The 56371-nt window shown below is 67.3% G+C and carries 56 protein-coding genes and 2 pseudogenes (2 of these 58 only partly in view); 25 read left to right on the top strand and 33 right to left on the bottom strand.

Going from position 1 to position 56371, the window contains the following annotated elements; genetic code table 11:
• Both NWF34_RS10635 and NWF34_RS10630 read right to left on the bottom strand, forming a co-directional pair.
• Positions 1–1015 carry the 5' portion of a WS/DGAT domain-containing protein gene (locus NWF34_RS10635; protein WP_258325001.1) on the bottom strand. It extends 293 nt beyond the left edge of the window, so only the first 1015 of its 1308 coding nucleotides appear in the window; its start codon is at positions 1013–1015; its stop codon lies off the left edge, out of view.
• Between the two features lie 17 nt (positions 1016–1032).
• A complete protein-coding gene (locus NWF34_RS10630) occupies positions 1033–2247 on the bottom strand; it encodes an acyl-CoA dehydrogenase family protein (protein ID WP_258325000.1) in 1215 nt (404 codons plus the stop codon).
• Positions 2248–2442: 195 nt separating this feature from the next.
• Between NWF34_RS10630 and NWF34_RS10625 the strand changes: the two genes are divergently transcribed.
• The 4 genes from NWF34_RS10625 (at position 2443) to NWF34_RS10610 (ending at position 8707) form a co-directional block, all read left to right on the top strand.
• Positions 2443–4842 (top strand): acetyl-CoA acetyltransferase, encoded by a 2400-nt coding sequence (locus NWF34_RS10625; protein ID WP_258324999.1) that lies wholly within the window; start codon positions 2443–2445, stop codon positions 4840–4842.
• A gap of 215 nt (positions 4843–5057) precedes the next feature.
• A complete protein-coding gene (locus NWF34_RS10620) occupies positions 5058–6212 on the top strand; it encodes an AI-2E family transporter (RefSeq protein ID WP_258324998.1) in 1155 nt (384 codons plus the stop codon).
• Between the two features lie 90 nt (positions 6213–6302).
• Positions 6303–7535, top strand: a complete 1233-nt coding sequence (locus tag NWF34_RS10615; RefSeq protein WP_006435958.1) for an acyl-CoA dehydrogenase family protein — start codon at positions 6303–6305, stop codon at positions 7533–7535.
• A gap of 20 nt (positions 7536–7555) precedes the next feature.
• Positions 7556–8707, top strand: coding sequence for an acyl-CoA dehydrogenase family protein (locus NWF34_RS10610; protein ID WP_258324997.1), 1152 nt, complete (start codon positions 7556–7558; stop codon positions 8705–8707).
• 81 nt (positions 8708–8788) lie between these two features.
• Here NWF34_RS10610 and NWF34_RS10605 read toward each other — a convergent pair whose 3' ends face one another.
• Positions 8789–9568, bottom strand: a complete 780-nt coding sequence (locus NWF34_RS10605; protein ID WP_258324996.1) for an enoyl-CoA hydratase — start codon at positions 9566–9568, stop codon at positions 8789–8791.
• 126 nt (positions 9569–9694) lie between these two features.
• Between NWF34_RS10605 and NWF34_RS10600 the strand changes: the two genes are divergently transcribed.
• The gene (locus NWF34_RS10600; RefSeq protein ID WP_258324995.1) at positions 9695–10780 is read left to right on the top strand and encodes an NADH:flavin oxidoreductase/NADH oxidase; all 1086 of its coding nucleotides are present in this window, start codon (positions 9695–9697) and stop codon (positions 10778–10780) included.
• Here the strand turns inward: NWF34_RS10600 and NWF34_RS10595 are convergent.
• The gene (locus NWF34_RS10595; protein WP_258324994.1) at positions 10777–11376 is read right to left on the bottom strand and encodes a TetR/AcrR family transcriptional regulator; all 600 of its coding nucleotides are present in this window, start codon (positions 11374–11376) and stop codon (positions 10777–10779) included. The two genes, NWF34_RS10600 and NWF34_RS10595, sit on opposite strands and share 4 nt — an antisense overlap.
• A 95-nt stretch (positions 11377–11471) precedes the next feature.
• Here NWF34_RS10595 and NWF34_RS10590 point away from each other — a divergent pair, with 95 nt between their 5' ends.
• Both NWF34_RS10590 and NWF34_RS10585 read left to right on the top strand, forming a co-directional pair.
• Entirely contained in the window at positions 11472–12782 is a 1311-nt protein-coding gene (locus NWF34_RS10590) for a cytochrome P450 (protein ID WP_258324993.1), read from the top strand.
• 273 nt (positions 12783–13055) lie between these two features.
• A complete protein-coding gene (locus NWF34_RS10585) occupies positions 13056–13391 on the top strand; it encodes a transglycosylase family protein (protein WP_024498290.1) in 336 nt (111 codons plus the stop codon).
• A gap of 124 nt (positions 13392–13515) precedes the next feature.
• On the opposite strand, the gene NWF34_RS10580 is transcribed toward NWF34_RS10585, so the two are convergent.
• Positions 13516–13938 (bottom strand): hypothetical protein, encoded by a 423-nt coding sequence (locus tag NWF34_RS10580; protein ID WP_258324992.1) that lies wholly within the window; start codon positions 13936–13938, stop codon positions 13516–13518.
• A 67-nt stretch (positions 13939–14005) separates the two neighbouring features.
• Positions 14006–14185, bottom strand: a complete 180-nt coding sequence (locus NWF34_RS10575; RefSeq protein WP_006435950.1) for a hypothetical protein — start codon at positions 14183–14185, stop codon at positions 14006–14008.
• 80 nt (positions 14186–14265) lie between these two features.
• Between NWF34_RS10575 and NWF34_RS10570 the strand changes: the two genes are divergently transcribed.
• Positions 14266–15009: a guanylate cyclase gene (locus NWF34_RS10570; protein WP_258324991.1), complete on the top strand. Its 744-nt coding sequence runs from the start codon at positions 14266–14268 to the stop codon at positions 15007–15009.
• Between the two features lie 10 nt (positions 15010–15019).
• On the top strand, positions 15020–16237 hold the full coding sequence (locus tag NWF34_RS10565) for an RtcB family protein (protein WP_258324990.1): 1218 nt from the start codon (positions 15020–15022) through the stop codon (positions 16235–16237).
• A gap of 24 nt (positions 16238–16261) precedes the next feature.
• Here the strand turns inward: NWF34_RS10565 and urtE are convergent, their stop codons facing one another.
• The 6 genes from urtE to NWF34_RS10535 form a co-directional block, all read right to left on the bottom strand.
• The gene (urtE, locus tag NWF34_RS10560; RefSeq protein ID WP_159405337.1) at positions 16262–16954 is read right to left on the bottom strand and encodes an urea ABC transporter ATP-binding subunit UrtE; all 693 of its coding nucleotides are present in this window, start codon (positions 16952–16954) and stop codon (positions 16262–16264) included.
• Positions 16955–16962: 8 nt separating this feature from the next.
• Positions 16963–17826 carry an urea ABC transporter ATP-binding protein UrtD gene (urtD, locus tag NWF34_RS10555; RefSeq protein WP_258324989.1) on the bottom strand — a complete coding sequence of 288 codons (864 nt, stop codon included), beginning with the start codon at positions 17824–17826 and terminating at the stop codon, positions 16963–16965.
• Positions 17823–18935, bottom strand: coding sequence for an urea ABC transporter permease subunit UrtC (gene urtC, locus NWF34_RS10550; protein ID WP_258324988.1), 1113 nt, complete (start codon positions 18933–18935; stop codon positions 17823–17825). Before urtC ends, urtD begins: the two co-directional genes overlap by 4 nt.
• The gene (urtB, locus tag NWF34_RS10545; protein ID WP_006435943.1) at positions 18932–19819 is read right to left on the bottom strand and encodes an urea ABC transporter permease subunit UrtB; all 888 of its coding nucleotides are present in this window, start codon (positions 19817–19819) and stop codon (positions 18932–18934) included. Before urtB ends, urtC begins: the two co-directional genes overlap by 4 nt.
• 84 nt (positions 19820–19903) lie before the next feature.
• Positions 19904–21187 (bottom strand): urea ABC transporter substrate-binding protein, encoded by a 1284-nt coding sequence (urtA, locus tag NWF34_RS10540; RefSeq protein WP_006435942.1) that lies wholly within the window; start codon positions 21185–21187, stop codon positions 19904–19906.
• 315 nt (positions 21188–21502) lie between these two features.
• Positions 21503–22549 (bottom strand): oxygenase MpaB family protein, encoded by a 1047-nt coding sequence (locus tag NWF34_RS10535; RefSeq protein WP_159405336.1) that lies wholly within the window; start codon positions 22547–22549, stop codon positions 21503–21505.
• Between the two features lie 177 nt (positions 22550–22726).
• Here NWF34_RS10535 and NWF34_RS10530 point away from each other — a divergent pair, with 177 nt between their 5' ends.
• Positions 22727–23329: a TetR/AcrR family transcriptional regulator gene (locus NWF34_RS10530; RefSeq protein WP_006435939.1), complete on the top strand. Its 603-nt coding sequence runs from the start codon at positions 22727–22729 to the stop codon at positions 23327–23329.
• A gap of 119 nt (positions 23330–23448) precedes the next feature.
• Here NWF34_RS10530 and NWF34_RS10525 read toward each other — a convergent pair whose 3' ends face one another.
• Both NWF34_RS10525 and NWF34_RS10520 read right to left on the bottom strand, forming a co-directional pair.
• Positions 23449–24729: an MFS transporter gene (locus NWF34_RS10525; protein ID WP_258324987.1), complete on the bottom strand. Its 1281-nt coding sequence runs from the start codon at positions 24727–24729 to the stop codon at positions 23449–23451.
• A gap of 86 nt (positions 24730–24815) precedes the next feature.
• Positions 24816–25148, bottom strand: a complete 333-nt coding sequence (locus tag NWF34_RS10520; RefSeq protein WP_258324986.1) for a hypothetical protein — start codon at positions 25146–25148, stop codon at positions 24816–24818.
• A gap of 98 nt (positions 25149–25246) precedes the next feature.
• Here NWF34_RS10520 and NWF34_RS10515 point away from each other — a divergent pair, with 98 nt between their 5' ends.
• Positions 25247–27343, top strand: a complete 2097-nt coding sequence (locus tag NWF34_RS10515) for a DUF2339 domain-containing protein (protein WP_258324985.1) — start codon at positions 25247–25249, stop codon at positions 27341–27343.
• Here NWF34_RS10515 and NWF34_RS10510 read toward each other — a convergent pair.
• The gene (locus tag NWF34_RS10510; RefSeq protein WP_024498279.1) at positions 27330–28208 is read right to left on the bottom strand and encodes a formate/nitrite transporter family protein; all 879 of its coding nucleotides are present in this window, start codon (positions 28206–28208) and stop codon (positions 27330–27332) included. The two genes, NWF34_RS10515 and NWF34_RS10510, sit on opposite strands and share 14 nt — an antisense overlap.
• Positions 28209–28528: 320 nt before the next feature.
• Here NWF34_RS10510 and cynS point away from each other — a divergent pair.
• The 3 genes and pseudogenes from cynS to NWF34_RS10495 all read left to right on the top strand — a co-directional run bounded on the left by cynS (position 28529) and on the right by NWF34_RS10495 (position 31479).
• Positions 28529–28982, top strand: a pseudogene (cynS, locus tag NWF34_RS10505) (cyanase).
• 131 nt (positions 28983–29113) lie between these two features.
• Positions 29114–29602: a MarR family winged helix-turn-helix transcriptional regulator gene (locus tag NWF34_RS10500; RefSeq protein ID WP_024498277.1), complete on the top strand. Its 489-nt coding sequence runs from the start codon at positions 29114–29116 to the stop codon at positions 29600–29602.
• Positions 29603–29652: 50 nt separating this feature from the next.
• Positions 29653–31479 (top strand): MFS transporter, encoded by a 1827-nt coding sequence (locus NWF34_RS10495; RefSeq protein ID WP_258324984.1) that lies wholly within the window; start codon positions 29653–29655, stop codon positions 31477–31479.
• A 3-nt stretch (positions 31480–31482) separates the two neighbouring features.
• On the opposite strand, the gene NWF34_RS10490 is transcribed toward NWF34_RS10495, so the two are convergent.
• Entirely contained in the window at positions 31483–32346 is an 864-nt protein-coding gene (locus NWF34_RS10490; RefSeq protein WP_258324983.1) for a GyrI-like domain-containing protein, read from the bottom strand.
• 445 nt (positions 32347–32791) lie between these two features.
• On the opposite strand from NWF34_RS10490, the gene NWF34_RS10485 reads away from it, so the two are divergent.
• From NWF34_RS10485 to NWF34_RS10465, 5 genes are all read left to right on the top strand, one after another.
• A complete protein-coding gene (locus NWF34_RS10485; RefSeq protein ID WP_258324982.1) occupies positions 32792–33514 on the top strand; it encodes a hemerythrin domain-containing protein in 723 nt (240 codons plus the stop codon).
• Between the two features lie 108 nt (positions 33515–33622).
• Positions 33623–34942, top strand: coding sequence for a S1C family serine protease (locus NWF34_RS10480; RefSeq protein ID WP_258324981.1), 1320 nt, complete (start codon positions 33623–33625; stop codon positions 34940–34942).
• Positions 34943–35017: 75 nt separating this feature from the next.
• Positions 35018–35665, top strand: a complete 648-nt coding sequence (locus tag NWF34_RS10475; protein ID WP_258324980.1) for a TetR/AcrR family transcriptional regulator — start codon at positions 35018–35020, stop codon at positions 35663–35665.
• A gap of 30 nt (positions 35666–35695) precedes the next feature.
• Positions 35696–36403, top strand: coding sequence for a hemerythrin domain-containing protein (locus NWF34_RS10470; protein WP_258324979.1), 708 nt, complete (start codon positions 35696–35698; stop codon positions 36401–36403).
• Positions 36400–36882 (top strand): SRPBCC family protein, encoded by a 483-nt coding sequence (locus NWF34_RS10465; protein ID WP_258324978.1) that lies wholly within the window; start codon positions 36400–36402, stop codon positions 36880–36882. Before NWF34_RS10470 ends, NWF34_RS10465 begins: the two co-directional genes overlap by 4 nt.
• 16 nt (positions 36883–36898) lie before the next feature.
• Here the strand turns inward: NWF34_RS10465 and NWF34_RS10460 are convergent, their stop codons facing one another.
• The gene (locus tag NWF34_RS10460; protein WP_258324977.1) at positions 36899–37393 is read right to left on the bottom strand and encodes a nucleoside deaminase; all 495 of its coding nucleotides are present in this window, start codon (positions 37391–37393) and stop codon (positions 36899–36901) included.
• Between the two features lie 156 nt (positions 37394–37549).
• Positions 37550–37909, bottom strand: coding sequence for an Rv2640c family ArsR-like transcriptional regulator (locus NWF34_RS10455; protein ID WP_191834470.1), 360 nt, complete (start codon positions 37907–37909; stop codon positions 37550–37552).
• Positions 37910–38006: 97 nt separating this feature from the next.
• Between NWF34_RS10455 and NWF34_RS10450 the strand changes: the two genes are divergently transcribed.
• Positions 38007–38504, top strand: coding sequence for an ArsI/CadI family heavy metal resistance metalloenzyme (locus NWF34_RS10450; protein WP_258325011.1), 498 nt, complete (start codon positions 38007–38009; stop codon positions 38502–38504).
• A 52-nt stretch (positions 38505–38556) separates the two neighbouring features.
• Here NWF34_RS10450 and NWF34_RS10445 read toward each other — a convergent pair whose 3' ends face one another.
• The 4 genes from NWF34_RS10445 to NWF34_RS10430 form a co-directional block, all read right to left on the bottom strand.
• Positions 38557–38979, bottom strand: coding sequence for a low molecular weight phosphatase family protein (locus tag NWF34_RS10445; protein ID WP_258324976.1), 423 nt, complete (start codon positions 38977–38979; stop codon positions 38557–38559).
• Complete coding sequence (locus NWF34_RS10440) at positions 38976–39404, bottom strand: arsenate reductase ArsC (RefSeq protein ID WP_258324975.1); 429 nt, start codon at positions 39402–39404, stop codon at positions 38976–38978. The genes NWF34_RS10445 and NWF34_RS10440 overlap by 4 nt, the downstream gene beginning before the upstream one ends.
• Positions 39405–39472: 68 nt before the next feature.
• Positions 39473–40552, bottom strand: a complete 1080-nt coding sequence (arsB, locus tag NWF34_RS10435) for an ACR3 family arsenite efflux transporter (protein WP_258324974.1) — start codon at positions 40550–40552, stop codon at positions 39473–39475.
• Complete coding sequence (locus NWF34_RS10430; RefSeq protein ID WP_258324973.1) at positions 40549–40929, bottom strand: helix-turn-helix transcriptional regulator; 381 nt, start codon at positions 40927–40929, stop codon at positions 40549–40551. Before NWF34_RS10430 ends, arsB begins: the two co-directional genes overlap by 4 nt.
• A gap of 222 nt (positions 40930–41151) precedes the next feature.
• Here NWF34_RS10430 and NWF34_RS10425 point away from each other — a divergent pair.
• Positions 41152–43200: pseudogene (locus NWF34_RS10425) on the top strand (APC family permease); the annotation flags it as partial.
• Positions 43201–43276: 76 nt separating this feature from the next.
• Here the strand turns inward: NWF34_RS10425 and NWF34_RS10420 are convergent.
• The 6 genes from NWF34_RS10420 to NWF34_RS10395 all read right to left on the bottom strand — a co-directional run bounded on the left by NWF34_RS10420 (position 43277) and on the right by NWF34_RS10395 (position 47546).
• Complete coding sequence (locus NWF34_RS10420; RefSeq protein WP_258324971.1) at positions 43277–43714, bottom strand: VOC family protein; 438 nt, start codon at positions 43712–43714, stop codon at positions 43277–43279.
• A gap of 81 nt (positions 43715–43795) precedes the next feature.
• The gene (locus NWF34_RS10415; protein ID WP_024498260.1) at positions 43796–44158 is read right to left on the bottom strand and encodes a zinc ribbon domain-containing protein YjdM; all 363 of its coding nucleotides are present in this window, start codon (positions 44156–44158) and stop codon (positions 43796–43798) included.
• Between the two features lie 143 nt (positions 44159–44301).
• A complete protein-coding gene (locus NWF34_RS10410; RefSeq protein WP_258324970.1) occupies positions 44302–44634 on the bottom strand; it encodes a hypothetical protein in 333 nt (110 codons plus the stop codon).
• Positions 44635–44671: 37 nt separating this feature from the next.
• The gene (ychF, locus tag NWF34_RS10405) at positions 44672–45751 is read right to left on the bottom strand and encodes a redox-regulated ATPase YchF (protein WP_006435919.1); all 1080 of its coding nucleotides are present in this window, start codon (positions 45749–45751) and stop codon (positions 44672–44674) included.
• A gap of 69 nt (positions 45752–45820) precedes the next feature.
• Positions 45821–47122 carry an AI-2E family transporter gene (locus NWF34_RS10400; RefSeq protein ID WP_258324969.1) on the bottom strand — a complete coding sequence of 434 codons (1302 nt, stop codon included), beginning with the start codon at positions 47120–47122 and terminating at the stop codon, positions 45821–45823.
• Positions 47123–47216: 94 nt separating this feature from the next.
• On the bottom strand, positions 47217–47546 hold the full coding sequence (locus tag NWF34_RS10395; protein WP_258324968.1) for a hypothetical protein: 330 nt from the start codon (positions 47544–47546) through the stop codon (positions 47217–47219).
• 105 nt (positions 47547–47651) lie between these two features.
• Between NWF34_RS10395 and NWF34_RS10390 the strand changes: the two genes are divergently transcribed.
• The 4 genes from NWF34_RS10390 (at position 47652) to NWF34_RS10375 (ending at position 52044) form a co-directional block, all read left to right on the top strand.
• The gene (locus NWF34_RS10390) at positions 47652–49184 is read left to right on the top strand and encodes a DNA-3-methyladenine glycosylase 2 family protein (RefSeq protein ID WP_258324967.1); all 1533 of its coding nucleotides are present in this window, start codon (positions 47652–47654) and stop codon (positions 49182–49184) included.
• An 83-nt stretch (positions 49185–49267) separates the two neighbouring features.
• Positions 49268–49861, top strand: a complete 594-nt coding sequence (locus tag NWF34_RS10385; protein WP_258324966.1) for a methylated-DNA--[protein]-cysteine S-methyltransferase — start codon at positions 49268–49270, stop codon at positions 49859–49861.
• Between the two features lie 52 nt (positions 49862–49913).
• Positions 49914–51143 (top strand): DNA recombination protein RmuC, encoded by a 1230-nt coding sequence (locus NWF34_RS10380; RefSeq protein ID WP_006435915.1) that lies wholly within the window; start codon positions 49914–49916, stop codon positions 51141–51143.
• A 4-nt stretch (positions 51144–51147) separates the two neighbouring features.
• Positions 51148–52044: a DUF6542 domain-containing protein gene (locus NWF34_RS10375; RefSeq protein ID WP_258324965.1), complete on the top strand. Its 897-nt coding sequence runs from the start codon at positions 51148–51150 to the stop codon at positions 52042–52044.
• 81 nt (positions 52045–52125) lie between these two features.
• Here NWF34_RS10375 and NWF34_RS10370 read toward each other — a convergent pair whose 3' ends face one another.
• From NWF34_RS10370 to NWF34_RS10350, 5 genes are all read right to left on the bottom strand, one after another.
• Positions 52126–52689: a nucleosidase gene (locus NWF34_RS10370; RefSeq protein ID WP_258325010.1), complete on the bottom strand. Its 564-nt coding sequence runs from the start codon at positions 52687–52689 to the stop codon at positions 52126–52128.
• A 46-nt stretch (positions 52690–52735) separates the two neighbouring features.
• Complete coding sequence (locus tag NWF34_RS10365; RefSeq protein ID WP_258324964.1) at positions 52736–53518, bottom strand: fructosamine kinase family protein; 783 nt, start codon at positions 53516–53518, stop codon at positions 52736–52738.
• Positions 53515–54438, bottom strand: a complete 924-nt coding sequence (locus NWF34_RS10360) for an SDR family oxidoreductase (RefSeq protein ID WP_258324963.1) — start codon at positions 54436–54438, stop codon at positions 53515–53517. The genes NWF34_RS10365 and NWF34_RS10360 overlap by 4 nt, the downstream gene beginning before the upstream one ends.
• A gap of 33 nt (positions 54439–54471) precedes the next feature.
• Positions 54472–55497 carry an N-acetylmuramoyl-L-alanine amidase gene (locus tag NWF34_RS10355; RefSeq protein ID WP_258325009.1) on the bottom strand — a complete coding sequence of 342 codons (1026 nt, stop codon included), beginning with the start codon at positions 55495–55497 and terminating at the stop codon, positions 54472–54474.
• Between the two features lie 220 nt (positions 55498–55717).
• Positions 55718–56371 carry the 3' portion of a GTP-binding protein gene (locus NWF34_RS10350; RefSeq protein WP_258324962.1) on the bottom strand. Its footprint extends 411 nt past the window's final position, so the window shows 654 of its 1065 coding nt (coding positions 412–1065); its start codon lies beyond the right edge, outside the window; its stop codon occupies positions 55718–55720.

Raw genomic sequence — 56371 nt, 5'->3', positions numbered from 1 at the left:
CGAGGATCGCCGGCGTTGCTTCCGAGACCCGCCGCTGCGCGACTCGCGCCGGATCGGCATCGGCCGCACGGGCGGCGTCGATCTCATCGCGGATGAGTCGCGCACGTTCATGCGGTTCGTCGGCTTCGAGGTGCAGATCGATTCCCACATTACGAAAATTGTTGCGCGTCTTCGATTTGTCGGATCGTCCGACGGTGAGCTCCACACCGAGACGTTCACAACCGTCGCCGAGATATCTCGGTAGCGCCTGCGAGATCGCGACCAGCACCGCCACCGTGACCGGATGCCCGGACGCCGTGAGGCGATCTCGGTCGAGCACGACGACCCGCAGGAGCCGCCGCGACCCGGGATTGCGGTTCAGCGTCGTCAGCGGATAACCCGGCTTCCCCGGATTCGCCTGTCCCCCAACCTGCGCGAACTGCATTCCGCGTCGGATCGTCGAGACGAACTCAACCGGAAACCGCAACGCGCCCAGCGCGAGCGTTCCGACGTCACGGATGAGCCCGGGGACGCCACCACGGCCGGCGACGCTCTCGAGGTACGGGGCGTCGAAGAGGTCCCGCGCGATCTGCGACGCCCGACGTCCGTCCCCGAGCGCGTGGGAGATCTGGAGTACCACGACGACTCCCGTGACCGGATGGCCATCGCCGGCCGGCAGACCGGCCACCGGACCGAACAGGTGCAGTCGCCAGGCCGCGCGGGACGGCACCAGCTGGTCGGCAACGAGCGCGCCGACGGTGTCCAGACACGACGACCAGGTCCGCGTCGTGGTGTCGACGCGGACCTGGTCGGGTGTGGGTTCGGCCGAGACCCAGTACGGCCGGTCGGCGGTGGCGGGAACGTCGTGGATCCGTAGGCACAGATCGTCGACGTGCCGCGCCCGCGCCAGCAGTCGCCGGGCGCACTCGTCGAGCGAGATCGACGGTGTGGCAAAGCCATACAGCAGGAACTGGTCGTTGGCGATGCGCTCGGACATCCAGTACGACTCGGCGTCCGCCGCCGCCATCCGCTGCATGGGGCCAGCGTAGCCGCCTACTTCTGGCCGGCACTCCACGCGTAGGGCAGCTCGGTGCCGTTGAGGACGTGGTCACCGATGGCCTGCAGTTTGAAGATCAGCGGGTTGTGGACCGAGATCACCCGCGCGTTGCGCCAGTGGCGGTCGAGGCGCAGCCGCTCGGAGGTGATCGAGGCGCCGCCGACCTCGAACAGCTGGGTGGTCGCGTCGAGCACCAGCGGGATGACGGTCGCCTGGGCACGGGCGACGTCGAACTCGACCTTGTCGAGCAGCTTCTCGTCCTGCCAGGCGGTCTCGGCGAGACGGTCGAGCTGATCGGCGATGTCCAGGACGATGGTGCGCGCCGAGTAGGCGGCTGCCGTCAGCCGGCCGATGACCTGCTGCACCAGCGGGTCGTGGCGGGGCAGGTCGGCGGTCGAGTGGGTGAATGTGCGCGTGCGCTCTCGAACCCACTCGCTCACGTCGTCGGTGGCACGCTGCGCAATGCCGGCCAGCACCGACAGTTGCACCAGCTGGAGATACGAGGTGGCGTACGTACGGCCCTCGACGCCGTAGCCCGGGCCGAGGATGCGATCGCCCGACACCTGCACGCCGCTGAACTCGGTGGTGCCGCTGGCGGTCAGCCGCTGGCCGAACCCGTCCCAGTCGTCGTGCTGGGTGACGCCCTCGGCGTCGGCGTCGACGAGCACCGACACGCGCTCGCCGTCCTGGTCCGCGGCGACGAGGATGTGGTCGGAGTACAAGCTGCCGGTGCTGTAGTACTTGGTGCCGTCGAGGCGCCACGAGTCCCCGTCGGCTGTGAGCCGGGTCTGGTAGCGGTCGATGGCACCGACACCGGGCTCGGTGATCGCGTTGCCGACGAGCGTGCCCTCGGCGACCTTGCGCAGCCAGCGCTCGGCCTCGGGATCGGGCAGTGCGGCGAGCTGATCCTCGACGAACGACCAGTGCACGCGCAACGCCTGCGGGAGATTCGACTCTGCCGTGGCCAGGTCGATGAGCAGCCGGAACAGCTGGCGCACCGAGGCGCCGTACCCGCCGAGCTCGACCGGCACGCGCAGCGCGCCGAACTTGGCCTCACGCAGCCACGACACCTCGTCGTGTGCGAGTCGCCGATCGTCTTCACGAGCCACCGCGCCTTCCGCGATACGCGCGAAGATCGGGGCGAACACCTCGTCGAGCCGCTCGTCGGTGGTGCCGGCGGCCGACGTGCTTGCGGGCACGGTTGCGGTCATCAAACGTCCTTTCGATACAGACTTGTCGGCCGATAGTGTCGTCGGCTCCCGCCCCTTCGGCCACGATTGAAACCGCGGTGAACGCAACGTTCCCAAGCACTCGATGCCGCGGCAGACTGGGTACCGAACCCGCAGGTATGGCCTATGCCGGACCACGTTGAGACGCCCGTCACGCGTTTGTGCCATTGTGTGCGTATGCCAATCTCGATCGCTGATCTCGATCCGAACACCCCCGTCGTCGTCGGTGTCGGCCAGGCTTCCGAGCGTTTGACCGATCCCGGGTACGAGGCGCTGGGTGAAGCGGACCTCGCGGCGCGCGCCGTCGCCGCCGCCTTCGACGACGCCGGCGCGTCCGACCTGGCCTCGTCCATCGACACGATCGCCGCGATCCGCTCGTTCGAGATCTCCAGTCCCCTGTCCTCCTCGCCGCTGGGCCGGCCGGACAACGTGCCGCGCGCCGTCGCCAAACGCGTCGGCGCCGACCCGCGTCGCGCCGTGCAGGCCGTCACCGGCGGGCAGACCCCGCAGACGATGCTCACCGAGCTCGCCGGCGTCATCGCGGCGGGCGACTCCGAGGCAGCCGTCATCTTCGGCGCCGAGGTCATGTCGACCGTGCGGCATCTGCAGTCGAAGCCGGACGCCGAGCGTCCGAGCTTCGCCGAGGAGGTCGGCGGGCAGCTCGAGGACCGCGGATTCGGCCTCAAGGGCATCATCACCGTCCCCGAGATGCGCCATGGTCTCGCGTCGGTGATCCCGCAGTACGCCCTGCTGGAGAACGCTCGCCGCCACAACACCGGTCTGGGCCGCGAGGAATACGCCGCCACGATGGGCGAACTGTTCGCTCCGTTCACGAAGGTCGCCGCGGCCAATCCGCATTCGGCTGCCCCGACCGTTCGCGACGCCGCGGAGTTGGTGACCGTGACCCCCGAGAACCGGGTGGTCGCCGATCCGTTCACGCGCTACATCGTCGCCCGCGACCAGGTGAACCAGTCCGCCGCCGTCGTCGTCATGTCGATCCGGGCCGCGCAGGCCGCCGGCATCGACCCGTCGAAGTGGGTGTTCCTGCACGGTCACGCGGAGACCGTCGAGCGCACCTCGCTGGACCGCCCCGACCTCGGTGCCGCACCGGCCGCCCCCGCTGCGGTCCGGCACGCACTCGAGGTCGCCGAGGTGGGTCTCGACGACATCCGGGTCATCGACATCTACAGTTGCTTCCCGATCGCGGTCTTCAACATCCTCGACGGCCTCGGCCTCGCCGCCGACGACCCGCGTGGCCTCACCGTCACCGGCGGCCTGCCGTTCTTCGGCGGCCCGGGCAACAACTACTCGCTGCACGGGATCGCCGAGATCGTCACGCGGGTACGGCAGTCCCCCGGCGACTTCGGTCTCGTCATCGCCAACGGCGGCGTGCTCAGCAAGCACGCGGCCGGCGTCTACTCGACGACGCCGGCGCCCTGGCGTGCCGACAACAGCGCCCGGGTCCAGGCCGAACTCGACGCGGTGCCGACCGTTCCCACCGTCGGCGACGCCGACGGGCCGGCGATCCTCGAGACCTACACGGTCATCCCGAGCAAGAGCGGCAAGCGGACCGGCGTCGTGGTCGGCCGCCTGATCGACGACGCCGCGCCGGACCGACTCGGCGCGCGGTTCGTCGCCAACCTCGACTCCGACGACGACGAGTTCTTCGACCTCCTGCTCAACTCGGACGACCCGGTGGGCACCGAGATCGTGGTGCGTTCCTTCGACAAGGGCAACCGGGTCAAGCTGACCGAGGCGGCGATGAACGCCAAGTACCCCGCGGTCGCGCCGACCTTCCGGGACAGCTACGAACACATCGAGATCCGTCGTGACGGACACCTGCTCGAGGTGACCATCAATCGTCCCGACGCCCGCAACGCGCTGAACCCTGCGGCGAACGCCGAACTGGACTCGGTCTTCGACGCCTACTTCGCCGACGACGACCTGTGGGTCGCGATCCTGACGGGCAAGGGCGACAAGGCGTTCTCGGCGGGCAACGACCTCGCCGCGACAACGAGCCCGGCCGCACTGTCGGTGCCCAAGAACGGATTCGCCGGTCTCACCGCGCGCGCGAGCCTGCCCAAGCCGGTCATCGCTGCGGTCAACGGATTCGCGCTGGGCGGCGGTTGCGAGATCGCGATGGCCTGCCACATCATCGTCGCCGACGAGGAGGCCTCCTTCGGACTGCCCGAGGTGAAGGTCGGATTGGCCGCCGCCGCAGGCGGTCTGGTGCGTCTTCCGCGGATGATCCCGCCCGCGCTCGCCCGCGACATGATCCTGACCGGTCGCCGGATCTCCGCCACCGAGGCCGCCGCTGCCGGTCTGGTGAGCCGGATCGCCCCGGCCGGCAAGGTTCTCGAGACCGCCCGCGGGGTGGCCGAGGAGATCCTCGCCGCCTCCCCCACCTCCGTCCGCGCGTCGATCGCGACGATGGAGCAGTCCGACGCGATCACCGACACCGTCGAGGCGGTCCGCGCGAGCACCAACGTGCTCGACTCGCTGATCGTCAGCGGCGACACCCTCGAGGGGATCATGGCGTTCGTCATGAAGCGGACCCCGGAGTGGAAGGGTCGCTGACAGAGCACAATCGCCCCTGAGGTGTTCCGGGCGCCGCGCACTGGGTTCAAGGGTGAAGCCGCGGCTGACACCCCGCCGACGCGCCCGTGCGCAGTCCGAGCAGGCGCGGAGTCGTCGCCGGAAAGCGCTCCGCCGCAGATCGTCGTACTGAACACTGGATGACGGTCGCGCACTCCGGGCACGACCCACGTCGTGGGCGAGAGTGAGGCGAGAGCATGGCACGTCGGGGCACGAACCGCTCCAGGACCACCACGCGCGCGCTCGAGGCACCGTCCTACCGCACCGACCCGCCGGCCTGGACGCTCCCCCGCGGGACGATAGTGCTGATCACCATCGCCGGCCTGGTGGTCGCGGTCGGGGGCATCAAGGCGGTCTCGTCGTTCGCCGCGCCGACGTTCCTGGCGCTGATGCTGACCGTCGCCGTTCAACCGGTGCCGAGATGGTTGCGCACCAAGGGCTTTCCCGGCTGGGCAGCGTTCCTGACGACCGTCGTGCTCGTCTACGGCATCCTGATCGGGCTGTTCGCGACGCTGGTGTTCTCAGTGGCCCGGCTCGCGACGATACTGCCGGACTACGACGAGGAGTTCGACGAGATCATCACGAGCTTCCAGGACTTCCTGACGAGCCACGGCGTGAGCCAGGACAAGGTCCAGGACATGATCTCGCACGTAGACACCGGCAAGGTCGTCAACGTGGTCACCGACGTGCTGGCCGGCACTCTCAGCGTCGCGTCGGCCCTCGTCCTCGTACTCGCCCTGTTGCTGTTCATGGCGGCCGACTCGGTGGGATTCGACGACCGGATGACACACCTGCGCGACGTGCGGCCCGACATCGCCTCCGCATTCGGCGCCTTCGCGCAGGGCACCCGGAGTTACCTGTGGGTGTCGACGGTCTTCGGACTGATCGTCGCCGTGTTCGACAGCATCGCGCTGGCATTGCTGTCGGTCCCGCTGCCGATCCTGTGGGGTCTGCTCTCGTTCATCACCAACTACATCCCGAACGTCGGTTTCGTCATCGGACTCGTCCCGCCGGCGCTCCTCGCCCTGCTCGACGGCGGGGTCGTGAAGATGCTCATCGTGATCGCGGTCTACAGCGTCATCAACGTGATCATCCAGTCGGTCATCCAACCGAAGTTCGTCGGAGATGCCGTCGGACTGTCGACGACCCTGACGTTCCTGTCGCTGATCTTCTGGGCCTGGGCGATCGGGCCACTGGGCGCGATCCTCGCGGTCCCGCTCACCCTGTTGGCGAAGGCACTGCTCATCGACATCGATCCGGCGACCCGTTGGGCCGATGTCCTGCTGTCGTCGTCGAAGCCGGAACCGCTCCCGGACGACCCCCCGGACGTCACACTGGAAAGCGAATCGTGAGCCGGGCTACGCTCCGGAGCGAACATTCGGTAGATTGCCATTCGACCCCAATCTGACCACAACCGTTTACAGATAGGTTGCGCACCGCTCATGGACATGAACTGGTCTCCGGCCGACGCCGCGTTCCGCGACGAGGTACGGGCGTTCCTCGACGAGAAGCTGACCCCTGACCTGCGGGCGGCGGGCACGCTGCGCACGTCGGTCTACTCCGACCACGAGGCCTCGATGACGTGGCAGGCCATCCTGCACGAGCGCGGTTGGGCCGCGCCGGCGTGGCCGGTGGAGTACGGCGGCTGCGACTGGTCGCAGTCGCAGCACTACATCTTCAGCCGCGAGTCGATCCTGGCCGGCGCACCGTCGCTGTCGCCGATGGGCATCCGCATGGTCTCCCACGCGATCATGGCCTTCGGTACCGAGGAGCAGAAGAACTTCTTCCTGCCCGGCATCCTCGACGGCAGCGTCTTCTTCTGCCAGGGCTACTCCGAGCCCGAGTCCGGTTCCGACCTCGCGTCGCTGTCGATGGCCGCGGTCGACGACGGCGACGACCTCGTCGTCACCGGCTCCAAGATCTGGACCACCCACGCCTCGGAGGCCAACTGGATCTTCTGCCTGGTCCGCACCTCGCGCCAGGAGCGCAAGCAGCAGGGCATCACCTTCCTGCTCATCGACATGAACTCCCCCGGCATCGAGGTCCAGAACCTCGTCTTCGCCTCCGGCGAGCAGGTCCAGGCGCAGGTGTTCTTCGACGGCGTGCGCGTCCCCAAGAAGAACGTGCTCGGCAAGATCGACGACGGCTGGACCGTCGCCAAGTACCTCCTCGTCTTCGAGCGTGGCGGCGGCGCGGCTGCCCCGGCGCTGCAGGTCATGGCTGAGCAGCTCGGTCGTGACGCAGCAACGGTGACCGCACCCGACGGGGGCCCGCTGTCGGAGAATCCGGCGTTCGCGGCCAAGCTCACCGACCTCCAGATCCGCGCGAAGATCCTCGAGGTCCTCGAGTATCGTGCGCTCGCCGCGATGACGTCGGGCAAGGACCCCGGCTCGATCGCGTCGATGCTGAAGATCCTGGGAACCGAACTGAGCCAGGAGATCACCACCCTGGCGCTCGAGGCCGCTGGTCCGCATGGCCGCGTCTTCCAGCCGCATGCGACCCGCCCCGGTGGTCCGATCTTCCAGTACACGCCGCCCACCGACGGCTACGTCAGCGGTGAGCCCTGGCAGGCCGTCGCTCCGCTGCACTACTTCAACGACCGCGCCGGCTCGATCTACGCGGGTAGCAACGAAATTCAACGAAACATCCTCGCCAAAGCGGCTCTGGGTCTCTGACGGGTCACAGGAGAAAACTGATGGACTTCACACTCACCCCCGAACAGCAGCTGCTGTCCGACGGACTCAACAAGTTCCTCGACGCACGCTACGACCTGCAGGTCAGCCGCGACGCCGCGAAGGTCGGCGAGGGCTGGCAGCCCAAGATCTGGAAGGCCTTCGTCGAGGACCTCGGCGTCGTCGGTGCCTGCCTGCCCGAGGAGATCGGCGGATTCGGCGGCGGCGCCGAGGAATTGATGGTCGTCACCGAGGCACTCGGACACGCCCTGGTCGTCGAGCCGTTCGTCGATTCGGTGGTTCTCGGTGCCGGACTGCTGCACTCCACCGGTAATCCGGTCGCGCTCGAAGCCGCCGGTCGTATCGCCGCGGGCGATGCCCTCAGCGCGCTCGCCGCACTGGAGGACGGTTCGGGCGGCGTGCTGTCGCGCATCGAGACGAGCGCCGACCGCGACGGCGAGGGATGGGTGCTCAACGGCAGCAAGGCCGTGGTCACCACCGCGCCCATCGCCGACTACCTCATCGTCAGTGCCCGCACCTCGGGCGAACCGCACGACCCCGCAGGTGTGTCGCTGTTCCTCATCGACCTCGCCGACGGCGCGCCGCAGGGACTCGAGCTCCAGCGGCTACGCACCATCGACGACCGGCCGGCCGCCGACATCACGTTCACCGACGTCCGGCTCCCCGGCGACGCACTCATCGCCGGCGACGGTGCGATCGACCTGCTCGAGAAGGCCTGGGACACCGCCACCGCAGCCGTGGTCTCCGAGGCCGTCGGACTGATGCGCAAGGCCTTCACCGACACCGTCGAATACGCCAAGCAGCGCGAGCAGTTCGGCGTCCCGATCGGCAGCTTCCAGGTTCTGCAGCACCGCATGGTGGACATGCATCTGCAGCTCGAGCAGTCGGTGGCCGCCCAGTACTTCGCGATCCTGTCGCTCGACGCCGAACCCGCCGAGCGCGCCGCCGCGGTCTCCGCCGCCAAGGCGACGATCAGCCGGGCCGCACGCTTCATCGGACAGAACTCGGTGCAGCTGCACGGCGGCATGGGCATGACCGAGGAACTGGCCATCGGTCACTTCTTCAAGCGCCTCACCGCCATCGAGTACGAATTCGGTACCGCCGACGCACATCTCGCCCGCTTCGCGACCGCCACCGCGCAGATCGACAACTGAACGGTCCGCAAAACCACCACAGATCAGCAAAGCCACCACCTTGAAGGTGGTGGCTTTGCCCAAAAGTGGTGGTTTTGTGGGTTATTCGGTCCACACGGGCGTCCGCTTCTGTAGAAACGCCGACATCCCTTCCTGCGCATCGCACGTCATCGCATTGGTCGCCATCGTCTCCGACATCGCGCGGTAGGCCGACGCCTCGTCGAGTTCGATCTGCCGGTAGAAGGCCTGTTTGCCGATGGACACCGTCCGGGCACTCGACCCGGCGATCCGCAGTGCCAACTCGCGGACCGTCGTGGCGAGTTCGGCATCGTCGACGACGCCGCTGAGGAGCCCCCAATCGGCGGCCGTCTCGGCATCGATCGGGTCCCCGGTCAGCAGCATGTGCATGGCCCGCTTGCGGCCGACGGCACGGGTCAGGGCGACCATCGGCGTCGAGCAGAACAGCCCGATCCGTACGCCGGGCGTCGAGAACGTCGCGCTGCGTCCGGCGACCGCGAGATCACAGGTCGCAACCAGCTGGCACCCCGCGGCGAAGGCCATTCCGGCGACCTCCGCGATCACCGGCTGACGCACCTCGTGGACGGTCCGCATCAGCTCGGCGCAGGTGTCGAAGACGGCGCGTTCGTCGTCGAGCGTGCGGTCGACGAGTTCGCCGAGGTCGTGACCGGCCGAGAACGCCGGGCCTTCCGCGCGGATCACGATGACCCGCACCTCGGAGTTCTCGTCGAAGCGGCGGAGTCCCGCGGTCACGGCCTTCATCGTGGTGGTGGACAACGGGTTGCGACGCCGCGCGGCGCACAGGGTGATCACACCCAGCGGCCCGTCCACCTCGACCGTCACCCGGTCTGTCGTCTCGCTCATCCGCGAACCCCTCTCCCAGAGAACCTCGATCGGCCGGGACTGCGCACCGGATGCCGCCGGCACTGCGACCTGAGTCACAACCTACCGTCCGGGAATAGCCGGCCGCCGGGGCGGTTGACTCCAACTGTGACCAGTACCGCGCTCTTCGAACCGATCACGCTCCGCGACGTGGAGATCCCCAACCGGATCTGGCTCGCGCCGATGTGTCAATACAGCTGTTTCGCCGGCGACGGTGTACCCACCGACTGGCATCTCGCCCACCTCGGCGCCCGTGCCGCCGGCGGTTTCGGTCTGATCCTCACCGAGGCCGTCGCCGTCGTCCCCGAGGGCCGCATCAGCCCCCAGGACGCCGGGTTGTGGAACGACGAGCAGGCGAAGGCCTGGTCCCGGATCGTCGACTTCGTACACGGGCAGGGCTCGGCCATCGGAACCCAGATCGCCCACGCCGGCCGGAAGGCGTCGACCTACTCGCCCTTCGACGAGGGTTCGGGCACGATCCCCCTCGACGACGGCGGCTGGACGCCCGTCGGCCCGTCGGACGTGCCCTTCGAGGGACTCGCGGACCCGGTTTCCCTCACGGTCGAGCAGATCGCCGAGGTCGTCGATGCCTTCGCGCAGGCTGCCCGCCGCGCCGACGAGGCCGGCTTCGACGTCGTCGAGATCCACGCGGCGCACGGCTATCTGCTGCACGAGTTCCTGTCGCCGTTCTCCAACACCCGCACCGACGCCTACGGCGGCGATTTCACCGGCCGGACCCGGATCGTGCTCGAGGTCGTCGAGGCCGTCCGCGCCGTCTGGCCGCAATCGAAGCCGCTGTTCATCCGGCTCTCCGGCACCGAGTGGCGCGACGGCGGCTGGGATGTCGCCCAGACCGCCCGGCTCGCCGAGATCCTCGCGGCCCGCGGCGTCGACCTGATCGACGTCTCCTCCGGCGGCAACGTACTCGCCGACATCCCGGTCGGCCCCGGCTACCAGGTCGACCTCGCCCGCAAGGTCCACCGGGACTCCGGCGTCCCGACCGCGGCGGTCGGACTCATCGTCGAACCGGATCAGGCGGAGAAGATCGCCGGCGACGACGACATCACGGCTGTCCTCTTCGGACGGGTCGCGCTGCGCGAACCGTCCTGGCCGCAGCGCGCCGCACACGAACTGGGCCTCCCCCGCGACGAGGCGCCGTATCCGCCGCAGTATCTGCGCGGCGCCTGGCGCTAGCTTCCGCCGGCCCTGATCAGGGCGAGGCATGCCGCTGTCGCGGGTTCGATGATCTCCGACAGCGGCGCGCCCGATTCCACGGCGTCGGCGGTCAGCTCGCGCACCCCGCCCCACAGGAACATCGCCCGCTCCCGGCTGATCGGCGACACGCCCGCGGCGACCATCTCCGGGGTGGATGTCAGGCTGACGAACAACCTGATCCAGTCCTCCATCGCCTCGTCCTTCACCGACTTCGCCTCCCGGCCCAGGGCCGGCAACTCGCGAATCCAGCTGAGCGTGAGGCCGGGGTACCTTTCCCCGGTGCGGACATAGGCCGAAACCGCCTGCCGCACCTGCACTTCCGGGGTCGCTGCGTGATCTATCGCAGCCGCGATCTCGGAGATCATGAAAGTGTTGGTGGTCCGCAGAAGCGTGAAGAAGCAGTCCTGCTTGTCGTCGAACTCCTGATAGAAGGAGCGCCGCGAGGTCTGCGCCACACGGACGACATCGGCGACGGTGGTCTCGCGGTATCCCGACCCGGCCACACAGTCGAGCATCGCCGCCAGGAGCCGTTCCCGCGTCGACGACGCGCCTTCCGGCCACAGATGCGAGTTCACGCAGCGAGCATAAGCCTCTTGCCCTGCCCGATACCCCCGCGTACCGTCACTGGTACGCCGACGTACCACCCTCTTCCGGAAGGCCTCGACTCCCGATGAGCACACCTGTCATGAGTGGCAACGCGATCCTGCCGCCCGCCACCCACCTACCGACGGCTGTTCAGGGCGTCGCCGCGCTCACCTCCCGGAGACACTTCTTCGGCCACCTCCACCGACGGCACGGTTCGGCCTTCATGGTGAAACTGCCGGTATTCGGCCCGGCGGTCGTCATCTCCGACGCCGCACTCGCGCGCGAACTGTTCACCGCAGGCGACAAGGTCATCAACGTCCAGCCCAACCTGGGCCGCATCCTGGGCACCGGGTCGATCTTCTCCCTCGAGGGCAGGCAGCATCGCGCCCGCCGCAAACTGCTGACCCCGCCGCTGCACGGCAAGCGGATGAAGACCTACGAGCAGATCGTCGAGGAAGAGGTCCGGACCGAGGCGGCGACCTGGCCTGCCGGGACCGAGTTCGCCTCGATGGAGCCGATGATGCGGATCACGCTGAACGTGATCCTGCGGGCGGTGTTCGGCGCTCAGGGCAAGGACCTCGAGAATCTACGCAGGATGATCCCGCCGATGGTCGTCACCGGTTCGCGCGCGGCCACCTTCCCGAATCTCCCCCACGCCCTGCGGGCACTCGATCCCAACCACCGCTACCGCCGCATGCATGCGGAGTACAAGACCTACATCGGCGACCTGATCACCAAGTCGCGCAACGACTCACGCCTGGACGAGCGTGACGACATCCTCGCCCTGATGCTGCGCAGCACCTATGAGGACGGCACGGGCATGGACGACGAGGAGATCGGCGACGAGCTGCTCACCATGCTGGCCGCGGGTCACGAGACCACGGGCACGACTCTCGCGTGGGCGTTCGAACGCCTTCGTCGCCACCCCGACGCCCTGGCCGAACTCGTCACCGAGGTCGACTCCGGCGGCACCGAGTACCGGCACGCGACCATTCTCGAGACCCAGCGCAGCCGTCCCGTCATCGACTTCGCCGCCCGGCACGTGGTCGCAGACCACCTCGAACTCGGCCGCTGGCGCATCCCGCGCGGATACAACGTGATGGTCTCCATCGCCCTGCTCCACGACGACTGCCGCGAGTTCGGCAATCCGGAACGGTTCGATCCGACCCGCTTCCTGGGCACCGCACCGCCACCGGCCTGGTTGCCCTTCGGCGGCGGAACCCGGCGCTGCATCGGCGCCGCTTTCGCGACGATGGAGATGGACGTGGTGCTCCGGACCGTGCTGAGCGACTTCGAGCTGCTCCCGACCGACGACCGCGCGGAGCGCTGGTTCTCGCGGGGCGTTGCCTACGCCCCCGCACGCGGTGGACGCATCGCCGTGCGACGGCGTCCTTAGTCGCGCAACACCCCTCGAGCAAGTGATCCACACCACATTTCGAGTGTGACCTTCGTCATCGAACGCGTCCGAACACCGGACTCCGCGCCCCTCCGCGGAATGCCGCAGTGCGCTGGGCTTTTACCCCAAAGCTAACAGCGTTATCCGTGCGTTACCAAAATCCCGCAGGTCACGAGGCCGACGTGACCTGACCGTTACCAAGCCGTATGGTCGGCCCCGGTCCGAAATCAACCACCTTGCCAACCCCGGGTGGTGATAGGAGGAACGAAGACCATGCGAATGACCAAGACGCATATGACCAAGCTCGTCGCCCGTGCCGCTGTCGTCGGCGCACTCACCGCAGCACCGTTCGGCATGCTGGCGTCCACCGCCTCGGCCGACTCCGGCAACTGGGACGCTGTCGCCCAGTGCGAGAGCGGTGGCGACTGGTCCATCAACACCGGCAACGGCTACTACGGCGGCCTGCAGTTCTCGCAGAGCACCTGGGAGGCCAACGGTGGCTCCGGCAACCCGGCCAACGCCTCGCGCGAGGAGCAGATCCGCGTTGCGGAGAACGTCCTGGCCACCCAGGGCCCCGGTGCGTGGCCGGTCTGCGGCGCGAACCTCTGATAGCAGTACCGGCGCCTGAGGTGCCGTGACTGCATCACGGCAGCACGAACAGTGCTCCGCACGACCATGAGGCCGGTGAGTCCACCTCGGACTCACCGGCCTCATGCGTTTCTCCAGATCGCGCTCAGTCCGACTTCTCGTTGTCACCCGGTTCTGCGTCGAGCGCCTCGTCGAGAGCACTGACCGCGATGCCATACGGCAGGAAGCGCACCTTGCGACGCGGGTCGGTGTTGTTCCTGTTGGCACGTAGCGCATCGAGCTCGGTGGCATAGACCTGCTCGACGCGGGCCCCGCCGTCCTCGTCGACGACGAACACGGCCCACACACCCGATCCGGTCTCACCGGCTGTCTCCGGACGCGGCTGCGTCCGGGTGCGGCCTCGGGCCGCCTCGTCGAAGAACATCGAGAACGCTCCGGGACCGGCCTGACCCTCGAAGAGCTTCCCGAAGACGTCGCGCAGGCCCTCTCCCGCCTCACGCGCGAACCGGTCGAAGTCCTCTGGGCCGAAGTTGAACGGTCCGCCGCCGAATCCGCTGTTGTCGCTCATGGTGTTCCCTATCTGTGGTTCGGCTTTGCCCGGCCGACCGCGGGGCCGACCTCGCCAACCAGTGTCCTCAGGATCGTTCGTCTCCGCCACCTGCGGTGTCGGCCTCCGCCAGGCGTCGATGCAGACGTTCGCGGACATCGTCGGCCGAGTAGGCGTTGCGCTGCCGCTGGTCCCGCGCGATCAGCACACCGCCGGTCGTCACGCCGACGGCACCGGCGAGGCCGAGCCACTTCCACAGATTCCTCATGGGGGCAGGATAAGTCGCATCGGAACGATCGTCACCGCCACCGATGGCTGCGAGTGCCGACGAAGCTCTACCCTGCTGAGGTGTCCTCCAGGAGAAAACCGCGCCGCGCCGACCTCGCCGTCGAGTCCGGCGGCGTCTCGCTGACCACCGCGCTCGAGGCCACCCGCACCGGCGACGTCTGGCTGTTCCGCGGCGATTCGGGCCCCGACCGCGCCATCCGCACCCTCACCAACGCGCCGGTGAACCATGTCGCGATGGCTGTCTGCATCGACGATCTGCCGCCGCTCCTCTGGCACGCCGAACTCGGCGACAAACTCACCGACGTCTGGACCGGGTCGAACCACCGCGGCGTCCAGCTGCACGATGCGCGCGAGGCCGTCGAACAGTGGATGGTGCGGTACGAGCAGGCGTGCTGGATTCGTCAGCTCAGCCCAGAGGTCACCAGGGAGCAGGAAGACCATCTGCTCAAGGTGATCGCGCGACTCGACGGCACCCCGTTCCCGACCACTGCACGTCTCGCCGGACGATGGTTCCGTGGTCGTATCCCCAACTCCGTCGACCTGGTGCGCGGCATCCCCTACCTCGATCGCAAGGTCCGGGAACATCGTGACCAACGGCAGCACGAGGTCTCGGCGCCGGAGCCGGTGAGCCTCGAAGCCGCGTATTGCGCCGAGGTCGTCGCGATCACCTACCGCGACATGGGCATTCTCGACACCGCCAAGGACTCCAACTGGTTCGACCCCGGCCGGTTCTGGAGCGGCGACCGCCTCCCCCTCCACGCACCGCACACCCTCGGACCGGAGATCGCGGTCCATCTCTCGTAGGGAACACACAATGCCCGAGATGATCGCACCGAAGGTACTCAGCTTCGCCTCGATCCTCGACGACACGACGCGGTCGCAGGCGCACGGGATCTCGACACTGCCGTTCATCCATCCGCACGTCGCGCTCATGCCCGACGCCCACGCGGGCAAGGGATCCGCAGTCGGCACGGTCATCCCGACCGTCGACGCCGTGATCCCGGCCGCGGTCGGCGTCGACATCGGCTGCGGGATGATCGGCGTGCAGACCTCGATCGGCAAGGACGACATCGCCGGCTTCGACCTCGCCGACCTGCGGCGTCGCGTCGAGTCGACGATCCCGCTGTCGCCGGGCAACTACAACAAGGCCGTCCTGTACCCACACACCGAGTCCCGAATCGCCGAGCTGGAGAAGGCCGCAGCGGAGAAGAACGTCGACCTGTCCCACTCCCCGAAGTGGCGCGAACAGCTGGGTTCACTCGGCGGCGGCAACCACTTCATCGAGTTGTGCGAGCAGGTCGGGGATGATCAAGGCCGGGGCGACGGCATGGGAAGTATCTGGTTGTTCCTGCACTCGGGCAGCCGTGGCGTCGGCAACAAGATCGCGCAGAAGCACATCAAGATCGCCCAGGAGCAGTGCAGGCGTCGGCACATTCCGCTCGCCCACCCCGACCTTGCTCATCTCGCCGCCGGAACACCGGAGTTCGGAGACTACATCCGGGAGTTGCGGTGGGCACAGCGGTTCGCCTTCGAGAACCGGGCCGAGATGATGGACCGGTTCCTCACGGTGTTCGGCGAATGGTTGGGAGACAACTCGTTTCGTCCCGTCGACGTGATTGAGCTGCGTCGGATCAACTGTCACCACAACTACACCGAGAAAGTGGAGATCGCGGACCGGGCGGTGTGGCTCACCCGTAAGGGGGCCATCGACGCGAGCGCCGGGACCCACGGTCTCATCCCGGGATCGATGGGCACCAAGTCGTATGTGGTGCGCGGGCTCGGGAACGAGTCGGGATTGTTCTCCGCACCTCACGGTGCGGGCCGGCGGTTCTCGCGGACCAAGGCCAAGAAGCTGTTCACCCTCGACGATCTCGAAGCGGCGATGACCGGGATCGAGTACCGGCACGGCGCGGAGTGGATCGACGAGATCCCGGACGCCTACAAGCCGATCGACCAGATCATGGACGACGCCCGGGACCTGGTCGAGGTCGAGGCCGTGCTGACCCAGCTGCTCAACGTGAAAGGTGTGTGATCCACTCCTTCGCGTGGGTCGCGGTCAGATCGTCATGGCCTCGCGCACGGTGGCCTCGGCGGCCGTACCGCCGTCGCCCGACGAGGTGACCCGGCCGCTCTCGAGGACGTAATACTGTTGCGCCGCTTCGAGAGCGAATCCGATGTGCTGCTCGACGAGCAGCACGCCGAGTCCGCCTCGCCGGGTGAGGGTGGTGATGGTCTGTTCGATCTCGGCGACCACCGAGGGCTGGATGCCCTCGGTGGGTTCGTCGAGGATGAGCATGCGCGGTTCGGTGATGAGGGCCCGGGCGATGGCGAGTTGCTGACGCTGACCACCCGACAGCAGACCTGCACGTCGACCGAGCAGTTCGTTGAGCGCCGGGAACATGTCGAGCATCTCGGCGATGAGTTCCTTGCCACGTTTGCGGCCGTCGGCCACCACCTGCAGGTTCTCCGCGGTGGTCAGATGGCCGAAGCTCTGCTGTCCCTGTGGGACATAGGCGATGCCGTGCTTCACCCGCGAGCTCGGACGAGCCTTGGTGATGTCGACATCGTCGAAGGTGATGGAGCCCCGGGTGGTCTTGACGAGGCCGACGGCGGCACGCAGCAGCGTGGTCTTGCCGGCGCCGTTGTGGCCCATCACCGCGACGACACCGTCGGTGGGGACCTCGATGTCGACCCCGTGGAGCACCTCGGTCCGGCCGTATCCGGCATGCACTCCGGAGAGTTTCAGCATCTCGCCCCTCAGCCCTTCTTCTCGGTCGACGCGGCGGACACGTCCGCTGATTCGGCGGCGATCTCCTCGAGTTCCTCACCGCCGGCGGCGGTTCCGAGGTAGACCTCCTGAACCTTCGGATTGGCCTGCACCTCGGCGACACTGCCCTCGGCCAGCACCTGGCCACGGGCGAGCACCGTCACCGAGGTCGCGAACGCCCGCATGAAGTCCATGTCGTGTTCGACGACCACGACTGTCCGCTCACCGCCGATGCGGCGCAACAGATTTCCGGTCTCCTCACGCTCCTCGTGGCTCATCCCGGCGACCGGTTCGTCGAGCAGCAGCACCGAGGCGTTCTGCACCAGCAGCATGCCGATCTCCAGCCACTGCTTCTGCCCGTGCGCGAGCACACCGGCAGGGGTGTCGCGCAGGTCCTGCAGGCCGATGGTCTCCAGGGCTTCGGCTATCCCCGCGGGGATCTCCGCAGGCCGGCGGCGCAGCATGGTCCACACCGACCGTCCCGCCCCGGCGGCGATGTCGAGATTCTGCAGCACGCTCAGTTCCTCGAACACGCTGGCGGTCTGGAAGGTCCGGCCGACGCCGAGGCGCGCGATCTGGTGCACCTTCCTGCCGACGAGTTCCACACCCGACTTCTGGATCGAGCCGGTGGGCCTGACGAGGCCGGTGATCGCGTCGATGATGGTCGTCTTGCCCGCGCCGTTGGGACCGATCAGGAAGCGCAGATCTCCTTGCAACAGTGTCAGATCCACATCGGATACGGCCTTGAAACCGTCGAACTCGACGCTGAGGCCACGCACCTGGAGGTAGTCGCTCTCCATTCCGGCGTTGCCGCCGGCGACCGGTTCGATCGTGCTCGTCTCGGTTCCGCTCATGAGGAGGCTCCTACCTTGCTGGTGGTGTGCTCGTCGATGTCACCGGTGGGCGACGGATCGGCCGGTCTCTGACGGCGCCACCGGAACACAGCGCCGAGTCCGGCGAGTCCGGCCGGGAAGAAGCCGACGACGACGATGAACAGAACGCCCTGGGCGTAGGTCCATCCGGACGGGAAGTTCTCCGACAGGCTGGTCTGCGCCCAGGCGACCGCGATCGCGCCCAGGACCGGGCCGAGCAGTGTGGTGCGCCCACCGATCGCGACGCCGATGAGGAATGCGATCGACGGGACGATCCCGACGTCGGCGGGCGAGATGATGCCGACGATCGGCACGAACAGGGCGCCGGCGATGCTCGCGAACAGTGCCGCGATCGCGTAGGCGACGACCTTGACGTTCGCCGGGTCGTAGCCCAGGAAGCGAACGCGCTCTTCCTGGTCACGCACCGCGACGAGCAGCTCGCCGTAGCGGCTGTACATCAGCTGCCGGGTGAGTGCGACGACCACGAGCAGGGTGCCCGCGGCGATGAAGAACAACAACTGCCGGTTGACCGGGTCGTTGAGTGCGAGACCGAAGAAGCTGCGGAAACGGTTGAGCCCGTTGCTGCCACCGGTGCTCTGCTGTCCTATGAGCAGGATCGCGAAAGCCGCGGCCAGCGCCTGCGACAGGATCGCGAAGTAGGCGCCCTTCACCTTCCGCTTGAACACACCCAGGCCGAGCAGGACGGCGATCACGGTGGGCACGAACAGGATGCCGAGGATCGTCACCACCGGCGACGCGAACGGCTTCCAGTATCCGGGCAGTCCCCGGATACCGGCGATCTGCATGAAGTCCGGGACGTCGTCGCCGCGGAGTTCCGCGTCGGCGATCTTCAGATGCATCGCCATGATGTAGGCGCCGAGTCCGAAGTACACACCCTGACCGAGGGTCAGCATGCCGCCGCGACCCCAGGCCAGACCGATACCGACCGCCACGATGCCGAAGCACAGGAACTTGCCGAGCAGGTTGAGCCGGAAATCGGAGAGCACCGCGGGCGCGACTCCGAACAGGAGCACCGCCGCGACGGCAAATCCGGCGTAGGTCTTCCAGTGACCGCTGAAATAGTCCTTCACACGAGACTCCTCGACTGGACCGTGAACAGGCCCTGGGGGCGGATCTGCAGGAAGATCACGATGATCACGAACACGGCGACCTTGGCCACCGATGCGGTCGTGTTGTATTCGATGAACGAGTTCAGGATGCCCAGGGCGATGGCCGCGATGACCGCGCCCTTGATCTGGCCCAAGCCGCCGATGACGACCACGAGGAAGGCGTCGATCAGGTACGTCATGCCGGTGTTCGAACTGGTCGAACCGATGAGGGTCAGCGCCACACCGGCGACGCCGGCCAGCCCCGAGCCGATGAAGAAGGTCGTGATGTCCGTGGTGCGGCTGGAGATCCCACTGGTCTCCGCCAGGTCGCGGTGTTGCACGACGGCACGGATGCGACGCCCCATCGGGGTGTACTTCATCGTGACGGCGATCGCGACCACGGCGATGACGGCCAGCAGCATGATGAACAGGCGGGTCTTGGGAACCACCGCACCGAGGATGTCGACACCGCCCGACAGCCACGGCGGCGCGGTCACGTCGACCGCAGGCGCACCGAAGATGTCGCGGGCGAGCTGCTGCAGGATGAGTCCGACGCCGAACGTCACCAGCAGGGTGTCGAGGGGTCGGTCGTACATGCGTTTGATGAGGGTGACCTCGAGCAGCACACCCATGAGACCGCCGACGAGGAAGCCGATGAAGAGTGAGACGATCAGGGACACACCGGCATTCGAGATCAGATACTCCTGGACCGAATACGCGGTGTAGGAGCCGGCCATGATGAACGACCCGTGGGCCATGTTGATCACGCCCATCTGACCGAAGGTCAGGGACAGGCCCAGTGCTGCCAACAGCAGGATCGAGCCGAGACTGAGCCCGGTGAAGAGCTGTCCGATAACGGTTTCCACGTCACCATCCGTTCGTCGTGGGTGTCGGTGAGGGCACAGGCGTGACCCGCCTCGAGCGCGCGGCTCGAGACGGGTCACGTCGTGTCAGCTGCTGAGACCCTCGGCCCACGGGTAGGACTTGAGGTATGGGTCCGGCTCGATCGGCTGGCCCGAATCCCACACCGTGTAGATGAGTCCGTCGCCGCGGATCTCACCGATGCGGGCGGTCTTGGTGATGTGGTTGTTCTCGCCGTCGATGGTCACCAGACCCTCCGGGGCCTCGAAAGTGACTCCACCGGCGGCCTTCTGGACGTCGGCAACCGCGAACGAGTTCGCCTTCTCGACGGTGTTCTTCCACAGGTAGACCGAGACATAGGCGGCCTCCATGGGATCGGAGGTGGGCTTGTTGGCGCCGTAGGCCGCCTTGTAGTCCGTGACGAAGGACTTGTTCGTCGGGTTGTCGATCGTCTGGTAGTAGTCCCACGCGACCAGCTGGCCCTCGATGTTCTCGACACCGATGCCGCCGACCTCTTCCTCGGCGATCGAGACCGACACGACCGGCATCGCCTGCGGGGTCAGACCGACGTTCTTGTACTCACGGAAGAAGGCCACGTTGGAGTCGCCGTTGAGAGTGTTGAACACGGCGTCGGCGTCGGCGGTACGGACCTTGTTGACGATGGTCGAGAAGTCGGTCGAACCGAGCGGGGTGTAGTCCTCACCCTTGATCTCGATGCCGTTGGCCGCGGCGTAGGCCTTGATGATCCGGTTGGCCGTCTGCGGGAACACGTAGTCGCTGCCCACCAGGTAGAGGGACTTGACGCCCTTCTCCTTCAGGTACTCCAGGGCCGGCACGATCTGCTGATTGGTGGTCGCGCCGGTGTAGAAGATGTTCTTCGACGACTCCAGTCCCTCGTACTGCACGGGGTAGTACAGCAGGGAGTTGTTGTCCTCGAAGACCGGGAGCATCGCCTTGCGGCTCGACGACGTCCAGCCGCCGAACACCGCTGCGACACAGTCGCTCGAGATCAGCTTCTCGGCCTTCTCGGCGAAGATGGTGGGCTCGGACGCACCGTCCTCACCGATGAGCTGGATCTGCTTGCCCAGCACGCCACCGTCGTCGTTGATCTGGTCGACGGCCAGCTTGATCGAGTCACGCACGGTGACCTCGGAGATCGCCATCGTGCCCGACAGCGAGTTCAGCGAGCCGACCTTGATGGTGTCGCCCGAGGTGTCGACGCAGGACTCGGCGCTCGATGCCGAGTCCTCACTGGCCGAACTGCCACAGGCGCTCAGCGCGAGTGCGACGGCGGACAGTGCCGCGGGGATGAGGATGCCGTACCGCCGACGGCGTGTGGGGGTGACGGCGGACGGCAAAGAATCAAACGGCATCCGGAGGCCTTTCTCAATACGTCTCAGGTCGGCTCGGGCGGGGCCGTGACAGATACCCGGCGCACCTGCGCGCCGGGTGACCCCCCGATGACATACGCGCCGCTACTCGGGTAGCGATCTGGCGTATGGGGGGTAAACGTATTTTGACTTTGTTACACCGGCGTGACGTGAGATGAATTCCCTGTTTCCGCTTCAGTGCGGCTCACGCCGGATTCACGAAAGCGAATGTTGTTGTGGGAATGGACTTTTGAAAGCCGAAGGGCGGCACATCGATGAGGATGTGCCGCCCGCGGGCGTGGTGGCCTGGTGAGAAGCCTAGTGGGAGAAGGTAGCCTCGACCTCTGCGCGACTGAGCTCGGGGTCGGAGCCGAGTTCATAGCGCGGAAGGGTGTGCGGCACATCGGTACCGCCGGCGACGCGACGCCGGGCGGCGGCGAACTCCGGAGCCTCCCCCATCGACAGGTGCGCCGAGTTGATGATGGTCCAGACCGCCGAACGCCGGGCGCGACGCTCGAGCGGATTCGGCGGCACATAGGAGATCAACTGTTTCGCCCACCGGGGCATGGTGTCGCGGATCGCCCAGTCCACCGCCGCCTGCGCAGGGTTCTTCACGTTGACGCCTGTTGCCATCGCGTTGCCGTGCGTGAGGGCGAGACGCGGGAGATACGACTCGAGACATTCCAGGGTCTCCGCCTTGGTGGCCGGCAGGTCGGTGCCACCGAGCGAATGCCCCACGCGCACGAACTCCCCGTAGTACCGGTCGAGTTCGGCTCCCCGCAAGGGTCGGGGATGGTAGATCTCGTGCGCCGTGGCGATACCCCACACGACCGTCGCGTAGTTCCACCGCAGCCAGTCCGGGTCGTCGGCGTCGTAGGTGGCGCCGTCCGGGCGGACCCCCTTGATCGTGTGGTGCATGGCGCGCACCGTACGTGCCAGTCGCTCAGCGGTTTCCGTCGATCCGTAGGCGGTGCCCATGAAGAACGCCAGGGAGTGCCCGAGGCGGGCCATGGCGCCGTCGGGGTCGATCGACATGGTCGGGGTGCCGTCCTCACGCCGCCGGACCAGACGGGAGTGATGCATCCCCATCCAGAAGATGCTGGGGTCGAGACGTTCGAGGTACGACGCACACTGCAGGCCGAAGATCAGCGCCGGGGTGTGGGAGTGGACGTACCAGGTGGCGCTGTCGGGACCGAACCACCCGGGATCACCGGCCGGACTCTCGAACTCCATCCCCCGGAAGAACTTCGCGCGGACGTTCTCGTCGAACTTGCCGTTGAGCCACGATCCGAGCATCTCGTGCGGCAGGTCCAGCGGAACCCATTCGGTCGACGGCAATCGTACGGGCGCCAGAGGCACGTTCATCGGTCGTCCTTTCTCGGTACCGACACCGGGGCGGGCTGGTCCCGGCTCCGGCTGCCGATACGGCGACGCCGTGCGGGCACGGTCGCCGTGTGGTCACGGTTGTGTCCACTTTAGCGCTTTGGGTACACATGTGACCAGACCTACCTCAGGTCCGATCGGTCCGTCTATGGTGAAACGATGTCCAGTCCGACCCGGTGGGCCGGCGTTCCCCTGGAGGACCGCCGCGCAGAGCGACGAGCGATCCTCGTCGCCGCGGCCTTCGACATCTTCGGGGGCGACGGACCCGAGACCGAGCTGTCGGTGCGCGCGGTGTGCCGACACTGCGGTTTCAACACCAGGTACTTCTACGAGAGCTTCACCGACACCGACGAGCTCCTCGGTGCCGTCTACGACGCCACGGCCGCCGAACTGGGCACGGTGGTCGAGGCCGCGATGACGACCGCCGGCCGCTCCGTCCGTGCCCGGACCCGCGCCGGCATGCTCGCCGTCCTCGGCCACGCCTCCGAGGATCCCCGCCGCGGCCGCATCCTGTTCACTGAGGCACGCACCAATCCCGTACTCGCGCAACGACGCGCCGCGACGCAGGAGATGCTCTTCGAACTCTCCTTCGCCGAAGCCGACGCCCGGGAGGTCGATCCGCTCACCGGGCGGGTGCGGGCGGCCGTCTTCACCGGGGCCATGGCCGAGCTGGCGCAGCAGTTCCTCGCCGGTAGCCTCGGGGACGATCTCGAACGGGTCGTCGACGACGCCCTGGCGACACTCATCCCCGGCCGTCGCTGATCCCCCCACTGCCGGCTGAGGTGCGAGGAGCGCAAGCCGCCGGGCTGGCTGAGTAAGCGACGAAGGAGCGCATCGAAGTCGACGAGCCACGAAGCCCTGGGGAGGATCCCCACAACCCATCACCCCGCCGAACGTGACCCCGTCCGCGCGAGCGCCTGGATCGACGCCGGCCCCATGCCGCGGTCCAGTGCCCGGATCATCACGATGACGCCGAGGCCCGAGAGCACCAGGGCAATCCCGAACAACGCCGGGAATCCGAACAGATCACCCACGACGCCCGCCGCGAACCCGGCCGCGCCCTGGACGCCGACGACCGCACATGCGAACAGCGTGTAATCGCTTCCTTCGTAGCCCTTCTCGCACGCATCCATCATGAGGGTGAAGACCGCGACGGTCGCCGCCCCACCGAGGATGTGTTCGGCCAGACTCGCGGTCACCACGAGCCAGAACCCGCCGGCGCCCGCCGCGGCCGCCAGATAGAGCGCCAGACTGAGGGTTTGGGTGACACCGCCGAACAGCAGTGCCGGCCGCCGGCCGTAGCGGAACGCCAGCCAACCGCCGAGGGCCGCACCGGCGAGCGCACCGGCCGAGGACAGCGCGCCTTCCACGAGAGCGATCTGCCCCAGGCTGAGCCCGACGTCGGACATGAACGGCCCGACGAGGGCCGATCCCATCGAGTTGCCGAACTTGAACGCCCCGACGACCAGGATGAACACGAGGACTCCGGGACGTCGAAGCCTGGCGAGCCAGCCGGTCAGCAGCAGAGCCGGCGACGGTCGCGAACGATGCCCCCGGTCCTCCGACGGCGTCGTCGTGTCCGCGGGAGTACGGGCGAGAAACCAGACCAGCAGCGTCAGCGCCACGAGCAGGACCGACATCGCGACGAAGAGACTGCGCCAGCCCGCGAGCGAGAAGAGCCACAACAATCCGCCGCCCCCGACGATCATCCCGACCCGGTAGGCGCCCACCTGAATCCCGTTGCCCAGGCCGCGTTGTCGAGGTCCGAGGCTCTGCACCGCCAGTCCGTCGGTCGCGATGTCCTGGGTGGCGGAGGCCAGGTTGATGACCGCGATGCCGACGAGCAACCAGACGAGTGTCCCGGAGAGGTCGAGACAGGCCAGGACGAGCGCGATCGTCGCGGACGTCAACTGCATCGTCAGGAGCCAGCGGCGTCGTGTCCCGTACCGGTCGACGTACGGCGCCCACAGGAACTTCAGGCCCCACGGTGCGAACAGCAATCCGTACACGCTGATCTGCGTGAGTGAGTACCCCTCCTCCCGCAGGATGACGGGCACCGCCTGACTGAAGAACCCGTACGGCAGGCCCTGCGCGAAATAGAGGGCCGTGAGCAGGACCATGGTGCCGACGGCAAGCGTGCTCGTACGCGACGGGGTCGACATGGCAGACATCATGCCCCAGCCGCGTCGGCCGACCCTTCCGAGTCACCTCCAGGCGTTCACCTCACCGGTCGGCAATCCATCGGTCGTCACGCGGCCATGGCCGGAAACGACAGCGTCACCAGCATCAACGCGAAGAGGAACCAGGCGGCGCCCTGCCACATCGGCCAGGTACCGCCTCGGCGGTAGGTGCGGTACGCGATGACCAGCGCGCCGAGACCCCCGACCACACACACGCCGGGGATCAGGGACGCGAGGATGATGTTGGTGCGGTCGACGGCGAGGAAGATGGCGCACGCGACGGCACCGACCGCGACCACCGCGGCCACGTAGAGAGCCGCGGACCGATAGCTGCCGGTGTCCTGCCACCTCTTCTCCACATCCTGCCGACCGCGGTCCGTGGAATCGTGCACATCGTTCATGCCGGAGGCATACCCCCGTCTCCCGCCGCACGAAACCCTCAACCTCGCTGAGTAGCACTACTCATGTCCCGTCGAGCGCGAGCGGACAGGGTCGGTGCATGACCACTTCCAGCAGCATGTTCGGACGCGACCCCGGGGTCGCGACACTCGCGCGGATCTCCACCGAGTTCGATGCCATCGCCCGCCAGATGTCCACGGTCTCAGCCGAATTCGCCGAGCTGAGGCGGATAGTCGAGAACCCCGCCGCGCAGACCGGTCAGCGGTCCGCGGAGCAGGCTCAGGCGAGTCCCCTCACCTCACCGACCGCGGCTTCGGCGCCTACACCTCCGGCATCCCCTCCGCCGATGACCACGCCGCCGATGACCACGCCGCCGATGACCATGCCGATGGCGCAGCACCCGCCGACTGCCTGGTCGTCACCCGGACGGCCGCCGAATCAGGGGAGCTCTTCCTACGGGCCGCCCGCCCGTCCGGTTCCGCCGCTTCCGGGGCCGCATCCCGTGTACGCCCCGGTGGCGCAACGGCCGAGTGCTCCGCGGCCGCCGCGTCCGCCCGCGCGCCCGTTGTCCGAACGGGTCGCGGCAGCGGCCGAGCGGGGTCTGGTCGGCAAGGTCCTCGCCACCGCCGGGGTGGGCGTCACGCTGATCGGCATCGCCCTCCTGCTCGTGCTCGCCGCCCAGGCCGGCGTCCTGCGCCCGGAGTTCCGTGTCGCGGGCGGCGCGGTGTTCGCGGTTGCACTCGTCTCCACCGCGATCTGGTTGCGCCGCAAGTCAGGCGGACGGACCGGGGCGATCGCCACGGCCGCAACGGGCATCGCGGCCGGGTACCTCGACGTCCTGGCGGCCACCAAGATCTACGAGTGGCTGCCCGTCGTGGCGGGTCTGGCGGTGGCCGGCGCCGTGGCCGCCGGCGGCCTGGTCCTCGCATACCGCTGGAGCAGTGAGCATCTCGGACTCCTCGTGGTGGTCCCCCTCATCGTCCTCGGCCCGGTGCTGACCGGGGGCCTCGACATGACCCTGATCGCATTCATGATCGTGCTCGCCGCGGCGTCGGCGTGGGTGCAGTGGCGCCGCGACTGGATCTGGTTGCACGCGGTGCGACTGGCAGCCCCGACCATCCCGCTCACCGTCGTCGGTCTGTCCGCACTCGGCGGCACGAACACCGCGCACACCGGCTTCCAGTTCGCCGGTGCCACACTCGTCGTGATCGGCCTCGGTTTCGCAGGTGCGCTGGTGGCGATGCCCACCACCCGTTTCCGTGCGGTGCTCGCCGGCCTGGCGTCGGCGACGACGGTTCCGGTTCTGCTCGCCGGCGAGGTGATGGACACCGCGGGTGCGGTCGCACTGCAGGCCGCGGTCGCCGTGCTCGTCATCGGCATCACCGTGATCTTCTCGGCGGTGCGGACCGAACGCCTCGGGCCGCTGCCCGACGTCGTCGCGCAGATCTGGACCGCGACCTCGCTCGTCGTGCTGTTCGTTGCGATCCTCGTGTGTTTCGACGGGCCGGTGGCCGTCTCCGCGATGCTGGGCCTCGCCACGGTGACCTCTCTGGTCGCCCGCTCATGGTCGGCGACGTCGCTGGTCCTGCTGGGCGGGAGCACCGTGATCTGGGGCATCGGATTCGCGGCTCTGCTCGACGACATGCCGCCCTATGTCCTCGCACAGGCCCGTCTCGTCGAGGGGAACGCCTCGCTGTCGATCGTGATCGGAAGCCTGCTCGCCGGTGCCGGCGCCATTGTGATCGCCGTCGGGTGGACCCGACTCACCGCCGGCGACCTCGCCCGCGTGGCCTACAGCGCTGCTGCCGTGGTCGTGGTGTACGCGGTCACCGCCATCAGCGTGGCCTCCGGGGTCCTGATCGCCGGTCCCGACGGGTTCCTCGGCGGCCATGTCGTCGCGACCACCTGCTGGGTCGTCCTCGCCGGCGCGGCACTGGCTCTCGCCCGGCGCCGCACCGGCAGCGAACGCACCGCCGCACTCACCGGCGGCCTGGTGCTCGTCGCCGCGGCGATGGCCAAGCTGTTCCTCTTCGACCTCGCCACCCTCGACGGGATCTTCCGGGTCCTCGTGTTCATCGTGACCGGTCTGATCCTGCTGGGGCTCGGCGCCTGGTACGCCAGGGCGTTGCAGAGCGAGCGGTTCCCGGGGTCGTCGACCACGACCCCGGGAACCGGAACTCCCCTCAGACCGTCTTGACGGCCTCGATCTCCGCGGGCGCGGCGACGTCGACCTCGGTCGTCTCATCGTGGGAGACGGGCCGACGGTCGGCGGCGGTGCGTGCATGGGTGATGTAGATCGTCAGCCCGACGAAGGTGAGGCCGCCGACGAGATTGCCGATCACCGTGGGGATCTCGTTCCAGACGAGGTAGTCGCCGATCGAGAAGTCGCCGCCGAGCATCAAGCCGGACGGGAACAGGAACATGTTGACGATCGAGTGCTCGAATCCCATGTAGAAGAACACCATCACCGGCATCCACATCGCGAGGACCTTGCCCGGCAGCGATGTCGACATCATCGCTCCGACAACACCGGTCGAGACCATCCAGTTGCACAGGACACCGCGGATGAACAGCGTCAGCATCCCTGCAGCCCCGTGTTCGGCGTAGCCGACCGTGCGGCTCTCCCCGATGTGACCGAGCTGCTGCCCTATTTCGTCAGGATCGACACTGAAGCCGTAGGTGACGATCACCGCCATCATCACCGCGACCGTGAAGGCGCCCAGGAAGTTCCCCAGGAACACCCAACTCCAGTTGCGCAACATCGATCTGACCGTCACACCGCGTCGTTTGTCGATCAGTGCGAGCGGGACGAGCGTGAACACCCCGGTGAGGAGGTCGAAGCCCATCAGGTACAGGAGGCAGAAGCCGACCGGGAACAGCAGCGCCCCGAGCAGCGGTTCTCCGGTGCGGACGGTGACCGTCACGGCGAATGCGGCCGCGAGCGCCAGGATCGCGCCCGCCATGTAGGCGCGGATGATCGTGTCGCGGGTGGACAGGAACACCTTCGCCTCACCCGCGTCGACCATCTTCACCGCGAATTCGGACGGATTCACATAAGACAAGAGATTCTCCCGAGCGTTTCGATTCGTGACTCTTGCCTCCATCGAATCGAGACCACATGTCGACGATGTGTCGTCGGGACGTCCTGGTGTTACATCGACCTCTCCCGAGCGGTCCGGTGCGGTGATGTTTCTGGAGGATTACCTCTTCCTCGTGACGCGGTGTCGCCCGTGTGAAATCTGGCAAGAGTTCCAGCGGCACCTTGGAATTCCGCCGGGAACTGTGCATGGTGGAGATATCCCTCGACGTGCCAACAGGATTCGGCGACGTCGCCAGTTCCACACGTCGACGGGCCATCATCAGCGCCGACCGAGGAGACACGATGACCACCCCGATCATGCCGAAGTCCGACGCCGCCGACCTCATCGTCGCGGCCCGGATCCGGCAGGGACTCACCTGGGCGACCATCGCCGACAAGATCGATGCGCCGCTGGTGTGGACGGTGGCGGCACTCCTCGGAAAACACCCGGTCCCCCGCGGACAAGGCGACGGCGGTCGTCGAGATGCTCGGTCTCGGCGAGGGCGTCGCCGAGAGCCTGCGACAGCAACCGACGCGCACCCCGGACGAGGCCGCGACCAGTGACCCCACCATCTATCGCTTCTACGAGGCCCTCGACGTCTACGGTCCTGCCCTCAAGGAACTCATCCACGAGGAGTTCGGCGACGGGATCATGAGCGCGATCAACTTCAAGGTCGACATCTCGCGTCGCGCCGACCCGGGCGGTGACCGGGTCGTCGTGACCTTCGACGGGAAGTTCCTCGACTACAACTGGTGATCCCGACGGATGACCAGGTCGCGGCCACGACGGCCAGACGCGAGAACACCGTGACCATTTCCTTACGATTCGTTTACTTCGCATCAAGCAACTAATCTGGGCCTCCTACGACCGCTCGTCAGGAGGCTCAGATGACTTCGCTCGACGCCACGACCACAGAGCCGGAGCGGACCGAGGACACCAGCGAGACCGCCGCGCTCTACCGGGACCTCGTTCGTGTCTTTCGCACGCTGCGGACCGCCGGCAGCAGCGACGACCTCACCGCCGGCCTCAGCTCCGCACTCTGGACCGTCATCAACCACGGTCCGTTACGACTGTCGACTCTCGCCGACATCGAGTCGGTCGGCATGCCCACCGCCTCGCGGGTCGTCGCCAATCTCGAACAGCGTGGTCTTGTCGAGCGCACCGTCGATCCCGACGACGGTCGTGCACGCCTCCTCCAGGCGACCACGGCCGGCATCGCGGTGATCAACCATGCCAGCTCGGCGAAATCACGGCTCCTCTCCGAAGCGATCGCGGCGTTGGACCCGTCGACACGCGAACACCTCGCACCGACGATCGCTGCTCTTGCCGACGCGCTGTGCAGTCGCGACGCACCGGGGCCCGAACCGGCGGATTGAGCCCGCTCCCCCGTATCCGCCGTTCAGCACCTCACCAGTCCAGGAGCACCATGACACCCGCACTCGCCGCACCGGCTTCGACGGCCGACGACCACGGCCCGCACTACAAATGGATCGCGTTGTCCAACACCACTCTCGGCATGCTGATCGCCACGATCAACTCGTCGATCGTGTTGATCGCACTACCCGACATCTTTCGCGGCATCCACCTCAATCCGCTCGAGCCCCAGAACACCAGCTACCTGCTGTGGATGATGATGGGCTTCCTCGTGGTGACCGCCGTACTCGTCGTCAGCTTCGGCCGGCTCGGTGACATGTTCGGCCGGGCGCGCATGTACAACATGGGCTTCCTCATCTTCACGATCTCGTCGATCTTCCTGGCCGTCACCTGGTTCGACGGTTCCGCCGCCGCGATCTGGCTCATCTTCTGGCGGGTCATCCAGGGCATCGGCGGCGCGTTCCTGATGGCCAACTCGTCGGCGATCCTCACCGACGCCTTCCCCACCGAACAGCGCGGTCTCGCCCTGGGTATCAACGGCGTCGCGGCGATCGCCGGCTCATTTCTCGGCCTGCTCGTCGGAGGCGTGCTGGCACCGATCCACTGGCACTTGATCTTCCTGGTCTCGGTGCCGTTCGGCGTACTGGGCACCGTCTGGGCATATCTGAAGCTCAAGGACACCGGCGTGCGCAAGCACGCGGAGATGGACTGGTGGGGCAATGTGACCTTCGCGGTCGGACTCGTGGCCGTCCTCGTCGGGATCACCTACGGCATCCAGCCCTACGGTGACAGCGCGATGGGCTGGACTTCGCCGATGGTGCTGAGCTGTCTCATCGGCGGCGGACTCGTGCTCGCGGCGTTCGTGCTCATCGAGACCAAGGTCGCCGAGCCACTGTTCGACCTGCACCTGTTTGCCAATCGCTCGTTCACCTTCGGCAACATCGCCAATCTGACGGCGTCGATCGGCCGCGGTGGCCTGCAGTTCATCCTGATCATCTGGCTGCAGGGCATCTGGCTGCCGCAGCACGGCTACACCTTCGAGAAGACCCCGCTGTGGGCCGCGATCTACATGGTCCCGATGACCGTCGGATTCCTTTTGACCGCACCGGTTTCCGGCGCCCTCTCGGACCGCATGGGTACCAAGTGGTTCACCACCACGGGGATGGTCCTCACCGCGGGCACCTTCGCCGCCCTCGTCGCACTCCCGGTCGACTTCTCCTATCCCGCATTCGCGATCATTCTGCTGCTCAACGGGATCGGAATGGGTCTGTTCTCGTCGCCGAACCGCGCCGAGGTGATGAACAGCCTGCCCGTCGACGCCCGCGGTTCCGGCTCGGGCATGATGACGACCTTCCAGAACGCGGCGATGGTGCTGTCGATCGGGCTGTTCTTCAGCCTGATGATCAGCGGCCTGGCGACCCACCTGCCCGACACGATGCAGTCCGGTCTCCTCGCCAACGGCGTCCCGGCGGCAGATGCCGCACAGATCGCGCAACTCCCCGCGGTCGCGGTCCTGTTCGCCGCCTTCCTGGGATACAACCCGATCGAGATGCTCCTCGGCGATCAGCTGACCGGTTTGCCCGACGCCAGTCGCGAGACCCTCACCGGCCTCGACTTCTTCCCGCACCTCATCAGCTCGCCGTTCGCCGACGGCCTGTCGGCCGCGTTCACCTTCGCCATCGTGTGTTGCGTGATCGGTGCCGTCGCTTCGCTGTTCACCAACCCGCGGAGGCCAGGCGGGTCGGAGTCCGTGGACACGATGTCGGCGACCCCGCAGCGTAACGGGGAATCCGCCGGCGCGTCGCTCGCCGCGGTCGCCGCGGAGTCCGGGGAGTCGCCGGCGGACCTGGTCGACGCCGACTCGCGCCCCGGTACATAGCAGTCAGGCGCGCTCGACCGGCATCCAGATCTCCGCGTCCGCCCGGGACTCCGTCAGTTCCAGGTAGCGAACGAACGTGGGCCCGGGTCGCAGTCGCCACGGATTCGACGGGAACCACTCGGTTGCCGTTGCCGCCCAGGTTTCCTGGAGCGCAGCCGGGAACGGCCCGGACGAGCGGAACGTCGCCCACGCACCCGGGGCCACCGCGATGGTCGACAGATCCGCAGGGACCGTCGAATCCTCCTGCACCGCAACACCGTGTAGGTACGTGATCGGTGTACCCTCCGGTGCGTCGGGCGGGTTCCCGTCGGTGACGGCGAGGATACCCGCGGGCTCGGCGTTGTTGAACGTCTTGAGTCGCGCGTGTTCCGCGGGTGCGATCGACGCGATGTGCTGCTGGATGTGCGGATTGACTCCCTGGTAGACGAGCGGCACCTCGGCGGCGTGTCCGGCGAGTACGAATGCGGGTCGGTCGGTGATCGTGACGTCCATCGGACGGCTCCCTTCAACGGTCAGGCGGAACCTGAGTACGGCTTGTGTGGCGAAAGGACCGCCATGCGTTCGCACGTCCGACGGCGACGCACCGTGAACCGACCGGAATGCCCGACCGAACGCCTCGACCGACGAATAGCCGTAGCACACCGCGATGTCCAGCAGGCTGGTGTCACTGCTCACGAGATCGGTTGCCGCGAGCGTCATCCGACGACGCCGCACATACTCCGAGAACGGAACTCCGGCGAGCGTGGCGAACATCCGGCGCAGGTGATACTCGGTTGTCCCGTGGGACCGGGCGAAACCGGGGACGTCGATCGTCTCGTCGGTGTGCCCGTCGACGAGGTCGACGAGTTCGTTGAGCGTGCGGATCATGGCTCTCCTTTCGCCCATGATCATGGTCGCTCAGCGTGCCTCGTACCCGATCGTTGGCGATCAGAAACTGTCAGGCCTGCCGGCGTCGACGCCAGGTTTTCCGCAACTCCGGCGAAAGCGACTGTGGAACCGACCGATTCGCCGGCGGACGCCCCTTGTGTCCGGCACCCAGCAGTCGCATACTCGAACCACGAGTCGGTCGGCTCAGCATTTCTACGACGGAACATCATGCGGCGACCCTTCGAACTGCCCGACCGGCGGGACCACGCGGATGAGATCAACGCGCGGATCCTCGCCCCAACCGCTCCGTGGGCATCAAGTTCGTTTCCGACACAAAGCTTCTCACGCCCAGGCTCACTCGTGTGCCTTCGCGCTTTTGCGAGGCACTGTGGCGCCATCCGGCCAGCCGGTCCGTATCCCGACCGTCAGATGAGAGGAAAGAACGATGTCCACCACCTCGCAGCCATCCGGAACACACGAACCCGCCGAGACACGAAGCATGGGGGTCGTGCACAGCGCGCTGCGCCGCGACCTGAAGCGAACCCGCGTCGTTCTCGAATCGCCGCCGTATCCCGACGACGCACGCCGACGGGCTCTCGCGGACCACGTCGAATGGATGATGTCCTTTCTGCACGCACATCACACCGCCGAGGACACCGGTCTCTGGCCGCTGATCCGCTCGAGGAACCCCGCCGCCGCCGAGCTCCTCGACCAGATGGCGGCCGACCACCGGCGTATCGGTCCGGCCATCGACGCGCTGAACGAGGCCGCATCCGCGTACCGGACCGACCCGGGTGCGCGCGAGCAACTGCTGGGCGCGCTGGACGACCTCACCGACGTCCTCCTGCCGCACCTCGAGCGAGAGGAACTCGAGATGATGCCGGTCGTCGCGGCCACCATCGACACCGCCACGTACCTCGAGGTCGAGAGCAAATACTTCGTCAAACCGAAGGGGTTCGTCGAACTCGGTCGAGAGGCCCATTTCCTCGTCGACGGCGTCGACGAGGAAACCCGCGACTTCATGTTCGGCTTGGTGCCGCCGATACCACGATTCCTTCTGGATCACGGGTTCAAGCGCAGCTATCGTCACCGCTCCGAACTGCTCTGGGACGACGGGCCGGCGTCGCGGATCCGCCCGATCACGATCCAGCAGAAGAAGGCCTCCTGAGGCAAACCGGGGCGTTCTCCAGAAATCCCTGAGATTCGGCCCCGGGTTGACAGGAAATCCGCAGCCAACTGACGACCTGCTCTCATACAGTCCCGGCACCGTGGTGACGTGAACGCATCTCAGTCCTCCGGCGACGACTCACCGGCCCCCGAACACCGTGCGCATCCGTACCCCACCGCCCCGCTCTACGGCCGGTGGGACGGCGACCCGATCACCTCACCGCCCGCGTCGAGCTCACCTCCGCGGGTCGGCGGCGTGACGAAGCCGATCGTCGTGACCGCCCTGCTGGCGGGCCTGCTCGGCGGCGCGATCGGAGTCGGCGGCAGCGCCCTGCTCGACCAGCACGGCAGTCCCTCGGCGCCGACCCTGAGCTCGCAACCGGCGAACACCGTGAACGCCGCCGACGTCAAGCCGGGGTCGGTGACCTACGCGGCGCAGGTGGCGTCGAGGTCGGCGGCGGACATCAAGGTCCAGACGGCCCGCGGAACCGCCGTGGGCAGCGGGATCGTGCTCTCGCAGGACGGATACGTCCTGACCAACCACCACGTGGTCGCCGGCGCCGGCTCCGGCAGCAAGATCACGGTCACCACCAGCGACGGCAAGCAGCATTCCGCGACGATCACCGGCAGCTCGCCGTCGTACGACCTCGCCGTGATCAAGCTCGACGGTGCGTCGGGACTGACCCCCGCGGTGCTCGGCGACTCGGACGCGCTGCAGGTCGGCGAGCAGGTGGTGGCCGTCGGCAGCCCGGACGCCCTGACCAACACCGTCACCTCCGGCATCATCAGCGCATTGTCACGCACGGTGACCGCCGCCGACGAAAGCGGTTCGGCGGTCACGGTGTACAACGGCCTGCAGACCGACACCCCGATCAACCCGGGCAATTCCGGTGGGCCCCTGGTGAATCTGCAGGGCCAGGTGGTCGCCGTGAACTCCGCCGTCGACACGGGGCAGGCAGCCAGCGGCGGACCTCAGTCCTTCGGACTCGGTTTCGCCATCCCGATCAACACTGCCAAGCGCATCGCGAACCAGCTGCTACAGAACGGAGAGGCGACCAAACCCGTTCTCGGCGTGTCGGGTTCGCTGTCGTCCACCGGTGCCGAGGACGGCGCGACCGTGTCATCGGTGGAGAACGGCGGACCCGCGGCGAAAGCCGGTATCTCTCGCGGAGACGTGATCACGAAGGTCGGCGACACCCCCGTCGCCGACTATGCCGATCTGATGGCGCAGGTGCTCACGCATGCGCCGGGTGAAACCGTGCCGGTCACCGTCGGCTCGGGGTCGGACGCACGCACCGTGAAGGTGAAGCTCGGCAGCATCGTCGACAAGCAGCAGACCACGGTGCCCGAGTCGGGCGGCGGCTCCGACGGCGGGCCGGACGGATCTCGACTTCCCTTCGGCATCAATCCGTTCGGACAGGTTCCGTGACCGCCTGACGGGTGCTGTCCACACCTTCGTCTGATAACCCTTGTATTGAAAACAAGGCAGGCGCATACTTCGGATATGGGTACGTCCGATCGGCCCGCATCCGCAGCGACGGCCACCCGGAGGAGTTACGACTCAACCCTCCGGCGGAGCCAGGCGGAGCAGACCCGCGTGCAGATCCTCGAGGCCGCCACTCGCCTGTTCGCCGAGCGCGGCTGGTCCGTCGGGGTGCGCGAGATCGCTGCTGAGGCCGGCGTGTCCTTCGAGACGGTCTATGCGAAGTTCGGTTCCAAGACACGCCTGTTCCTCACGGCATTCGACGTGGCGGTCGTCGGCGACGATCGGCCTGTCGCGCTCGCCCAGCGTCCGGAGTTCGCCGCGCTGTCCGCCGGCGACCGCCGTGAACGCGCCGCGGCCGGAGCCGCCCTGGCCGCCGACATCTACGCACGCACCGCTGGTCTGTACCGGGCGCTGCGCGAAGGCGCCTCCTTCGACCCCGAACTCGCATCCAGGCTCGTCGAGGCGTACCGCCGTCAGCGTTCAGATGTGCGGGCCGCGGGTGAGGCTGTCGCCGGACGCACGCTCGCCGCCGATGAAGCCGAGGGATTGTGGGCGGTGATCAGCACAGAGGTCTACGACCTGCTCGTCAACAACGCGGGGTGGACCCACATCCGCTATCGGAACTGGATCGCCGACGCCACCGTGCGACTACTCGGCCCAGATTGACGTCAGCCCTTCGATCGAGAGGACAGGGCCATGTCCACCACCACACGCGAACCCGCCGACACACGAAGCATGGGCATCGTGCACAGCGCACTACGACGCGACCTGCGGCGAGCCCGCGTCGTCATCGGATCACCGCCTTATCCCGAAGACGCCCGCCGACGAGCCATCGCCGACCACATCACCTGGATGATGGGCTTCCTCCACATGCATCACACGGGCGAGGACAAGGGGTTGTGGCCTCTCGTCCGGTCGAGAAACCCCGACGCCGCAGCCCTTCTCGACGACATGGAAGCCGATCATCTCCGGATCGCTCCGGCCGTCGACGCGTTGATCGAAGCGACCTCCGCCTACCGTCGGGACCCACAGGCACGGGACACCCTGCTCGACGCGCTGGAACGGCTGTCAGAGGTACTGCTCCCCCATCTCGAACGCGAGGAACTCGAGGCGATGCCGGTGGTCGCGGCCGCGATCAGCACCGCGGAGTTCCTGGACGTCGAACACGAATTCTTCGTCAAGCCAAAGGGATTCGCCGAACTCGGCCGCGAGGGTCACTGGGTCGTCGACGGTCTGGGAGATGAAGACCGGGAACTGATCTACGGCGTGGTGCCGGCCGTACCCAGGTTCATCCTCATCCACGGCTTCGCACGCGCCTACCGGCGTCGGGCCGAGCTCATGTGGGGGCATGGTCCGGCGTCGAGGATCGGTCCGGTGACCGTCGACGCGAAGAACCCGTCATGACACGCCGTCTCGCCCACCAGGGCCGCACCGAGTCGTATGCCGACGCACCACCCGAGGCCGTCTTCGACATCGTCTCCGATGTGACCCGGGTCGGCGAGTGGAGCCACGAGTGCCGAGGCGCGCACTGGGTCGGCGCCGAGAGGGAGGCAGCTCCCGGCGTACGATTCCGCGGCACCAACAGGTCCGGCATCTACCTGTGGAGCCGGTCGTGCGTGTTCACCACGGTCGAGCGACCACATGTACTGGCCTGGAAGACCATCGGGCTGATGGGCAAGATCGACAGCACCGAATGGCGGATCACTCTCGAGCCCGAAGCGGGCGGCGCGCGGATCGTTCAGACCTACGACTTGCTCCATGTCGCACCGGGTTTCGACCGCATCTACTGGTTCCTCATCAAAGGCCACCGAGACCGCAGGGTTGCGCTCGCCGCGGATCTCGATCGCCTGGCAGCGCTCGCGGCCGCACTCAGCCGACGGTGAGGATCGCCAACCGCGGTCATCCGCGGTCACCCTCGTCGTCGACCACGCCGATGTCCTCGTTCCACAGGCCGGGATCGGCCGCGATGAACTCCGACATCATCGCCGTGCAACGTTCGTCGTCGAGGATCGTGACCGACACCCCGAGGTCGGCGAGCCAGTCCTCTCCGCCCTGAAACGAACGGTTCTCGCCGATCACCACCGATCCGATGCCGAACTGCCGGATCAGTCCGCTGCAGTACCAGCAGGGCGCGAGGGTCGTCACCATGATCGTCGACGAGTAGTCCCGTTGCCGACCGGCCGCACGGAAGGCGTCGGTCTCCGCATGCGCCGACGGATCATCCTGCTGGACACGGCGATTCCGACCCTCACCGAGGAGGGTCCCGTCGGCGGCGAACAAGGCCGCACCGATCGGGATGCCACCCTCCTCGAGACCCGACCGGGCCTGCCGATAGGCGGTGTCCATCAGATGCGAGAGATCGAGACCGGAGGGGAGGTCCGCGGGAGAACTCATCTGGCAAGAATTGCCGATCGGGACCTCAAGCGGCAACTGGGGACTGCGCCGTCCTGCACCGCGCCGAGACATTCACAGCCACACGACACACCTACGACGACGATCGACCGACACCAGCGAGATCACCCGCCGATCACAGGGGCAGGCATCTGCCTTTCAACGGCAGCACGCCGGGTCGAGCACCTGGCGCAACGCCTGGAGTGCGTCGACGTGGGCACGGTAATAGACGTTCATGCCGCGACGCTCGGGCCGGACCATGCCGGCTTTCTTGAGTTGACCGAGGTGGTGGCTGACGGTGGGTTCGGACAGCCCGACGGCGGTGGCCAGGTCGCAGGTGCAGACCTCGCCGGCCCCGTCGGTGAGCAGGATCGACATCAGCTTGATCCGCACCGGATCAGCGAGCGCTTTGAGTCGCAAGGCGATTTCCAGTGCGGCGTCGTCGTCGAGCGGTGCGGCCGACACCGGTTCGCAGCAGATGGGGTCGATCATGTCGATGACCGGGAGCGCCTTGGGCATGACGGCCATCCTACCCACATCATTGACATATGTCGAAGAGGTTGGCACTCTGGACACAGTCAGTAATTCGATATATGTCGCACAGGTGGAGGTAGTCATGTCGCGTATGCAGCTCGCACTCAACGTTGATGATCTGAATCAAGCGGTCGAGTTCTACTCGAAGTTGTTCAATGTCGCCCCGGCCAAACGGAAGCCGGGTTACGCGAACTTTGCGGTCGCCGAGCCGCCGCTGAAGCTGGTGCTGTTGGAGAACCCGGGCAAGGGCGGCACGATCAACCACCTCGGCGTGGAAGTCGAGTCCAGCGATCAGGTGCACGCCGAGATCGCCCGACTCAGCGGTGAAGGCCTGTTCACCGAGGAAGAGATCAATACCACGTGTTGTTTCGCCACCCAGGACAAAGTCTGGGTGACGGGTCCGGCAGGTGAGAAGTGGGAGGTCTACACCGTCCTGGCCGACTCCGACACCTTCGGGACCAGCCCAACTCTGCTGGCTGACAGCGCGACCGGCGATTCGACCGACTCGCCGGCGTGTTGTGGCACTGCCGGTGCCCCCGAGGCCGACCAACCCGCACCGAGTGCGTCCACCTGCTGCTGACATGTCCCGAACCCGTCGGCGGGCAGCAGTGCTGTTGGTGCCCGCCGACGGCTCAGGCGTGGTCGGCCAGGCGCGCGGTGAGGTCGGTGAGGCGAGCGGCGATGTCGTCGCGGATCAGACGCATGCGCTCGATGCCATCGATCCCGCGTGCGGAGGGTTCATCGGTCTCCCAGACCTCGACAACGGCCCCATCTGGCGGGGTGACGTGCGCGGACGTTCCCAGCACGACCGTGAGGTCGGCGTCGCGCATCAGGTCGTCGGTGAGTTGGCGTGGCGTATGCCCGTCGATGTCCACGCCGACTTCGGCGAGCACCTGAGCAGACAGGTCGTTGACATGCTTGCCGATCGCGGCGTCGGTTCCGGCGGAGGAGGCGTTGATCGCGCCGGCGCCCAACGTGCTCGACAGGCCCTGGGCCATGACCGATTTACCTCGATTGCTCACGCACACGAACAGAACCGATCGTGATGTGCTCATCGCACGCTCTGTTCCGTGCCGGCGGGCGCGATCTCGGCGAGCAGGTCGACCACCAGCGATCGGATCTGATCGCGGATAGGGCGCACCGCGTCGATACCCTGGCCGGCGGGGTCTGCCAGTGCCCAGTCGCGGTAGTCGACCCCGGGAAACACCGGGCAGGCGTCGCCGCAGCCCATGGTGATGACCACGTCGGAGCGCTCGACGGTGTCGGGGGTAAGGATCTTCGGAGCTTGGTCGGAGATGTCGATCCCGACCTCGGCCATGGCCTCCACGGCCACGGGGTTGATGGCTTCCGCCGGCGCGGACCCCGCAGAGCGAACCTCGACCCGACCGCCGCCCAGCGCGGTGAGAAACCCGGCGGCCATCTGAGAACGGCCGGCGTTGTGGACGCAGACGAACAACACACTCGGTATCGGTGCAGGCATGGCGTGGCTTCCTTTTGGGTGTGAGAGGAGGTTATGCGTGTGGTGCGGGACGAGGTCCTCGAGCAAGCTCAGGACGTGTGCGGGCCGGTGAAGCGCTTGCGCAACGCCAGCGAGACGTAGACCAACCCCACGAGGACCGGGACCTCGATCAACGGGCCCACGACCCCGGCCAATGCCTGTCCCGAGGTGGCGCCATACGTTGCGATCGCGACCGCGATAGCCAGTTCGAAGTTGTTGCCGGCAGCAGTGAACGCCATCGTCGTGGTGCGTTCATACCCGAGTTTCATGGCCGCACCGAATGCATAACCGCCGCCCCACATCACCGCGAAGTACACCAGCAGCGGGATCGCGATGCGGACGACATCGAGCGGTTGGGAGGTGATCTGATCACCTTGCAGGGCAAAGAGAATCACGATGGTGAACAGCAACCCGTACAGCGCCCACGGACCGATCCTGGGAATGAACGTCGACTCATACCAATCGCGACCCCTGGTCCGCTCCCCCAGATATCGGGACAGCAATCCGGCGGCCAGCGGGATGCCCAGGAAGACCAGCACCGATTTGGCGATCTGCCACGGAGAGGCATCGATCGTTGTCTGCTCCAGACCCAGCCAACCCGGCAAGACCGAGAGGTAGAACCAGCCCAGGACGGCAAACATCACGACCTGGAACACCGAGTTGATCGCCACCAACACTGCAGCTGCTTCACGGTCACCGCACGCCAGGTCGTTCCAGATGATCACCATCGCGATGCATCGCGCCAACCCGACGATGATCAGACCGGTGCGGTACTCGGGCAGGTCGGCGAGGAAGATCCAGGCCAGAGCGAACATCAACGCAGGGCCCACGACCCAGTTCAAGACCAGCGATCCGATGAGGAGTCGCTTGTCTCCGGTCACGGTGTCGAGGCGGTCGTAGCGGACCTTCGCCAGAACCGGATACATCATGATCAGCAGACCGATCGCGATGGGTAACGAGACGCCATCGATCGAGATGGCCGACAGCACATCGTTCAACCCGGGGATCAACCGGCCCAGGAGCAGGCCGGCGACCATCGCCACCCCGATCCACACCGGCAGGAACCGGTCAAGGGTGGAGAGTTTGCCGACGACCGCGGGGTGCTCGGAAGTGTTCGATGCGGCACTCACGCGATCACCAACGTGTCCGCGGTGGGATCCGCCGAGCTCAGAATGGCCGAGAGCTGCTGCAACGCAGCAGGAATGACCCAGTAGTACACCCAGGTGCCCCGGCGCTCACAATCCAGCAGACCCGCCTGCCGCAACACCTTGAGATGGTGCGAGATGGTGGGCTGGGACAAATCGAACGATCCCGAGATGTCGCACACGCAGGCCTCCCCGCCGGCGTGGCTGGCCACCAGGCTCAGCAACCGCAATCGCACCGGATCGCCCATCGCCTTGAACATGCGCGCCAACTCCACCGTCGCATCGACACTGAGAGGCTCCTGCACCAACGGCGTACAACACGCCTCGCCCGCCACGTCAGGCAGCCGGTCCTGATTCGACATGCATCTATATTGACAGACCTCGAACCGCCGACCAAATGAACATCGGTCGAACGCCGGCGGCGAAACACACGGCGTCCGGGCGACGTCGAGCTATCGATTCCTGCTACTGCATGACGGTCGCCATCGTCGGCACGCGGGCCTACCTTGGAGATCAGCCGGTACAGCAGTCCGACGTTTCAACGGCCCGCCCAGCGTCGGGCCTCGGTGCGAAGGAGTCGCGCCATGACCGGTCCGTCCGATGGCGACACGGTGGCGGCACCCCGGGACATTCCCGAGACCGTCGGATACGGACTCAAACGCCTCTTGCTCGGTAAACCGCTCATCAACGAGCGTCTGCGCGCCGAGAAGCTGAGCAATCCGGTGGCGCTGGGAGTGCTCGCCCCCGACGCGATCTCCTCCACCGCGTACGGCACCGAGGAAATTCTCATCGAACTCCTTCCCGCGGCGGGCCTCGCCGCGTTCGCGCTGCTGCTACCACTCACCGGCGTCATTCTCGCGATCCTCGTGCTGGTGGCGGCGTCCTATCGGCAGGTCGTCATGGCGTACACCCGAGCGGGCGGTTCGTATGTGGTCTCGCGGGAGAACTTCGGGCCGCGGGTGGCTCAGGTCGCCGCGGCGGCGCTGCTGATCGACTACGTGGTGACCGTCGCCGTCCAGGCCGCGGCCGGGACCGTCGCCGTCGTCTCGGCCGTCAGGCCGCTCGGTCCCTACAGCCTCGAGATCACCGTGACCATCGTGATCCTGATGTGCTGGGCGAATCTCCGGGGGCTTCGCGAAGCCGGTCGGGCCTTCGCGGTGCCCACCTACTTCTTCGCCGGGATGGTGCTGCTGATGATCGGGACCGGTCTCGTTCGCGAGTTCACCGTCGGTCTACCGCAGTACCACCCGGCCACCCTGGCCGGAACCGTCCCGGTCCATCAGGGAAGCGGTCTGATCGCGGGGGCGACCCTGCTCATCTTCCTGCGTGCCTTCGCCAACGGTGGGTCGTCGCTGACCGGGGTCGAAGCGATCTCCAACACGGTCAACTCGTTCCGAAAGCCACAGGGAGTCAACGCTCGCCGCGTCCTGACGGTGATGGCCTGCCTGCTCGGCTCCCTCCTCGCCGGCGTGGCCTGGCTCGCACACGTCACCCACGCGACCCCGTACTCCGCGGGTTATCCCTCGGTGTTGTCCGAGATCGCACGACTGGTGTTCGGCAACGGCGCAATCGGCACCACGATGTACGTACTGATGCAGATCGCCACCGCCGCGATCCTGTTCACCGGCGCCAACACCAGTTTCAACGGCTTCCCGGCGCTCGCGAGCTTTGTTGCCGAGGACCGTTTCCTCCCCCGCCAGCTCACAACCCGTGGCCATCGACTGGTGTTCTCGAACGGGATAATCATTCTCACCGTTCTGGCCGTCACCCTGCTGGTCGTCACCGGAGGCTCGGTCAACGCACTGATCCCCTTTTACGCAATCGGCGTCTTCACCGGCTTCGCCATGGCCGGGTACGGAATGACGAAACATCATCTGAGACAACGGGAGCCGAAATGGCGTCGCCGGCTGGCCGTCAATTTCTCGGCCGGCGTCCTCTCCACGCTCGTCGTCGGGATCTTCGCCATCGCGAAATTCACCGAGGGCGCCTGGCTCGTGGTGATCGTCTTCCCGCTGCTCGTTCTCGCCCTGATGCGATTGAACCGTGAATATCGTTCCGAGGCAGCCATTCTCGAAGAGTTCCGCACCAACCGCCCCGAACAGGTCGTCTACGCGCACCATCACGTCTTCGCACTCGTCAACGCCGTCGATCTCGCCGTGCTGGAAGCACTACGGTACGGACGCAGCATGCGCCCCGACGACCTCGTCGCCGTCCACCTCATGGTCGACGCCGCGAAGGCCAAACGCATTCAGGAACGTTGGGACTACTACGGTCTCACGGTTCCGCTACGTGTGGTCGACTGTCCCGACCGCCGTCTCGGACGGGCGTTGCAGCGCATCGTGCTGGAGGCGCTCGCCGAACAGCCCCGAACCCACGTGACGGTTCTGCTCCCCCGCCGCTCGTACGCACCGGTGCTCGGTCGGCTCCTACACGACCGCACCGCCGACCGGCTGTCCAGAGCGGTCAGCGAGGTCCCGCACGCGGCGGCGACCATCGTGCCCTTCGACGTCGAAGCCGAAGTGCGACGGGCATTTCCCGATGAGCTCGAAGCCCGACTGGGTTCACGTATCGACGCCGCCCTCACCCGACTCTCCCGGGAGGAAGAGGCCACCGTCGAGGAGGCCGAGCACCCGGACGCGACAACGGTCGATGCCCGCCACCGGATACTCGAGACCGACCCGACCGAGGACAGAGCAAGATAGGTGGTCGTCAGCTCTTCGTCAGATCCTGCGCGAGCATCACGATGATGCCACTGGGACCGCGCACGTAGGTGAGCTTGTAGATGTTCTCGTAGTTCGCGACCCCGCGAAGCGGACGACATCCGTGCCGCGCGGCGATCTCGAGCGCCGCGTCGAGGTCGTCGACCGAGAACGCGACGCGGTGCATGCCGATCTCGTTGGGCAGCGTCGGCGTCGTCTCGATGGCGTCGGGATGGAGGTACTCGAACAGTTCGAGCCGGCCTTGCCCGTCGGGTGTCTGCAGCATCGCGATCTTCGCCTGGTTTCCGTCGAGACCGACTGCGGTGGACGCCCATTCGCCGCTCACCTCGTCACGGCCGACGACGCTGAGGCCGAGGTCGGTGAAGAACGCGATCGCCGCCTCGATGTCGCGGACCGCGATCCCGATGTTCTCGAGTTTGATGGCCATGTCGGCCACGGTAACTCCACCGGCGATTTCATGGCTCGAAACCGCGCTCAGCGCGGTTTCGAGCCATGGATCGGTATCGGTTCAGAGAACCTTCTTCACCACGCTCGACTTCAGTTGCATCTGACCGAAATCGGGGACCTTCGCGTCGATGTCGTGGTCGCCCACGCCGTCGGAGATCAACCGGATGTTTCGCACCTTCGTGCCGATCTTGATGACACCGCCGCCACCGCCCTTGACCTTGACGGTCTTGACGATGGTCACGGTGTCACCATCGGCGAGGACGTTGCCGACCGAATCCTTGATCTCGGTCACGGCCCCGGCGTCGGCTTCCGACGATTCATCGGCCGACCACTCGTGCCCGCACATCGGGCACACCAGGAGCGCGCCCTGCGGGTAGGTGAACTCCTGCGCACACTCCGGGCACGGAGGCAGCTGGTCAGACATGGAAGAAGCGGAACGTTTGCATGCCCATGAGCATAGCCTGCCACCTGCGCAAACATGCCAACCAGCTGGGCCTTGGACCCGAAAAGAAGGTTCGTCGGAGCTTCCTCATCTCGGCTGGACTCTCGTCGGAAACGCCGGCGCATTCAGTCCAGGATCGCCGGGCACTCGATGACCTCGATCGAGTTGCCACGAAAGAGTGTCAGGTGTGGGTGCTCGCCCAGGATGCGGACCGCGTCGTCATGGGAATCGGCCTCGACAACCGCGTATGCAACCTTGGCGTCCTCGAACTCCTCGACGCCGTCGGCGGTCACTCGACGCTTCCGGAACAGTGGGGCACCGGGATCGATCAGAGCCGTTTGATGGGCTCGTGCCCAGGCCGACCAGGCCGTCATGAAGTCGGACTGCTGCTGCTCGGTCAGCCCAACCCTGTCGATGTCGCCGGCCGAGCCGTTGAGGATCGCGAGAAATCTGGGCACACCAACACGATAGGCGTCGGGGCGAGCCGGTGCGCCGCTACACGTTGAAGCGGAACTCCACCACGTCGCCGTCCTGCATGATGTAGTCCTTGCCCTCCATGCGGACCTTGCCGGCGGCCTTGGCGGCGGCCATCGATCCGGCCTCGTCGAGGTCGGCGAAGGACACGATCTCGGCCTTGATGAAGCCCTTCTCGAAGTCGGTGTGGATGACGCCGGCCGCCTTGGGTGCGGTGTCGCCCTGGCGGATCGTCCAGGCACGCGCCTCCTTCGGACCTGCGGTGAGGTAGGTCTGCAGGCCGAGGGTGTGGAAACCGGCGCGCGCGAGGGAAGTCAGGCCGGGCTCGTCCTGGCCGATGGAGTCGAGCAGTTCCAGGGCGTCCTCCTCGTCGAGTTCGAGGAGTTCGCTCTCGACCTTCGCGTCGAGGAACACCGCGTCGGCCGGCGCGATGGCGGCGCGCAGTTCGGCCTTCTTCGCGTCGTCGGTGAGCACGCCCTCGTCGGAGTTGAACACGTAGAGGAACGGCTTCGCCGTCATCAGGTGCAGCTCGCGCACCGACGACAGGTCGAACGAATCCTTCTGCGAGAACAGCGTTTTTCCGCTGTCGAGGATCTCCTGTGCCTTCTTGGCCGCCTCGAGGGTCTCGACGAGGTCCTTGTTCTTGCGCGAGTCCTTCTCCAGACGCGGTAGTGCCTTCTCCAGCGTCTGCATGTCGGCGAGGATCAGTTCGGTCTCGATGACCTCGATGTCGGCGAACGGATCGACGCGGCCGTCGACGTGCACGACGTCACCGTCGTCGAAGACACGGACCACCTGGCAGATGGCGTCGGCCTCACGGATGTTGGCGAGGAACTGGTTGCCCATGCCCTCGCCCTCGGAGGCACCCTTGACGATGCCGGCGATGTCGACGAACGACACCGTGGCGGGCAGGATGCGCTCGCTGCCGAAGATCTCCGCGAGACGCTTCAGTCGCGCGTCGGGCAGTTCGACCACGCCCACGTTGGGCTCGATGGTGGCGAACGGGTAGTTGGCCGCCAGCACATCATTACGGGTCAGGGCGTTGAACAGGGTCGACTTACCGACGTTGGGCAGACCGACAATTCCCAGGGTGAGACTCACGGGCGACCAGTCTATCGGCACCGGCCGCGAGGCCCGACGCTGCGTCGGACCTCGTCGTGGACCCGGCGGTCAGTCCCGGTCCAGCAATCCCTTGACCGGGTTCGGCGGCTCCTTCGGCGGGTCCTTGTCAGGGACGCCCACCTGCTTGGTGACGGGCGCACCTTCGGGTGCCAGCGACTCCCCCGCGCGTTCGGCGATCCGCTCGTTCAGGTAGCGCAGCACCACCGCCAGCGACGCGACCGCGGGCACCGCGAGGAAGGCACCGGTGATACCGAACAGGGTGCCGCCCAACGTCACCGAGAGCAGCACTATCACGGCGTGCAGATCCATCGACTTCGCCTGCAACCACGGCTGCAGCACATTGCCCTCGAGCTGCTGCACCGCCAGGATGACGCCGAGCAGGATGAGCGCGGTGGTCAGGCCGTTGGACACGAGGGCGATGAGCACGGCGAGCGCTCCGGCGACGAACGCACCCACGATCGGGATGAAGCCGCCGAGGAAGGTGACCACCACCAGCACGCCGGCGAGCGGAACCCCGAGGATGAACAGGCCGAGGCCGATGAGCGCGGCGTCGACGAAGCTGACGACCGCCTGCGTCCGGATGAATCCGCCGAGGCTGTTCCACATCCGGGTCAGGACCTCACCGACGTGCGTGCCGGAGGGCTTGCCGACCGAGCGGTCGAGCCACGGCACGAACTTCGGCCCGTCCTTGAGGAAGAAGAACACCAGCACGAACGTCGTGAAGACGGTGACGAGCAGCGATGTCGCGGTGCCCACGCCGCTGAACACACCCGAGGCGATGGTCGACGCACTCGACTGCAACTTGCTCGTGATGGCGTTGACGATGTTGTCGAGCTGTTCGTCCTCGATGTTGAGCGGCGGCCCCTGAACCCAGTCCTGGAGATGCTTCACACCGTCGGTCGCCCGGTTGGCGAGTTCGGGAGCCTGGTCGACGATCGACGGCACGATCAGACCGATGACGCCTCCGAGCACACCGAGACCGATCAGCATCATCAACAACGACGACGCCGCGGCCGGGACGCCGCGGTTACGCATCCAGCGCACCGGCGGCCACAGAATGGTGCACACGATGATCGCCAGCAGGACCGGCAGCAGGATCACCCAGAACTTGCCGAGCACCCAGAAGAGCACCCACAGGGCGGCTGTCACCAGCACGATCTGCAGACCCACGGTCGCGCACGATCGCAGGCCGGCCATCATCACCTGGGCGCGCGTCGGGTACGCCTTCTCCTCGACGCCGCCGAGTACGGCATCATCCCCGAGGACGGCGTCGGCACCCACCGAGATGGAATCCGGGCTGCCGGTTCCGGCTTCGTCGTCTGCACGCTGGTCGTCCGAGCTGTCAGTCACTCGTGGATCCTCACACACCGCGATGACATCGCGGAGTCGACGCGACGGATGACGGTCGCCGCGGATGCGAACAGCTCAGGGTTGCCGCGACCGGTCAGCGTCGGCGCAGTTTGCGCCCGATGAAGCGGATCAGTGAATTGACCGCCTCGAGTTCGGCGTCGACCTGATTGAAGACCGGCGGGATGTCGTCCCGGCCACACATCTCGACATCCGGCGCGTCGAACGGCCGGTTCGGCGACTCGTCGGCCCGCTGACCATCCCACGGCACGGGCGCGATGCCTTGTTCGGCCTCTTCGGTGAGTGCGCGTCTGATGGTCTCGGGGCCGTAGAGACCCATCATCATCTCCAGGCCCCATCCGGGCAGCCCGGCGAGGGGCAGGTCGTCGTGCCGGCTTCGCCGTCGGCCATCGAACCGTGTGGACATGGCGCAATCGTGCCACAGCACTGTTACTCAGGTCACAGATTCGGCCGTAGATGTCGCGTCCGATTTCCGCCAGAAGTCGATCCCGCCGGATGTCAGAGTGGAGAGGTGACCACAGCTTCCGTCGAACACACCGTCCCGGGCTCGGCTCCGGACTTCGACCGCTGCTATCGCGCCCTCCAGGCACGGGATGCACGTTTCGACGGCCAGTTCTTCGTCACCGTCCGGACCACCGGGATCTACTGCCGTCCGTCGTGCCCCGCGCAGACGCCGCGACCACACAATGTCGCGTTCGTGCTGACCGCGGCCGCGGCCCAGCAACAGGGCTACCGTGCCTGCCGGCGATGTGCTCCCGACGCCGTCCCCGGTTCTCCGCTGTGGAATGTGAACGCCGACATGTCCGCCCGCGCGATGCGGCTGATCGCGGACGGGGTCGTCGAACGTGAGGGTGTCGGCGGTCTCGCGGCACGGCTGAAGTACTCACCCCGCCACCTCAACCGCGTCCTCACCGACCACCTGGGTGCCGGTCCGCTCGCGCTCGCCCGCGCACACCGGGCCACCAACGCCCGGGTGCTCATCCAGTGCACGGCGCTCCCGATGTCCGACGTCGCATTCGCCGCCGGCTTCGCCAGCATCCGGCAGTTCAACGACACGATCCGCGCCGTCTTCGGACTCACCCCGACCGAACTCCGTCGACTCCGCAACCGCCGCGACCGACCAGACACCGAAGCACCGTCGGCTCCGGGCAGTGTCAGTCTGCGCCTGCCGTTTCGCGCGCCCTACCGCTGGACGTGGATGCGCTGGTTTCTGTCCGCACACGCGGCAGCGGGGGTCGAGACCGTCATCGACGACGCCGACGCAGCCCTCGGTTGGCGGTTCCGGCGCGTCATCAACCTCCCGCACGGCTCGGCGATCGCCGAGATCGAACCCCATGACGACCACGTCGGTGTCGTTCTCTCCCGACTCGACATGCGCGACCTCGGTGCTGCGGTGAACCGTCTGCGTCGGCTACTCGACCTCGACGCCGACATCACCGCCGCCGCGGAGACCCTCGCCGACGACCCGACTCTCCGCCCTGTCGTCGAGACCGCGCCCGGACTCCGCGTGCCGGGCAGTCTCGACGCCGGGGAGACGATCATCCGCACCATGCTGGGACAGCAGGTCAGTCTCGCGGCCGCACGACATCAGATCGACCGACTCGTCGACGCGCTCGGCGAAGCGTTGCCCGACGGTGCCACCTCGGGCGCCGATCGGGTACCGAAGGCATTTCCCACCTCGGCCGCCATCGCGGCCGACGGACGCGAAGTGTTGCGCGGACCGCGCCGCCGGATCGACGCCGTCATCGGGGTCGCCGAGGCGCTCGCCGAAGGTCGGGTGGAACCGCATGCCGGGGTCGATGCGTCTGACTTACGTGCGCAACTGATCGAGATGCCCGGAATCGGCCCCTGGACCGCCGACATCGTCACCATGCGGGTGACGGGCGATCCCGACGTCCTGCTCGCGAACGACCTGGTCGTCGCCCGGGCCGCGGCCGACCTGGGACTCGATCTGCGCGACACACATCGCTGGGCACCGTGGCGGTCGTACGCGACGATGCACCTGTGGCGACACCGCCTCGCCGGCGCCGGCGAGGACGTATGACGAGCGGACCCCAGATGACGCCTGATCCGACGACGCCCCATCCGACACCGATTCGACTCGAACCCCGACCCGACAGGAACGCCATGTCTGCACCGTCCCCCACCGTCACCGACGGACCGACCGCCCACACCACGGCCGCCGACGACCCGGTCACCACCGGCACTGGCACCGCCGCCGGTTACGCCACCCTCGACACCCCGAACGGTCCGTTCACCGTGATCGCCGACGACTCCGAGCGCGTCCTCGCATCCGGGTGGACCGACGATCCCGCCTATCTCTCCGCACTCATCCACCGATCGTTGCGTCCGGAGTCACTGCAGCGTTCCGTGACGCTCGGGAGTCTCACCGACGCGGTGTCGGCATACTACGCGGGCGAGGTCGATGCGCCGTCCCGGGTCGAGGTGGTCCAGCTCTCCGGCGGCACCTTCCTGAACAAGGCGTGGGACGCGCTGCGTCTCGTCGAACCCGGGCGGCCGGTCACCTACACCGAGTTCGCCGAGCGCGCGGGCGAACCGGCCGCCATCCGCGCCGCGGCGACCGCGTGCGCGCGCAATGCCGCCGCACTCTTCGTGCCGTGCCACCGGGTCAAGCGCAGCGACGGCACGCTCGGTGGCTTCCGCTACGGACTGGACATCAAGAGATGGCTGCTCGACTTCGAGGCACCAGCGGAGGACTGAGCCGGACCTGCGGCGACGGCGTTTTGTCGGAGGCATCCGACACCATCAGGGCATGATCGCAGCAGCCCTGTCCCTCGTGTTCGGCGTCCTGCTCGGCATCGCGCTCGGGTGGTGGGCGCATGCCGCGCGCAGCGCCGGGGTGGTGGCCGCCGCCCGCTCCGAGGTGGAGATGCTGCGCGAGGGACGCAGCGAGGTGGCGTCGTCGTTGTCGTGGGCCACCGAGGATGCGGCACGGCGGCAGTCCACGGCGATCGGCAGCCAGGTGCAGCACATCGTGGAACCCCTACGCGCGACCCTCGCCCAGCTCTCCGACGAACTGCGGCGGGTCGAGTCCAATCGGATCGGCGCGTACGCAGGGCTCACCGAGCAGGTTCGCGGCATCCACGCGGCATCCGTCGCGCTCAACGACCAGACCCGGCAGCTCGCCAACGCACTGCACAGCTCCCACTCGCGCGGCCGCTGGGGCGAGGTGCAGCTCGAACGGGTCGTCGAACTCGCCGGCATGACCAAACACTGTGACTTCAGCACCCAGGTGTCGCTACCGGACAAGACGAAGGCCGGCGCGACGGTCCGGCCCGACCTCGTCGTCCACCTCGCGGGCGGACGCGACATCGTCGTCGACGCCAAGGTGCCCCTCGAGGCGTATCTGCGTGCCGCCGAGTCCACCGAGGCCGCCGCCCGGGATCGTCTGATCGGCGAGCATGCCCGGGCGCTGCGCGCACACATCGCCCGGTTGTCCGCGAAGTCCTACTGGACGGCCTTCGAGAACACGCCGGAGATGGTGGTGCTGTTCCTCCCCGCCGACGCGGTCCTCGAAGCCGCCGTCCGCACCGATTCCGAGGTCCTCGAATACGGGTTCGCACGCAATGTGGTGATCGCCACTCCGACGACCCTCATCGCGTTGCTCCGGACCGTCGCCCTCGGCTGGCGCCACGACGCGATGGCCCGCGACGCCGCGGTCATCCATGCCCTCGGCATGGAACTCCACCAACGTCTCGCCGGTGTACTCGGTCATCTGGGCTCGCTCGGCACATCGCTGCAGCGCACCGTCGACGCCTACAACTCGACGATCGGGTCGGTCGAGAGCCGGCTGGGCGTCACCGCCCGACGACTGGCCGAACTCGACGCCCTGGGCGAGGTCGCCGAACCGCCGCGACCCCGCGTGATCCACGACACCTGCAGGTCCGCCGAATCCGTCGCGACACCTGCGACGACATCGGCGGCCGCGTCCACGCCACGGTCCGGGGGTGGAGCGTTTTCCGCCGATGAACCGGTACCGTGACCATGTGCCTTCCCCGCAACGCCTACAGACGGCGGTACCCCTGGACCAGCAGTCCGTGCTGCCCGCGGTCCGCGGTGTGCCGTGGTGGGGTGCCGTTCTCCTGGCAACCGGGATCACGGCCCTCGGTGCGGCGATCGACGCCGGCAGCAACGACTCGCTCGGCGGGATCTACAAGTTCTGTTATCTCGTCGGCTGTGTCCTCGCCGCTCTGGCCGTGCGTCGACGCGCACTGTTCACCGCTGCCGCCCAGCCGCCGCTGATCGCGTTCTTCGTCAGTATCGTCACGCTGTACGGCCTCAATTCCGAGCAGGCGTCGTCCGGTCTGAAGAGCCTGATCTTCAAGGTTCTGCTGCCGATCGCCGCGGATTTCCCCTGGATGCTGACGGTCTTCCTCGTCACGTTGGCCATGGTGCTCGTCCGCTGGTTCCTGACCCGCGGCGACGACGACAAGAACTCCGGTGGTCGGGAGAAGCCGACCGGGTCCCGCGGTGCGTCGACTCGCGCGAGCCGAGACAAGACCGACCGCGCCAAGACCGGCGAGTCGACCGAGCGCGCGACGACGCATCGTCGGGCCAAGAGCAGCACGGCCCAGCAGGCCGGCGCCGGCCAGACCGCCAAGGCGCCGTCGAACCGGTCGCGCCCCCAGCGCTCCCGTCCCGGCTCCTCTTCCGAACGCCCGGCCTCGTCGGCGCGTACGGCGACCGTCGAACGAACCCAGCGGACCCCGGCAACCGCGCGCCCGACGGTGGCGGATCTCGCCGCACCCGACCTCACCCCGTCGGACGCACCGCTCTCGGGTCAGTCCGACACGCCTCGTACCGACCCCGCCCCGTCCGGGTTCCAGACGTACGAGTCGGCCACCGACGCCGGTCCGGCAGGCGTCGCCGACACCCGCTCCTGACGCGCGCAGAGTCGCCACCTCCGGTCGCACGCGCCAGGCGGATTCAACCGGTCGCTGCACCAGCGGGGTCTCCGGCGAGCGTCAGCCGCCGGCGTTGAGTTCGATCCAGTGCCCCAGCTTTCGGGCCGCGGCGTCGACCAGCTCGGGCCACTCCATCGCACCCTCGTCGGCGTTGTCGGTGACCGCCTTGACGAGCCGGCACGGGATCCCGAACTGCGCGCTCACATGGGCGACCGCGCATCCCTCCATGTCGACGAGGTCCGCGTGGCGTGCCAGCTGGGCCCGCCGCACCGGGTCGGCGACGAAGGTGTCCCCCGAGGCCAGCACCGTTCCGTCACCGTCCGGGAGTTCCCAGCGGTCGATCATCTCGTAGCCCATGGCGCGTAGTTCCGCGCTGCTGATGTCGTGTTCGAGCACCGATGACGGGATGAACAGATCGCGCCCGGGACCGACGACTCCGTCCCGCAGAACCCCCGCGGTGCCGATGTTGATCACCTGCCGGACCGGTGCACCGGCGGCGAGCTCGCGACTCAACGCCATCGTCGCCCGGACCTTGCCGATCCCGGTGATGAGCAACCGCGAACCCGCCGGCAGATGCCGCGCCTCGGCGCGGGTCGCCGACACGATCAGAACACTTCCGGACACACCACTCCGCACACCGTCATCAGACACCGGGTGATTATCGCGTGCGTCATCCGCGCGCGAGCGCCGAGGACGCCCGAGCGGCCCGGCCCAGAGCGGTGCCGTAGCCCGGTCCGTGCCCGGCGGCGTGCACCGCGAGCGGGTGCAGTTGGTGGACCTCGACCCTGTCCTGCCAACCGGGAACCAAGGGGTGCGTCTCCTGATAGCCGTCGATGATCTCGTCGAGCAGCGGGCAGCCGAAGAGCGCGAGCATCGCGAGGTCGGTCTCCCGGTGGCCCCCGTGTGCGGCGGGGTCGATCATCACGACGCCCTGGGAGGTCCAGAGCACGTTGCCGTTCCACAGATCGCCGTGGATGCGGGCCGCGGGTTCGTCGTCGTCGAACGCTCCGCTCGCGACCAGCTCGCAGGCGGCGCGAACGGCATCCTCGTCCTCGGCGGTCAGATTGCCGGCCTCCCGTGCCGGACGCAGATACGGCTCGACGCGTTCCCGCGCGTAGAACTCGCCCCACGAGTCGTATTCGATCGAACTGAGCGGGCGCCGGCCGATGAACAGCCGGCCGTCGAAACCCGCGGGCGGCGAACCGAACCGCGGGGCACCGGCGTCGTGCATGCCCGCTAGCGCAGCTCCGAAGGCCCGGGCGGCCTCGCGATCCGGACGCGTCGTGTCGAGGTACTCGAGTTCGATGGCGTCCTCGCTCACCGCGAGCACCTTCGCCACCGGTGCGCCGGAGTCGGCGAGCCAGCGCAACCCGGCGACCTCGGCCGCGAAGAAGTCCCGGTGACCGCCCGGCGGGCCGCTGCCCCGCAGCGTCTTACGGAAGACGCGGCTCACTGCGCCGAATGGTGGTCGCGTGCCCGCTCCTCGAGCGTCGTGCCGCTGACCCGCGCGAGCTTGTCGAAGCGATCGTTGGCCACCCGCATCGCGATCTCGTAGGGCAGGGCGAACTTCCGCGCCCACCAGTATCCGAACCGGATGTCGAACGACGTGTAGACCATGAACCGATTCTTGCGGATCCCCTTGAGGATCGCCGCGGCCGCGGTCTCGGGTGACACCGCGACCTTGTGGAAGTTGTTGATGGCGGCCTTGACTCGCGGGTCGTCACGGTCGACGCCGACGATCTCGACGGTGTCGACCAGCGGGGTGTCCACACCGCCCGGACACACCAGCGACACCCCGATACCGTGACGCCGCAGATCGAACCGCAACACCTCGGAGACACCGCGGATCCCGAACTTGCTCGCGCTGTAGGCGGCGTGCCACGGCAGGGCGAGCAGCCCCGCGGCCGACGACACGTTGACGATGTGTCCGCCACTCCCCCGCCGGACCATCTGCGGCACAAAGCATTCGATGATGTGGATCGGGCCCATGAGATTGACGTCGACGAGCGATCGCCAATGGCGGTGCTCGAGATTCTCCACCGTGCCCCATGCCGAGATCCCGGCGATGTTCATCACGACGTCCATCACGCCGACCTCGGCGTCGACCTGCCGCGCGAAGTTGGCCACCCAGTCGTAGTCGGAGACGTCTCCGGCGAGGTGGTAGAGCACGGTGCCGTCGGCGCGGAGGATTCCGGCGACGACCTCGTCGAGCTGATCGGCGTGTAGGTCGGTCAGCACCAGTTCGGCACCTCGTGCGGCGGCTGCCTCGGCGGTCGCGCGTCCGATCCCGCTCGCCGCCCCGGTGATCAGTACCTTGCGTCCGCGCAACGACGGCACCGGAGTGTCCATCACCAGGAGATCTCGAATGCCCATGGGGCCGAGGTTAGCCGCCTGAGGTGGACGGGCTCAGCCGATCGGCAGCTTCCCGTCGAACAGGCCGTACAGAATCGTGAGCATCGCCTTGAGGACCTGCGCCGACACATCCTGTCCCTGGGTGGCCAGCAACTGGACGACGGCCTCGGGCTCCTCGGTGGCGAGCAGCTGCTGCACGAACGGGATCACCGCGGACAGCCCGCTGGCGTCGTCGGCCGGCGGCACCGAAGGTGCGGGTCCGGCGCCGGTGGCCGCATTGCCGTTGACGTATTTCAGGATGCCGTCGGTGATGGCCGTCGCGTACTTCAGCTGGCCATCGCGTCCGGCCAGGGCGGCCGCCTCGGCCGGGTTGGACAGGTTGCCCATCTCGATGAAGACGGCCGGGACCTTGGTCAGGTTGACCGCGGCGATGTCCGGACGCGTCTGGATGCCGTTGCTCACCCCCGCGTAGTTGGCCGATGGGAAGCCGGCCGCGATGAAGGAATCGCGCATGACGGTCGACGCCTTGCGCCCCTCACCCGACTGCACGCGGTTCACGGTGGCGTCCGGGATCGGCAGCGACGGCACGATCATGTGGAAGCCCTTCTTGGCGCCGTCCGCTCCCCGGCTCGTCGAATCGGCGTGCAGGCTGACCGCGACCGCTGCGCCGGACCGGCTCGCCGCGGCGGCACGCTCGTCGACGCAGCCACCCCACCCGAGGTCGTCGGGCCGGCTCAGCACCACCCGGGCGCCCTGACTTTCCAGGCCGGCCTTGACCAGCTGGGTGATCTGCCAGTTGACGGTGTGCTCCTTGGCCCCGTTCACCCCCGTGGCTCCGGTGGTCTGGCAGTCCTTCTTGCCGCCGCGCCCGTCGGACACCTGCGCGCTGAGGCTCCGGCCGGCAGCACTCGCCTGGTGGCCCGGGTCCAGGAAGATCGTCTTCCCCGCGAGCGCGGTCCCACGGGCCGGCACGGCCTGTGCAGGCGCCACCACCAGGTTCGACGCCATCACGGTCGACGCCACTGCCGTCACGGCGAAGGCGGTCGTCAACATGCGCTTCTTCATCATCTTCTGGAACATCGGCGATTCGAGGCGGCGACCGCGCGTCTCAGCTCCGGTCATTCGCCTCACTCCTCCCGTTAGGCACCATTGGTCACACTGGTCACAGACTTAACAGTGAAACAGGGCGAGCGGAGTTTGCGAAATGCGCTACCTGGGCGTTCCGGATTTCGTTAGCCGAATGTGACATCTAGCCCGGCGTGTCGCGTGATCGGCGCCACACGTGTCGCGGGTACCGCGCTCAGTCGGGCACGTGGCGCAGGACACCGAGAATGCCGTGCTCGTCCTCCGCATCCTCCGGACGCGCGACCGCGGCCTGCAACTCGGCGTTCACGGCCTCGGCGTCGAGACCGCGACCGATCGCGACGAGTTCGGTCGACGGCGTCCGCGACGCCCACGACTCACGGCTCACCCGGACGAACCCGCCCACAGCGTGTACGACGAACTTCTGCCGATACCGCGGCCGGTCGAAGTGCACGATGCCCTTGATCCGGAAGCATCCGCTCGGCGGTCGCTCCAGGAACCGCGCGAGCCGACGCGGGTCGAGCGGTTCATCACTCCGAAAGGTGATCGCCTCGTACCCGGCGTGCAGGTGGTCGTGACCGGAATGGTCGTGTTCCTCGAGCAACAGCTCGTCGAGGGTGAGCTGTCCGCTTCGCGGTTCGTCGGTCCCGGCCGACTCGTCGATGTCGAACAACAGCGCCGGGTCGATCCGGGCCTCCTGGGTCACCATCGCCGCTGCGGTCGGGTTCAGCTGCGCGACAATCTCTTCGACGGTTCGCAGGTCCGCGCCGGTGATCAGGTCGGACTTGTTGACCAGAATGAGATCGGCTATCGCCATGTGCGCGTCGACCTCTGGGTGTTCCTCGCGCAGCGCGTGGATGTGCGCGGCGTC

The sequence above is a fragment of the Gordonia sp. GONU genome (genome assembly GCF_024733855.1).
Classification (GTDB): domain Bacteria; phylum Actinomycetota; class Actinomycetes; order Mycobacteriales; family Mycobacteriaceae; genus Gordonia; species Gordonia amicalis.
This window is presented reverse-complemented; position numbering and strand designations above follow the sequence as displayed.

Excerpts from the sequence above, each read along its gene's own strand:
- NWF34_RS10630 (WP_258325000.1), bottom strand. The coding sequence starts at position 2,247 with ATGACCGCAACCGTGCCCGCAAGCACGTCGGCCGCCGGCACCACCGAC.
- NWF34_RS10625 (WP_258324999.1), top strand. The coding sequence starts at position 2,443 with ATGCCAATCTCGATCGCTGATCTCGATCCGAACACCCCCGTCGTCGTC.
- NWF34_RS10620 (WP_258324998.1), top strand. The coding sequence starts at position 5,058 with ATGGCACGTCGGGGCACGAACCGCTCCAGGACCACCACGCGCGCGCTC.
- NWF34_RS10615 (WP_006435958.1), top strand. The coding sequence starts at position 6,303 with ATGGACATGAACTGGTCTCCGGCCGACGCCGCGTTCCGCGACGAGGTA.
- NWF34_RS10610 (WP_258324997.1), top strand. The coding sequence starts at position 7,556 with ATGGACTTCACACTCACCCCCGAACAGCAGCTGCTGTCCGACGGACTC.
- NWF34_RS10605 (WP_258324996.1), bottom strand. The coding sequence starts at position 9,568 with ATGAGCGAGACGACAGACCGGGTGACGGTCGAGGTGGACGGGCCGCTG.
- NWF34_RS10590 (WP_258324993.1), top strand. The coding sequence starts at position 11,472 with ATGAGCACACCTGTCATGAGTGGCAACGCGATCCTGCCGCCCGCCACC.
- NWF34_RS10585 (WP_024498290.1), top strand. The coding sequence starts at position 13,056 with ATGCGAATGACCAAGACGCATATGACCAAGCTCGTCGCCCGTGCCGCT.
- NWF34_RS10580 (WP_258324992.1), bottom strand. The coding sequence starts at position 13,938 with ATGAGCGACAACAGCGGATTCGGCGGCGGACCGTTCAACTTCGGCCCA.
- NWF34_RS10575 (WP_006435950.1), bottom strand. The coding sequence starts at position 14,185 with ATGAGGAATCTGTGGAAGTGGCTCGGCCTCGCCGGTGCCGTCGGCGTG.
- NWF34_RS10565 (WP_258324990.1), top strand. The coding sequence starts at position 15,020 with ATGCCCGAGATGATCGCACCGAAGGTACTCAGCTTCGCCTCGATCCTC.
- urtE (WP_159405337.1), bottom strand. The coding sequence starts at position 16,954 with ATGCTGAAACTCTCCGGAGTGCATGCCGGATACGGCCGGACCGAGGTG.
- urtD (WP_258324989.1), bottom strand. The coding sequence starts at position 17,826 with ATGAGCGGAACCGAGACGAGCACGATCGAACCGGTCGCCGGCGGCAAC.
- urtA (WP_006435942.1), bottom strand. The coding sequence starts at position 21,187 with ATGCCGTTTGATTCTTTGCCGTCCGCCGTCACCCCCACACGCCGTCGG.
- NWF34_RS10535 (WP_159405336.1), bottom strand. The coding sequence starts at position 22,549 with ATGAACGTGCCTCTGGCGCCCGTACGATTGCCGTCGACCGAATGGGTT.
- NWF34_RS10530 (WP_006435939.1), top strand. The coding sequence starts at position 22,727 with ATGTCCAGTCCGACCCGGTGGGCCGGCGTTCCCCTGGAGGACCGCCGC.
- NWF34_RS10525 (WP_258324987.1), bottom strand. The coding sequence starts at position 24,729 with ATGTCGACCCCGTCGCGTACGAGCACGCTTGCCGTCGGCACCATGGTC.
- NWF34_RS10520 (WP_258324986.1), bottom strand. The coding sequence starts at position 25,148 with ATGAACGATGTGCACGATTCCACGGACCGCGGTCGGCAGGATGTGGAG.
- NWF34_RS10515 (WP_258324985.1), top strand. The coding sequence starts at position 25,247 with ATGACCACTTCCAGCAGCATGTTCGGACGCGACCCCGGGGTCGCGACA.
- NWF34_RS10500 (WP_024498277.1), top strand. The coding sequence starts at position 29,114 with ATGACTTCGCTCGACGCCACGACCACAGAGCCGGAGCGGACCGAGGAC.
- NWF34_RS10495 (WP_258324984.1), top strand. The coding sequence starts at position 29,653 with ATGACACCCGCACTCGCCGCACCGGCTTCGACGGCCGACGACCACGGC.
- NWF34_RS10490 (WP_258324983.1), bottom strand. The coding sequence starts at position 32,346 with ATGATCCGCACGCTCAACGAACTCGTCGACCTCGTCGACGGGCACACC.
- NWF34_RS10485 (WP_258324982.1), top strand. The coding sequence starts at position 32,792 with ATGTCCACCACCTCGCAGCCATCCGGAACACACGAACCCGCCGAGACA.
- NWF34_RS10475 (WP_258324980.1), top strand. The coding sequence starts at position 35,018 with ATGGGTACGTCCGATCGGCCCGCATCCGCAGCGACGGCCACCCGGAGG.
- NWF34_RS10470 (WP_258324979.1), top strand. The coding sequence starts at position 35,696 with ATGTCCACCACCACACGCGAACCCGCCGACACACGAAGCATGGGCATC.
- NWF34_RS10465 (WP_258324978.1), top strand. The coding sequence starts at position 36,400 with ATGACACGCCGTCTCGCCCACCAGGGCCGCACCGAGTCGTATGCCGAC.
- NWF34_RS10460 (WP_258324977.1), bottom strand. The coding sequence starts at position 37,393 with ATGAGTTCTCCCGCGGACCTCCCCTCCGGTCTCGATCTCTCGCATCTG.
- NWF34_RS10455 (WP_191834470.1), bottom strand. The coding sequence starts at position 37,909 with ATGCCCAAGGCGCTCCCGGTCATCGACATGATCGACCCCATCTGCTGC.
- NWF34_RS10450 (WP_258325011.1), top strand. The coding sequence starts at position 38,007 with ATGTCGCGTATGCAGCTCGCACTCAACGTTGATGATCTGAATCAAGCG.
- NWF34_RS10445 (WP_258324976.1), bottom strand. The coding sequence starts at position 38,979 with ATGAGCACATCACGATCGGTTCTGTTCGTGTGCGTGAGCAATCGAGGT.
- NWF34_RS10440 (WP_258324975.1), bottom strand. The coding sequence starts at position 39,404 with ATGCCTGCACCGATACCGAGTGTGTTGTTCGTCTGCGTCCACAACGCC.
- NWF34_RS10430 (WP_258324973.1), bottom strand. The coding sequence starts at position 40,929 with ATGTCGAATCAGGACCGGCTGCCTGACGTGGCGGGCGAGGCGTGTTGT.
- NWF34_RS10420 (WP_258324971.1), bottom strand. The coding sequence starts at position 43,714 with ATGGCCATCAAACTCGAGAACATCGGGATCGCGGTCCGCGACATCGAG.
- NWF34_RS10415 (WP_024498260.1), bottom strand. The coding sequence starts at position 44,158 with ATGTCTGACCAGCTGCCTCCGTGCCCGGAGTGTGCGCAGGAGTTCACC.
- NWF34_RS10395 (WP_258324968.1), bottom strand. The coding sequence starts at position 47,546 with ATGTCCACACGGTTCGATGGCCGACGGCGAAGCCGGCACGACGACCTG.
- NWF34_RS10385 (WP_258324966.1), top strand. The coding sequence starts at position 49,268 with ATGTCTGCACCGTCCCCCACCGTCACCGACGGACCGACCGCCCACACC.
- NWF34_RS10380 (WP_006435915.1), top strand. The coding sequence starts at position 49,914 with ATGATCGCAGCAGCCCTGTCCCTCGTGTTCGGCGTCCTGCTCGGCATC.
- NWF34_RS10360 (WP_258324963.1), bottom strand. The coding sequence starts at position 54,438 with ATGGGCATTCGAGATCTCCTGGTGATGGACACTCCGGTGCCGTCGTTG.
- NWF34_RS10355 (WP_258325009.1), bottom strand. The coding sequence starts at position 55,497 with ATGTTCCAGAAGATGATGAAGAAGCGCATGTTGACGACCGCCTTCGCC.